The sequence below is a fragment of the Salinimicrobium gaetbulicola genome (assembly GCF_042676025.1).
Lineage (GTDB): Bacteria > Bacteroidota > Bacteroidia > Flavobacteriales > Flavobacteriaceae > Salinimicrobium > Salinimicrobium gaetbulicola.
Window position 1 is genome coordinate 56,670 of the sequence record NZ_JBHTJP010000032.1, and the last position, 57,671, is coordinate 114,340.

54 protein-coding genes (2 of these 54 cut by a window edge) are annotated in these 57,671 nt (G+C 39.4%); 33 read left to right on the forward strand and 21 right to left on the reverse strand.

Annotated elements, in window-relative coordinates; genetic code table 11:
- The 3 genes in view from hisA to hisIE are tightly spaced (at most 32 nt apart) and all read left to right on the forward strand, a layout consistent with a single transcriptional unit that may run on beyond the window.
- A protein-coding gene (hisA, locus tag ACFQ1G_RS01785; RefSeq protein WP_380736531.1) for a 1-(5-phosphoribosyl)-5-[(5-phosphoribosylamino)methylideneamino]imidazole-4-carboxamide isomerase crosses the window boundary here: on the forward strand, positions 1 to 456 show its 3' portion. The gene continues 270 nt to the left of window position 1, outside the view; the window shows 456 of its 726 coding nt (coding positions 271-726); its start codon lies beyond the left edge, outside the window; it ends in the stop codon at positions 454 to 456.
- A gap of 32 nt (positions 457 to 488) precedes the next feature.
- Entirely contained in the window at positions 489 to 1,244 is a 756-nt protein-coding gene (gene hisF, locus ACFQ1G_RS01790) for an imidazole glycerol phosphate synthase subunit HisF (RefSeq protein ID WP_380736532.1), read from the forward strand.
- 24 nt (positions 1,245 to 1,268) lie between these two features.
- Complete coding sequence (hisIE, locus tag ACFQ1G_RS01795) at positions 1,269 to 1,865, forward strand: bifunctional phosphoribosyl-AMP cyclohydrolase/phosphoribosyl-ATP diphosphatase HisIE (protein WP_380736533.1); 597 nt, start codon at positions 1,269 to 1,271, stop codon at positions 1,863 to 1,865.
- A 67-nt stretch (positions 1,866 to 1,932) separates the two neighbouring features.
- Here the strand turns inward: hisIE and ACFQ1G_RS01800 are convergent, their stop codons facing one another.
- On the reverse strand, positions 1,933 to 4,488 hold the full coding sequence (locus ACFQ1G_RS01800; protein WP_380736534.1) for an ATP-dependent Clp protease ATP-binding subunit: 2,556 nt from the start codon (positions 4,486 to 4,488) through the stop codon (positions 1,933 to 1,935).
- A gap of 240 nt (positions 4,489 to 4,728) precedes the next feature.
- On the opposite strand from ACFQ1G_RS01800, the gene gyrA reads away from it, so the two are divergent.
- Both gyrA and ACFQ1G_RS01810 read left to right on the forward strand, forming a co-directional pair.
- Complete coding sequence (gene gyrA / locus ACFQ1G_RS01805) at positions 4,729 to 7,281, forward strand: DNA gyrase subunit A (protein WP_380736535.1); 2,553 nt, start codon at positions 4,729 to 4,731, stop codon at positions 7,279 to 7,281.
- Positions 7,282 to 7,302: 21 nt separating this feature from the next.
- Positions 7,303 to 8,565: a tetratricopeptide repeat protein gene (locus tag ACFQ1G_RS01810; RefSeq protein ID WP_380736536.1), complete on the forward strand. Its 1,263-nt coding sequence runs from the start codon at positions 7,303 to 7,305 to the stop codon at positions 8,563 to 8,565.
- Positions 8,566 to 8,617: 52 nt separating this feature from the next.
- Here ACFQ1G_RS01810 and ACFQ1G_RS01815 read toward each other — a convergent pair whose 3' ends face one another.
- On the reverse strand, positions 8,618 to 9,367 hold the full coding sequence (locus ACFQ1G_RS01815; RefSeq protein WP_380736537.1) for a C40 family peptidase: 750 nt from the start codon (positions 9,365 to 9,367) through the stop codon (positions 8,618 to 8,620).
- Between the two features lie 21 nt (positions 9,368 to 9,388).
- Positions 9,389 to 10,567, reverse strand: a complete 1,179-nt coding sequence (locus ACFQ1G_RS01820; protein ID WP_380736538.1) for an acetyl-CoA C-acyltransferase — start codon at positions 10,565 to 10,567, stop codon at positions 9,389 to 9,391.
- A gap of 113 nt (positions 10,568 to 10,680) precedes the next feature.
- Between ACFQ1G_RS01820 and ACFQ1G_RS01825 the strand changes: the two genes are divergently transcribed.
- Positions 10,681 to 12,726, forward strand: a complete 2,046-nt coding sequence (locus ACFQ1G_RS01825) for an HD family phosphohydrolase (RefSeq protein WP_380736539.1) — start codon at positions 10,681 to 10,683, stop codon at positions 12,724 to 12,726.
- Between the two features lie 2 nt (positions 12,727 to 12,728).
- Here ACFQ1G_RS01825 and ACFQ1G_RS01830 read toward each other — a convergent pair whose 3' ends face one another.
- Together ACFQ1G_RS01830 and ACFQ1G_RS01835 are read right to left on the reverse strand one after the other, a co-directional pair.
- Positions 12,729 to 13,181 (reverse strand): transcription elongation factor, encoded by a 453-nt coding sequence (locus ACFQ1G_RS01830; RefSeq protein WP_380736540.1) that lies wholly within the window; start codon positions 13,179 to 13,181, stop codon positions 12,729 to 12,731.
- A 109-nt stretch (positions 13,182 to 13,290) separates the two neighbouring features.
- Positions 13,291 to 13,698: a glyoxalase gene (locus ACFQ1G_RS01835; RefSeq protein ID WP_380736541.1), complete on the reverse strand. Its 408-nt coding sequence runs from the start codon at positions 13,696 to 13,698 to the stop codon at positions 13,291 to 13,293.
- Between the two features lie 160 nt (positions 13,699 to 13,858).
- Between ACFQ1G_RS01835 and ACFQ1G_RS01840 the strand changes: the two genes are divergently transcribed.
- From ACFQ1G_RS01840 to ACFQ1G_RS01850, 3 genes are read left to right on the forward strand one after another with little or no spacing between them, the layout of a single operon-like run.
- Positions 13,859 to 15,217, forward strand: a complete 1,359-nt coding sequence (locus tag ACFQ1G_RS01840; protein ID WP_380736542.1) for an NAD-dependent succinate-semialdehyde dehydrogenase — start codon at positions 13,859 to 13,861, stop codon at positions 15,215 to 15,217.
- A 1-nt stretch (position 15,218) separates the two neighbouring features.
- On the forward strand, positions 15,219 to 15,650 hold the full coding sequence (locus ACFQ1G_RS01845; protein WP_380736543.1) for an NUDIX domain-containing protein: 432 nt from the start codon (positions 15,219 to 15,221) through the stop codon (positions 15,648 to 15,650).
- 23 nt (positions 15,651 to 15,673) lie between these two features.
- Positions 15,674 to 16,063, forward strand: a complete 390-nt coding sequence (locus tag ACFQ1G_RS01850) for an acyl-CoA thioesterase (RefSeq protein ID WP_380736544.1) — start codon at positions 15,674 to 15,676, stop codon at positions 16,061 to 16,063.
- Here ACFQ1G_RS01850 and ACFQ1G_RS01855 read toward each other — a convergent pair.
- The 3 genes from ACFQ1G_RS01855 to ACFQ1G_RS01865 all read right to left on the reverse strand — a co-directional run bounded on the left by ACFQ1G_RS01855 (position 16,060) and on the right by ACFQ1G_RS01865 (position 18,833).
- Entirely contained in the window at positions 16,060 to 17,157 is a 1,098-nt protein-coding gene (locus tag ACFQ1G_RS01855) for an endonuclease/exonuclease/phosphatase family protein (protein WP_380736545.1), read from the reverse strand. The two genes, ACFQ1G_RS01850 and ACFQ1G_RS01855, sit on opposite strands and share 4 nt — an antisense overlap.
- Positions 17,158 to 17,258: 101 nt before the next feature.
- Positions 17,259 to 18,545 carry a mechanosensitive ion channel family protein gene (locus ACFQ1G_RS01860; RefSeq protein ID WP_380736546.1) on the reverse strand — a complete coding sequence of 429 codons (1,287 nt, stop codon included), beginning with the start codon at positions 18,543 to 18,545 and terminating at the stop codon, positions 17,259 to 17,261.
- A 3-nt stretch (positions 18,546 to 18,548) separates the two neighbouring features.
- On the reverse strand, positions 18,549 to 18,833 hold the full coding sequence (locus ACFQ1G_RS01865; RefSeq protein WP_380736547.1) for a DUF3817 domain-containing protein: 285 nt from the start codon (positions 18,831 to 18,833) through the stop codon (positions 18,549 to 18,551).
- Positions 18,834 to 19,000: 167 nt separating this feature from the next.
- Between ACFQ1G_RS01865 and galE the strand changes: the two genes are divergently transcribed.
- Complete coding sequence (gene galE, locus ACFQ1G_RS01870) at positions 19,001 to 20,041, forward strand: UDP-glucose 4-epimerase GalE (RefSeq protein ID WP_380736548.1); 1,041 nt, start codon at positions 19,001 to 19,003, stop codon at positions 20,039 to 20,041.
- A gap of 130 nt (positions 20,042 to 20,171) precedes the next feature.
- On the opposite strand, the gene ACFQ1G_RS01875 is transcribed toward galE, so the two are convergent.
- Positions 20,172 to 20,315 (reverse strand): YqaE/Pmp3 family membrane protein, encoded by a 144-nt coding sequence (locus tag ACFQ1G_RS01875; protein ID WP_380736549.1) that lies wholly within the window; start codon positions 20,313 to 20,315, stop codon positions 20,172 to 20,174.
- Between the two features lie 224 nt (positions 20,316 to 20,539).
- Between ACFQ1G_RS01875 and ACFQ1G_RS01880 the strand changes: the two genes are divergently transcribed.
- Positions 20,540 to 21,652, forward strand: a complete 1,113-nt coding sequence (locus ACFQ1G_RS01880) for a DEAD/DEAH box helicase (RefSeq protein ID WP_380736550.1) — start codon at positions 20,540 to 20,542, stop codon at positions 21,650 to 21,652.
- Between the two features lies 1 nt (position 21,653).
- Here ACFQ1G_RS01880 and ACFQ1G_RS01885 read toward each other — a convergent pair whose 3' ends face one another.
- From ACFQ1G_RS01885 to ACFQ1G_RS01895, 3 genes are all read right to left on the reverse strand, one after another.
- Positions 21,654 to 22,529, reverse strand: a complete 876-nt coding sequence (locus ACFQ1G_RS01885) for a cation diffusion facilitator family transporter (RefSeq protein ID WP_380736551.1) — start codon at positions 22,527 to 22,529, stop codon at positions 21,654 to 21,656.
- 56 nt (positions 22,530 to 22,585) lie between these two features.
- Complete coding sequence (locus ACFQ1G_RS01890; protein WP_380736552.1) at positions 22,586 to 23,206, reverse strand: YqaA family protein; 621 nt, start codon at positions 23,204 to 23,206, stop codon at positions 22,586 to 22,588.
- An 82-nt stretch (positions 23,207 to 23,288) separates the two neighbouring features.
- Positions 23,289 to 23,666 (reverse strand): hypothetical protein, encoded by a 378-nt coding sequence (locus ACFQ1G_RS01895; RefSeq protein WP_380736553.1) that lies wholly within the window; start codon positions 23,664 to 23,666, stop codon positions 23,289 to 23,291.
- A 258-nt stretch (positions 23,667 to 23,924) separates the two neighbouring features.
- Here ACFQ1G_RS01895 and ACFQ1G_RS01900 point away from each other — a divergent pair, with 258 nt between their 5' ends.
- Entirely contained in the window at positions 23,925 to 24,641 is a 717-nt protein-coding gene (locus ACFQ1G_RS01900) for an SDR family oxidoreductase (RefSeq protein ID WP_380736554.1), read from the forward strand.
- A gap of 34 nt (positions 24,642 to 24,675) precedes the next feature.
- Here the strand turns inward: ACFQ1G_RS01900 and ACFQ1G_RS01905 are convergent, their stop codons facing one another.
- Positions 24,676 to 25,566, reverse strand: a complete 891-nt coding sequence (locus tag ACFQ1G_RS01905; protein ID WP_380736555.1) for an alpha/beta fold hydrolase — start codon at positions 25,564 to 25,566, stop codon at positions 24,676 to 24,678.
- A 9-nt stretch (positions 25,567 to 25,575) separates the two neighbouring features.
- On the reverse strand, positions 25,576 to 26,256 hold the full coding sequence (locus ACFQ1G_RS01910; protein ID WP_380736556.1) for a type 1 glutamine amidotransferase domain-containing protein: 681 nt from the start codon (positions 26,254 to 26,256) through the stop codon (positions 25,576 to 25,578).
- 189 nt (positions 26,257 to 26,445) lie between these two features.
- Here ACFQ1G_RS01910 and ACFQ1G_RS01915 point away from each other — a divergent pair, with 189 nt between their 5' ends.
- Positions 26,446 to 28,689: an FUSC family protein gene (locus ACFQ1G_RS01915; protein ID WP_380736557.1), complete on the forward strand. Its 2,244-nt coding sequence runs from the start codon at positions 26,446 to 26,448 to the stop codon at positions 28,687 to 28,689.
- A 68-nt stretch (positions 28,690 to 28,757) separates the two neighbouring features.
- Here the strand turns inward: ACFQ1G_RS01915 and ACFQ1G_RS01920 are convergent, their stop codons facing one another.
- On the reverse strand, positions 28,758 to 28,886 hold the full coding sequence (locus ACFQ1G_RS01920; protein ID WP_380736559.1) for a hypothetical protein: 129 nt from the start codon (positions 28,884 to 28,886) through the stop codon (positions 28,758 to 28,760).
- A gap of 194 nt (positions 28,887 to 29,080) precedes the next feature.
- Between ACFQ1G_RS01920 and epsC the strand changes: the two genes are divergently transcribed.
- Positions 29,081 to 29,872, forward strand: a complete 792-nt coding sequence (gene epsC / locus ACFQ1G_RS01925) for a serine O-acetyltransferase EpsC (RefSeq protein ID WP_380738434.1) — start codon at positions 29,081 to 29,083, stop codon at positions 29,870 to 29,872.
- Positions 29,869 to 30,753: a cysteine synthase CysM gene (gene cysM / locus ACFQ1G_RS01930; RefSeq protein WP_380736560.1), complete on the forward strand. Its 885-nt coding sequence runs from the start codon at positions 29,869 to 29,871 to the stop codon at positions 30,751 to 30,753. Before epsC ends, cysM begins: the two co-directional genes overlap by 4 nt.
- Before the next feature lie 54 nt (positions 30,754 to 30,807).
- On the opposite strand, the gene ACFQ1G_RS01935 is transcribed toward cysM, so the two are convergent.
- On the reverse strand, positions 30,808 to 31,353 hold the full coding sequence (locus ACFQ1G_RS01935; RefSeq protein ID WP_380736561.1) for a hypothetical protein: 546 nt from the start codon (positions 31,351 to 31,353) through the stop codon (positions 30,808 to 30,810).
- Positions 31,354 to 31,446: 93 nt separating this feature from the next.
- Positions 31,447 to 32,154, reverse strand: coding sequence for a Crp/Fnr family transcriptional regulator (locus tag ACFQ1G_RS01940; RefSeq protein ID WP_380736562.1), 708 nt, complete (start codon positions 32,152 to 32,154; stop codon positions 31,447 to 31,449).
- Positions 32,155 to 32,374: 220 nt separating this feature from the next.
- On the opposite strand from ACFQ1G_RS01940, the gene ACFQ1G_RS01945 reads away from it, so the two are divergent.
- Positions 32,375 to 33,892 (forward strand): DEAD/DEAH box helicase, encoded by a 1,518-nt coding sequence (locus ACFQ1G_RS01945; protein WP_380736563.1) that lies wholly within the window; start codon positions 32,375 to 32,377, stop codon positions 33,890 to 33,892.
- Positions 33,893 to 33,955: 63 nt separating this feature from the next.
- On the opposite strand, the gene ACFQ1G_RS01950 is transcribed toward ACFQ1G_RS01945, so the two are convergent.
- Positions 33,956 to 36,280, reverse strand: coding sequence for a transglycosylase domain-containing protein (locus tag ACFQ1G_RS01950; RefSeq protein ID WP_380736564.1), 2,325 nt, complete (start codon positions 36,278 to 36,280; stop codon positions 33,956 to 33,958).
- A gap of 192 nt (positions 36,281 to 36,472) precedes the next feature.
- On the opposite strand from ACFQ1G_RS01950, the gene ACFQ1G_RS01955 reads away from it, so the two are divergent.
- From ACFQ1G_RS01955 to ACFQ1G_RS01970, 4 genes are all read left to right on the forward strand, one after another.
- Positions 36,473 to 37,327, forward strand: coding sequence for an SdiA-regulated domain-containing protein (locus ACFQ1G_RS01955; protein WP_380736566.1), 855 nt, complete (start codon positions 36,473 to 36,475; stop codon positions 37,325 to 37,327).
- A 5-nt stretch (positions 37,328 to 37,332) separates the two neighbouring features.
- On the forward strand, positions 37,333 to 38,043 hold the full coding sequence (locus ACFQ1G_RS01960) for a TVP38/TMEM64 family protein (protein ID WP_380736568.1): 711 nt from the start codon (positions 37,333 to 37,335) through the stop codon (positions 38,041 to 38,043).
- 319 nt (positions 38,044 to 38,362) lie between these two features.
- The gene (locus tag ACFQ1G_RS01965) at positions 38,363 to 38,773 is read left to right on the forward strand and encodes a hypothetical protein (RefSeq protein ID WP_380736570.1); all 411 of its coding nucleotides are present in this window, start codon (positions 38,363 to 38,365) and stop codon (positions 38,771 to 38,773) included.
- 177 nt (positions 38,774 to 38,950) lie between these two features.
- A complete protein-coding gene (locus ACFQ1G_RS01970) occupies positions 38,951 to 39,364 on the forward strand; it encodes a hypothetical protein (RefSeq protein ID WP_380736571.1) in 414 nt (137 codons plus the stop codon).
- A 157-nt stretch (positions 39,365 to 39,521) separates the two neighbouring features.
- On the opposite strand, the gene ACFQ1G_RS01975 is transcribed toward ACFQ1G_RS01970, so the two are convergent.
- Positions 39,522 to 40,799, reverse strand: coding sequence for a dipeptidase (locus ACFQ1G_RS01975; RefSeq protein ID WP_380736573.1), 1,278 nt, complete (start codon positions 40,797 to 40,799; stop codon positions 39,522 to 39,524).
- A gap of 211 nt (positions 40,800 to 41,010) precedes the next feature.
- On the opposite strand from ACFQ1G_RS01975, the gene ACFQ1G_RS01980 reads away from it, so the two are divergent.
- The 11 genes from ACFQ1G_RS01980 to ACFQ1G_RS02030 all read left to right on the forward strand — a co-directional run bounded on the left by ACFQ1G_RS01980 (position 41,011) and on the right by ACFQ1G_RS02030 (position 49,921).
- Positions 41,011 to 41,466 carry a DUF4352 domain-containing protein gene (locus ACFQ1G_RS01980; protein ID WP_380736575.1) on the forward strand — a complete coding sequence of 152 codons (456 nt, stop codon included), beginning with the start codon at positions 41,011 to 41,013 and terminating at the stop codon, positions 41,464 to 41,466.
- 66 nt (positions 41,467 to 41,532) lie between these two features.
- Positions 41,533 to 43,416, forward strand: a complete 1,884-nt coding sequence (locus ACFQ1G_RS01985; protein ID WP_380736576.1) for a S9 family peptidase — start codon at positions 41,533 to 41,535, stop codon at positions 43,414 to 43,416.
- A 78-nt stretch (positions 43,417 to 43,494) separates the two neighbouring features.
- Positions 43,495 to 43,974 (forward strand): hypothetical protein, encoded by a 480-nt coding sequence (locus ACFQ1G_RS01990; protein WP_380736578.1) that lies wholly within the window; start codon positions 43,495 to 43,497, stop codon positions 43,972 to 43,974.
- A gap of 32 nt (positions 43,975 to 44,006) precedes the next feature.
- A complete protein-coding gene (locus ACFQ1G_RS01995) occupies positions 44,007 to 44,468 on the forward strand; it encodes a hypothetical protein (RefSeq protein ID WP_380736580.1) in 462 nt (153 codons plus the stop codon).
- A 63-nt stretch (positions 44,469 to 44,531) separates the two neighbouring features.
- Positions 44,532 to 44,993 (forward strand): CD225/dispanin family protein, encoded by a 462-nt coding sequence (locus tag ACFQ1G_RS02000; protein ID WP_380736582.1) that lies wholly within the window; start codon positions 44,532 to 44,534, stop codon positions 44,991 to 44,993.
- Positions 44,977 to 45,372 (forward strand): DUF2752 domain-containing protein, encoded by a 396-nt coding sequence (locus ACFQ1G_RS02005; RefSeq protein WP_380736583.1) that lies wholly within the window; start codon positions 44,977 to 44,979, stop codon positions 45,370 to 45,372. The genes ACFQ1G_RS02000 and ACFQ1G_RS02005 overlap by 17 nt, the downstream gene beginning before the upstream one ends.
- 9 nt (positions 45,373 to 45,381) lie before the next feature.
- Positions 45,382 to 46,215, forward strand: a complete 834-nt coding sequence (locus ACFQ1G_RS02010) for an alpha/beta hydrolase (RefSeq protein ID WP_380736584.1) — start codon at positions 45,382 to 45,384, stop codon at positions 46,213 to 46,215.
- A 148-nt stretch (positions 46,216 to 46,363) separates the two neighbouring features.
- A complete protein-coding gene (locus ACFQ1G_RS02015) occupies positions 46,364 to 46,999 on the forward strand; it encodes a cation transporter (protein ID WP_380736585.1) in 636 nt (211 codons plus the stop codon).
- Entirely contained in the window at positions 46,989 to 47,555 is a 567-nt protein-coding gene (locus ACFQ1G_RS02020; RefSeq protein ID WP_380736586.1) for a 2'-5' RNA ligase family protein, read from the forward strand. The genes ACFQ1G_RS02015 and ACFQ1G_RS02020 overlap by 11 nt, the downstream gene beginning before the upstream one ends.
- Before the next feature lie 65 nt (positions 47,556 to 47,620).
- Positions 47,621 to 47,827: a YgaP family membrane protein gene (locus ACFQ1G_RS02025; protein WP_380736587.1), complete on the forward strand. Its 207-nt coding sequence runs from the start codon at positions 47,621 to 47,623 to the stop codon at positions 47,825 to 47,827.
- Between the two features lie 111 nt (positions 47,828 to 47,938).
- A complete protein-coding gene (locus ACFQ1G_RS02030; RefSeq protein ID WP_380736588.1) occupies positions 47,939 to 49,921 on the forward strand; it encodes a monovalent cation:proton antiporter-2 (CPA2) family protein in 1,983 nt (660 codons plus the stop codon).
- 53 nt (positions 49,922 to 49,974) lie between these two features.
- Here ACFQ1G_RS02030 and ACFQ1G_RS02035 read toward each other — a convergent pair whose 3' ends face one another.
- The gene (locus ACFQ1G_RS02035; protein WP_380736589.1) at positions 49,975 to 51,999 is read right to left on the reverse strand and encodes a S9 family peptidase; all 2,025 of its coding nucleotides are present in this window, start codon (positions 51,997 to 51,999) and stop codon (positions 49,975 to 49,977) included.
- A 113-nt stretch (positions 52,000 to 52,112) separates the two neighbouring features.
- A complete protein-coding gene (locus ACFQ1G_RS02040; RefSeq protein ID WP_380736590.1) occupies positions 52,113 to 54,302 on the reverse strand; it encodes a multicopper oxidase domain-containing protein in 2,190 nt (729 codons plus the stop codon).
- Between the two features lie 279 nt (positions 54,303 to 54,581).
- Between ACFQ1G_RS02040 and ACFQ1G_RS02045 the strand changes: the two genes are divergently transcribed.
- Both ACFQ1G_RS02045 and ACFQ1G_RS02050 read left to right on the forward strand, forming a co-directional pair.
- A complete protein-coding gene (locus ACFQ1G_RS02045; RefSeq protein ID WP_380736591.1) occupies positions 54,582 to 56,267 on the forward strand; it encodes a formate--tetrahydrofolate ligase in 1,686 nt (561 codons plus the stop codon).
- Positions 56,268 to 57,015: 748 nt separating this feature from the next.
- Positions 57,016 to 57,671 carry the 5' end (the start) of a RimK family protein gene (locus tag ACFQ1G_RS02050; RefSeq protein WP_380736593.1) on the forward strand. The gene runs 796 nt beyond the window's last position, so 656 of the gene's 1,452 nt are visible here — the first part of the coding sequence; it begins with the start codon at positions 57,016 to 57,018; its stop codon lies beyond the right edge, outside the window.

Consider the following 57,671-nt stretch of genomic DNA (forward strand, 5'->3'; position numbering starts at 1 on the left):
ATCGCATTTGAATGCGGAGCGAACCAAATAACAGGAGGAAGTATTGCGGTCAAGGAGCCTGAAACTTTCTTTTCCTGGTTGGAAAAGTTCGGAAGCGGAAAGATCATTTTAGGAGCCGATGCGAAAAATAAAAAAGTAGCGGTAAGTGGCTGGCTAGAAGAGTCTACCGAAGATCTACTGCCATTTATTCAGCAGTATTCAGAAAAAGGCGTTGAATACGTGATCTGTACAGATATTTCAAAAGACGGTATGCTGGAAGGTCCTTCTTTTGATCTTTATCGTGAGATATTAGAAGAGAACAACGGTTTGAAATTGATAGCTTCCGGGGGAGTTGCCCAATTCGATGACCTTCCTGCCCTTCAGGAAATAGGATGTGAAGGTGTGATCATTGGGAAAGCCATATATGAAAACCGAATCAGCCTGAAGCAACTGGAAAGATATATTCTTGGTCAATAGACCTGTTTTGAGGTGAATTTAAAAAAGAAAAAATGCTTACAAAGAGAATAATACCCTGTCTGGACATTAAAGATGGACGAACTGTAAAGGGGGTTAATTTTGTAGATCTTCGAGATGCCGGTGATCCGGTTGAGTTGGCTGAAATTTACTCCAGGTCGGGTGCTGATGAACTCGTTTTTCTGGATATTTCGGCTACAGAAGAAAAACGAAAAACCCTTGCGGAATTAGTAAGAAAAGTCGCTGCCAAAGTAAATATCCCTTTTACAGTGGGAGGCGGAATTTCTTCAGTAGAAGATGTGGATATCCTGCTTCAAAATGGGGCGGACAAGGTCGCGATCAATTCATCAGCAGTAAAGAATCCGCAGTTGATAAATGAACTTTCAGCTAAATTCGGAAGGCAATGTATCGTGGTTGCTATCGACGCTAAACAGGTGAATGGAAAATGGTTGGTGCATTTGGTCGGAGGAAAAGTTCCGACGGAAATTGACCTTTTTGAATGGGCTAAGGAAGTTGAGGAGAGAGGAGCAGGGGAGATCTTGTTCACCTCTATGGATAATGACGGGACAAAAGCTGGTTTTGCCAATGAAGCCCTTCAAAAACTTTCTAATGAATTGACAATTCCCATTATTGCCTCGGGAGGCGCGGGGAATATTCAGCATTTTTGTGATGCCTTCACAAAAGGAAAGGCTGATGCCGCTTTGGCGGCCAGCGTTTTTCATTTTAAAGAGATCGAAATTAAAGATCTGAAAGAAGAAATGCGTAAAGAACGAATTGAGGTCAGACTCTAAAGGCTGATCCTAACAAACAGTAAAATGGAAATAGATTTTTCAAAAGATAAAAATGGTCTGGTACCAGCCATCATACAGGATGCAACAACAAGGAATGTACTTATGTTGGGGTACATGAATGAGGAAGCCTATCAAAAAACATTAGATACCAAAAAGGTCACGTTCTTTAGCCGTAGTAAGCAGCGACTTTGGACCAAAGGAGAGGAGAGCGGAAATTTTCTGAATATGGTTGATCTAAAAGTTGATTGTGACAATGACACGTTGTTGGTGTTCGTTGATCCTGTTGGTCCTACCTGTCATACCGGAACCGATACATGTTGGGGTGAAAAAAATGATGAAACCCCGGGATTTTTAGGAGAACTGGAAAAGATCATTTCCGAAAGGAAATCAAATCCTGAGAATCAAAATAGCTACGTGGCTTCCCTTTTTAAGAGCGGGATCAATAAGATCGCCCAAAAAGTGGGAGAGGAGGCTGTAGAAGTTGTGATAGAGGCCAAGGATAATGATGAAGAATTATTCCTGAACGAAAGTGCAGATCTGCTTTTTCACTATTTGATTTTATTACAGGCGAAAGGTTATTCCCTGGAAGATGTGATCAAAGTACTGAAAGGGCGACACTAATAGTTGAAAAGAGAGAAATAAAAAAAGCCTGTGAGATCACAGGCTTTTTTCTTTCTTGAATTATTATTTATTCAGGATTTGTTTCCTTTTTTGGTTTTTCCACCTTTATAGTTAACTCCTTTTTCTCTTCATCGAGGTCCATAAATACTTTATCTCCTTCGGTGATGTGAGAAGTAATGATCTCTTCAGCTAAAGCGTCTTCGATATATTTCTGAATAGCACGGTTCAATGGTCTTGCCCCATACTGCTTGTCGAAACCTTTTTCAGCGATATAATCTTTCGCCTTTTTACTAAGTTTCAACTCATATCCAAGAGCCCCAATTCTTCCGAAGAGTTTCTCCAACTCGATATCAATGATCTTGTAAATGTCTTCCTGTTCTAGAGGATTAAAGATCACCACGTCATCTACACGGTTCAGGAATTCGGGTGCAAATGCTTTTTTAAGCGCATTTTCGATCACCCCGCGGGCATTCTCATCAACCTGCGATTTCTTGGCAGCAGTCCCAAAACCAACTCCCTGACCAAAGTCTTTAAGCTTTCTTGCTCCAATATTGGAGGTCATGATGATGATAGTATTTCTGAAGTCGATCTTACGACCTAAACTATCAGTTAAATAACCGTCATCCAATACCTGTAGCAGCATGTTGAAAACATCTGGATGCGCTTTTTCAACCTCGTCTAACAAGATCACCGCATAAGGCTTGCGTCTTACTTTTTCGGTCAACTGTCCACCTTCTTCATAGCCGACATATCCAGGAGGTGCACCGATCAATCTGCTCACTGCAAATTTCTCCATGTACTCACTCATGTCAATTCGAATTAAAGCGTCTTCATTATCAAAGAGCTCTCTTGAAAGGATCTTTGCCAGCTGGGTTTTACCAACCCCGGTTTGCCCAAGGAAGATGAAACTACCAATAGGTTTGTTAGGATCTTTTAATCCTGCACGGTTACGCTGAATTGCTTTAACTACTTTACCAACAGCTTCATCCTGACCAATTACTTTTCCTTTGATCAAATCAGGTAATTGTGCCAGTTTATTGATCTCGGTCTGAGCGATCCTGTTCACAGGAACTCCTGTCATCATAGAGATCACATCGGCTACATTATCTTCTGTTACAGTTTCCCTGTGAAGTTTTGATTCTTCTTCCCAGCGTTCCTGTGCTTTTGCAAGCTCTTTTTCAATATTCTTCTCGTCATCACGCAGTTTTGCAGCTTCTTCATATTTCTGCTTTTTAACTACGGAATTCTTAAGTTCTCTTACTTCTTCGAGCTTTCTTTCAAGCTCAAGTATCTGTTTGGGAACATCAATATTGGTGATGTGAACACGTGATCCCGCTTCATCTAGGGCGTCAATAGCCTTGTCCGGAAGGAATCTATCTGTCATATACCTGTTTGTAAGCTTGACACAGGCCTCAATGGCTTCATTAGTATAAGTTACGTGGTGGTGTTCCTCGTATTTATCTTTAATGTTATTTAGGATCTTGATTGTTTCTTCAACCGTAGTTGGTTCCACAATCACCTTTTGGAAACGTCTTTCAAGAGCTCCATCCTTTTCAATGTATTGTCTGTACTCATCAAGAGTAGTTGCACCAATACATTGTATCTCACCTCTTGCAAGTGCGGGTTTGAACATGTTGCTGGCATCCAGACTTCCTGTAGCACCACCGGCACCAACAATAGTATGGATCTCATCAATGAAAAGAATGATATCATCGTTCTTTTCAAGTTCGTTCATAACCGCTTTCATCCTTTCTTCGAATTGTCCACGGTATTTTGTTCCTGCCACTAAGCTGGCAAGATCAAGTGTTACCACACGCTTATCAAAAAGTATTCTGGACACTTTTCTTTTTACGATTCGCAAGGCGAGACCTTCAGCAATAGCCGATTTACCTACTCCCGGTTCCCCAATAAGAAGCGGATTGTTCTTTTTTCGACGGCTAAGGATCTGAGAAACTCTCTCGATCTCTTTCTCACGACCTACAACCGGATCTAATTTGTCTAATTCGGCGAGGGCCGTAAGGTCCCTTCCGAAGTTATCCAAAACCGGAGTTTTAGACTTCTTGTTTGACTTTCCGGGACTTCCTCCAGCAAAAGGGTTGCTTTTTCCAGGATCATCGGAAGTCGCATCTTCATCGGAAAAAGATTCCGCAGATGGAGAATCGATATAATCGTCGTCGTTTGTGATCATATATTTGAATTGGTCTTTTACCCCGTCGTAGTCCACTTTCAATTTATTTAAAAGTTTGGTCGTTGGGTCGTTCTCATTCCGTAAAATGCAAAGCAGTAAATGTGCTGTGTTAATGGAGGAACTTTGAAAAAGTTTAGCCTCTAAAAATGTTGTTTTAAGAGCGCGTTCAGCCTGCCGGGTCAAATGCAGGTTCCTTTTTTCATTAGATTCTACAGTGGCATTTGGGTTTGCGGGGCTTAGTATTTCAACTTTCCTTCTTAAATGACTTAGATCAACATCCAGGGCATTCAGTATATTAATGGCTTTACCGTCACCATCACGCAATAAGCCTAACATTAAATGTTCTGTTCCTATAAAATCATGGCCCAGCCTAAGAGCTTCCTCTTTGCTATAGGCAATTACATCTTTAACTCTTGGTGAAAAATTATCATCCATGTTATTTCCTTTCTCTCTTGTGATTTAAAACTCAATTTCAAAAATCGTACCTGATTATGAGTTATAGCTAATTGACAAAATTGGATTCATAAAACAAAGAAGAATGTAATGAACTTATTAACGAACAACAACTAAAAATTTGTTAATAAAATACAAGAAAACCTCAAGAGAAGGGCTTCCTAGGTTAACGAAAATGCGTAAATTGGCACGTTAGATTTTTGAACCAAAATAAATGAATTTATGGCTGAAGGAGAAAAGTTAATTCCTATCAACATTGAAGATGAAATGAAGTCGGCCTACATTGATTATTCGATGTCGGTCATTGTGTCACGTGCCCTGCCAGATGTGCGTGATGGTTTAAAACCTGTACACAGAAGGGTTTTATATGGAATGTATGAACTAGGAGTTCTGTCAAACAGGGCGCATAAAAAATCGGCAAGAATCGTAGGGGAAGTTTTAGGTAAGTTCCACCCACACGGAGATTCTTCAGTCTATGATACAATGGTGAGAATGGCCCAGGAATGGAGCCTTCGATATATGCTGGTGGACGGCCAGGGGAACTTTGGTTCTGTAGATGGTGATAGTCCGGCGGCGATGCGTTATACCGAAGCCAGAATGCGTAAGATCAGTGAGGATATGCTTGCTGATATTGACAAGGAAACGGTAGATACGCAACTTAACTTTGATGATACCATTCATGAGCCTAAGGTGCTGCCAACCCGTATTCCTAACCTTTTGGTGAACGGTGCGAGTGGTATTGCAGTAGGTATGGCCACCAATATGCCACCTCATAACCTTACTGAAGTAATTGATGGAGTGGTCGCTTATATCGATAATCACGATATTGAAATAGATGAATTGATCGAGCATGTAAAAGCTCCTGATTTTCCTACCGGCGGAATTATTTATGGTTACGATGGTGTAAGAGAAGCATTCAAAACCGGTCGTGGTCGTGTAGTTATGCGAGCAAAAGCTACTACCGAAGAAGTAAATGGAAAGGAAGCTATTGTAGTTACCGAAATTCCTTACCAGGTCAACAAAGCAGAAATGATCAAGAAAACTGCTGAGTTGGTGAACGATAAAAAGATAGAAGGTATCTCCCTTATCAGGGATGAATCTGACAGAAACGGGATGCGAATCGTTTATATCTTGAAAAGAGATGCGATTCCAAACATCGTACTGAATACCTTATATAAACATACAGCCTTACAAAGTTCTTTCAGTGTAAATAACATTGCATTAGTAAACGGTCGTCCTCAAATGCTGAATTTGAAGGATATGATCCACTATTTCGTGGAACATCGTCATGATGTGGTAGTGAGACGTACCGAATATGAATTGAGAAAAGCTGAAGAAAGAGCTCATATCCTTGAAGGTTTGATCATCGCTTCAGATAATATTGATGAAGTGATCGCACTTATTCGTGCTTCCAATAATGCCGATGAAGCTCGTACAAAATTGATCGAGCGTTTTGAACTTTCAGAAGTGCAGGCGAAAGCGATCGTAGAAATGCGATTAAGACAACTTACCGGCCTTGAGCAGGATAAGTTAAGAGCAGAGTATGAGGATCTGATGGCCACTATCGAAGATCTTAAGGACATTCTTGCGAGAAAAGAACGCAGAATGCAGGTCATTAAAGATGAATTGCTAGAGGTTAAAGAGAAGTATGGTGATGAAAGAAGGTCTGTAATTGAATATTCTGGTGGAGACCTTAGTATGGAAGATATGATTCCGGATGAGCAGGTGGTAATTACCATTTCTCACGCGGGTTATATTAAAAGGACAAGTCTTACAGAATACAAAACTCAAAATAGAGGTGGAGTTGGTCAAAAAGGTTCTACTACAAGAAATGAAGATTTCCTTGAGAACCTCTTCGTAGGAACCAATCACCAATATATGTTATTCTTTACTGAAAAAGGTAAATGTTTCTGGATGCGAGTATATGAAATACCGGAAGGAAGCAAAACTTCTAAAGGTAGAGCGATCCAGAATCTTATTAACCTGGAACAAGATGACAAGCTTAAGGCTTTCATCTGTACTCAGGATCTTAAAGATGAAGAATACATCAACAGCCATTACGTGATCATGGCTACCAAAAAAGGACAGGTTAAGAAAACCTCTCTTGAGCAATACTCACGTCCAAGAACCAATGGTATCAACGCGATTACCATTAGAGAAGGGGATGAGTTGCTGGAAGCAAGGCTTACTACGGGTAACAGCCAGGTTATGTTAGCTCTCAAAAGTGGAAAGGCTATCCGATTTGAGGAAAGTAAAACCCGTCCTATGGGAAGAAACGCTTCAGGTGTAAGAGGAATTACTCTTGCCGATGATAACGATGAGGTAGTAGGAATGATCGCTGTCCAAAACCCACAGGAAGAAACCGTATTAGTCGTTTCAGAAAACGGATATGGAAAACGAACTTATATAGACGATCCGGAAGATGGAGAACCAATCTACCGAATCACTAACCGTGGAGGAAAAGGTGTGAAAACTATTTCCATCACAGAGAAAACCGGAAGTCTGGTTGCAATTAAAAACGTGAAAGATGGAGATGATCTAATGATCATCAATAAATCTGGTATTGCAATTAGAACCTCTGTCGATAGTCTAAGAGTTATGGGTCGTGCAACCCAGGGCGTTAGACTAATAAATTTAAAAGGTAATGATTCGATTGCAGCAGTGGCTAAGGTGATGAAGGAAGAAGATGAAGAAGAGATCACTGGTGACGAAAACCTTGATATGACAGGGGAAAACAACGATGGCACAACTATTGTAAATGATAGTGAAGAATAATTATAATCAAAACCCTAACAAATGAAAACTAGAATACTGACGGCAGCACTAGCGATGTTTACTGTCGTGGGATTTGCCCAAAAAAAGGAAATAAAACGTGCCGGTAAAGCGGTAGAAAAAGGTGAATATCAGGAGGCAAAAAATTATCTTCAGCAGGCGGAAGCTCTATTAGCTAATGCAGATGAAGATGAAAAAGCTGACTATTACCTTTATAAAGGTTATGCTCTGATTGGAGCAGGTGAAAATGTTCCTTCAGCTGATTTAATGGCGGCTGCAGATGCTTTTAAGAAGGCTGCAGAATTAGGACATGATGAGGCTCAGCAAGGTATGGCTGCTGCAAGCAACGCTTTAGTTAATGGTGCGATCGCAGACCAGAACTCTCAGAAATTTTCTGATGCTGCTGAAAAGCTTTTTGTTGGTTACCAGTTAAATAAGCAGGACACAGTATATCTTTATTACGCTGCATCAAATGCGGTTAATGCTAAGGATTATGACAAAGCTCTTGAATACTACGAAGAATTAAGAGATCTAGGTTTTACAGGAGAAGAGACTATCTATACTGCGGTTAACAAGGAAACCGGGGAAGAGGAAAGAATGGCTTCTAAAGAACAACGTGATCTTTTTGTGAAGTCAGGAAATTATATCAGTCCTCAAGATCAGAAATCAGAATCTAAAAAAGGGGAGATCGCTAAGAATATTGCTTTGATCTACGTTGAAAAAGGTCAGAATGAAAAAGCGATCGCTGCTTTAGAAAATGCTAAAAACGAGAATCCTGGAGATGCGGCCCTAATGCAGGTGGAGGCAGATATGTACTACCGTATGGGAGATATGAAGACCTACCGTGAGATCATGGAGAAAATTGTAGAGCAGAATCCTAATGACGCTGTTTTATATTATAACCTAGGTGTTAGTTCTGCACAACTTGGAGAAAATGATCGTGCGATTGATTATTATAAAAGAGCTATTGAGCTTGATCCAACCATGAACAACGCAAGGATTAATATCGCATATGTGATTCTTTCTAAGGAAGCTCCAATCGTTGAAAAAATGAATAGCCTTGGAATGAGCAAAGCCGATACTAAGAAATATGATGAGCTAGCAGCTGATCGTCAGCAATTATACGTAGATGCGTTGCCGCACCTTGAGAAAGTGTTGGAAAATGACCCTAATAATGTAGACGCTGCCAGAACTATGATGAACATCTATTATCAGTTGAACCAGCCTAAGAAAGCTGAAGAAATGAAAGCGAAAGTTGCAGAGATCGAAGCAGCAAGCGCTAACTAGTTCTAGCCCCAATAAGACAATAAAAAACCCGCTTTTTAGCGGGTTTTTCTTTTTATATGATCTTCTTAATTACTCTGAGTTTGTGAGTGTGCCGTCTTAAATCGGCATTGTAGATTCCTGAATGATCTATACGGTCAAGGCGAACCTTTCCGTCAGCATGAATAATGTAGTTGTCATTCATCATTAAACCTACATGAGTAATAACTCCGTCCTTGTCATCGAAAAAAGCAAGATCTCCTGGTTCACTTTCTTCAATAAAGCTTAGAGATTCTCCTTGCTTAGCCTGCTCGGCAGCATTTCTTGGGAGTCTATAACCGTTCAGTTTATATACCATCTGGGTAAGTCCGCTGGAATCAATTCCGAAAGGTGTTTTTCCTCCCCACAAAAAAGGAGCGTTGAGATAGAGAAAAGCCGATTCAATGAGTCGGTTTTTATCCATTTTCCCGGAAGTCTTATTCCCGGTATGGGAATGATTTAGAAAAGCAGTAAAATTCAGAAGCGATCCTAAAGGTATGGGCATTAAATTCTGTTGGTCATTACTAATGAATTCAATAAGGTCAGCAGAAAGGACAGGGTCTTCAGAATCAAATTTTTGATAATCTTCTTCGGAGACCTTTACGTATTGTTTGTTGTCTATCCAGGCTTCCAGAGAATCGAAAGCGGTCCTTATTCGGGACCACTTTCCTCTTTCTTCAAGGATCTTAAAATATTCTCCATAAAGCACCTGACTCACCATTTCACTGGTGTCAGTAGGTTCTAACCTAAGCGGGACAATTCCTAGGTTGCAGATGGCATATTGCATTAATTCAGGTGTATATAATGATTAAGCTCTCTCAAGGATCATGGCCGATGCACCACCACCACCATTACAAATGGCTGCTGCACCAATTTTACCGTCATTTTGTTTTAGAACATTCAGTAGGGTCACAAGGATTCGTGCTCCTGAACATCCCAGAGGGTGCCCTAATGAAACAGCTCCACCATTGATATTTACCTTATCGTCATCTAAACCTAAGATCTTCATATTTACCAGTCCAACTACAGAAAATGCTTCATTGAATTCGAAGTAATCAACGTTTTCAAGAGAAATACCTGCTTTAGCTACAGCCTTAGGAAGAGCTTTTGAAGGTGCGGTAGTAAACCAGATCGGTTCTGTGGCTGCATCTGCGAAACTTTTTATAGATGCTAAAACCTCAAGTCCAAGTTCGTCAGCTTTTTCGCGAGACATCAATACTAATGCAGCAGCACCATCATTAATAGTTGAGGCGTTAGCAGCCGTAACTGTACCTTCTTTGCTAAAAGCCGGTCTTAATGAAGTCACTTTCTCCATTTTTACATTTCTGTACTCCTCATCTTCTTTAACCACAACCGGTTCACCCTTACGCTGCGGTACTTCTACAGGGACTATTTCATTGTTGAACTTTCCTTCTTCCCAGGCTTTTGCGGAACGCTTGTATGATTGAATAGCAAAATTATCCTGTTCTTCACGACTAAAATTGTGTTCTTTTGCGCAATGGTCAGCAGCTACACCCATTGCATTATGGTCATAGGCATCAACCAGGCCGTCTTTTTGCATACCGTCCACCATTTGAGCCGGTCCAAATTTTTGTCCAGTTCTAAGGTGCAAATAATGAGGGATAAGGCTCATATTTTCCATTCCTCCGGCAACAATGATCTCGGCATCACCAAGAGCAATAGCCTGAGCTCCCTGCATTACCGCTTTCATTCCACTGGCACAGACCTTATTTACTGTAGTACAGGGCACATTTGTAGGAATTCCGGCTCCTAATGCAGCTTGTCGCGCCGGTGCCTGTCCTGTTCCAGCCTGCACAACATTCCCCATTAAAACTTCGTCTACCAATTCAGGTTTCAGATTAATTTTGTCAAGGGCCCCTTTGATGGCTATAGATCCCAGTTTTGGCGCGGGAACGGTCGATAAGCTACCTAAGAAACTACCTATTGGAGTTCTTACAGCGCTCACTATTACTACTTCCTTATTCATGGTTTTTAATTTTAGTTTTTACTATTGCGAATTTAATCATTTTAATAGGAACAAACCAACGACATCCGCTTCAGCCGTCTTTTTTTACTACATTTGAAAAGAGATTAGTCTTTATGAAATCATTTGTAAATTATCTTTATAAAAATCAGGACCTTTTTTATAAAGTATTTTTATTTCTTCTTACTACTGTATTAATTGTTTACCTGTTTCCTAAAGGTGGAAAATTCAAGTACGAGATACCCAAAGGAAAGCCCTGGCAATATGAGAACCTCTATGCTCCCTTTGATTTTGCCATTTTAAAATCACCGGAAGAACTTTCCGCAGAAAAGGAGAGGATCAATAAAGAACATGTTCCGTACTATGAATATAATTCCAACGTAGTTGAGGAAGTTAAATTGGATCTTGAAGAACAATTTCAAAAGATCTTTCCAGATACCATTCCTGGAATGGATCTTACCCAATTAAAGAATTTTGTCGATCAAACTGCGGCAGAGATCTATCAAAATGGATTGCATCAGGAAATTGTTCCCTTAAGCCCGGACCAGTTGGTATACCTGAAGAAAGGAAACGAGGCGAGGGAGGTTACCTATCAAAATATTATTAAGCAAAATAATCTTCGGGAGTTTCTGAATAAACAAATAGATCAAGCACGTCTTCAAAATTACCGGGATGAGCTGGTAGAACTATTTTTCAATACTATCAGGCCGAATGTGAGGTTCAATGAGGAACTTACTCAAAACGAACTGGAAAGCAAGTATGACCAGATCTCTTATACCCGCGGAAATATTGAGAGAGGAACTATTATAGTTGCTAAAGGCGAAGTGGTAGAAGGTAAAAAGTTACAGATCCTCAATTCTCTTAAAGCCGAATATGAATCCCAGATCTGGACCCAATCCAACTATAATTGGGTTATTGTTGGCTATAGTTTGCTGGTATTCCTTGCTCTTTTAATGCTGATGTTGTTCATTCGTAAATATCGTTATGACATCTTCCAAAACAATATAAAGGTCACATTCATATTTTTTAATTTACTGATGATGGTCCTACTCACGGTCCTCATAATTAAATTCAACGTCAATTATGTGTATGTAGTTCCTCTATGTATACTGCCGCTTACTTTAAAAGGCTTTTTTGACTCCAGGCTCGGGCTCTTCACTCACGTAATAACCGTCTTATTGTTAGGCTTCATTGTTCCCGATAGTTATGAGTATATGTTCCTGCAGATCATAGCCGGGATCGTTACGATCTTGACCGTGTCCGAACTTTATAAAAGGGCGAATTTGTTCATTACCGTTGGGCAGATCACCCTGGTGTATATAGTTTCCTATTTTGCGTTTACCGTTATTCAGGAAGGTTCCATTTATGAAGTAGAACCTGAAACCTTTTTAATGTTCCTGTTGGGTGGTCTAGCAACTTTGTTTGTTCAGCCGCTCATCTACGCCTACGAAAAGATCTTCGGACTTGTTTCTGATATGTCACTTTTAGAATTGTCAGATACAAATTCAAAACTATTGAAAGAGTTATCTGATAAAGCTCCCGGAACTTTTCACCACTCTCTGAATGTCGCAAATCTGGCTGAAGCCGCAGCTAACGAAATTGGTGCAAATTCGATGCTTGCAAGGGTAGGAGCCTTGTATCATGATATAGGAAAAATGAAAAATCCGACTTATTTTACCGAGAATCAAACAACTTCGGTCAACTCTCATGATGAATTGTCGCCAAAAGAAAGTGCCGAGATTATTATCGAACACGTGATCAATGGAATTGAGATAGCCAAGAAACGAAACTTACCCGATAGGGTAATTGATTTTATCCGGACGCACCACGGTACCACCACCGTTTATTACTTTTATAAGAAAGAAAAGGAGATAAATAAAGATGCCGATCCTGATGATTTCAGGTATCCGGGGCCAATGCCTTTCAGCAAGGAAACGGCTATTCTCATGATGTGTGACAGTGTGGAGGCGGCCAGTAAAAGTATTAAGGAGCCTACTTCCAGGCTCATAGACGATTTTGTAGAAAAGATCATTAACAAGCAAATGGAGGAAGGGCAATTCCTTAATTCTAATATTACATTTATGGAGATACAGCTGGTGAAAAAAGTATTGAAACGTAAACTCAAAAATATTTACCACCTGCGAATAGAGTACCCTGAATAGGTTTAATGCACTTTTACGATCTCAACCTTACTGTCTTTAAAAGTAAAGGTATCACCAGCTTTTTTACCTTTAAAGTGCTCGTATATGGGAGCTTCGGTTGAAATGGCGTAGACTTTTCTACCACTGTCCATTTCTAATTCGCCTAAAGGGACAGAAATAAAATAATAGTTATTTTTTGTTTCCACTACGCTGCCCGGTCTCACTGTTTCACTACGATGGTCCCTGTCAAGGTTGGCAAGGGTCTCCTTCATATGTTGAACCCTGTCTAGATAAGCAGCGTTATCCTCATACTCGGTAAGCAATTCACCTTTATTTCCGTATTCATCAAAATCTGGACTGAAATTATTTTCCGAATTTTCACCACTTATGGTGTTCAGCTTTTCATTATACTGTTGAATGCGACGGTCAACTTCGTCCAGGCATTTATTAAATAATTCTTCTTTATTAAGGCTCATGTTGATTCATTTTCCATAAAATTAGAGAACGGCATTTTGAATAAAGAACAATTAGGAAAAGTTTAATAATTGCTTTATCAAAGGGTTAAACCATTGAAAATTAATCTTTTTAAGATGTTGTTTGCGGTTCCAAAAGTTGAATATTGCTTTTGATCCGTTCGGTAACCAGATTCATCATTCGCTTATTCAAAGCTGATGAATTTTGGATATAGATACGGTATTCTTCAAGAGTAAATTGGCCAATGATCATTCCCTTGAGGCTGTTTCTGAATTTAATATCCTTCTGGATCGCATTTTCAATATAGGTCAGTCTCTTTTCTATTGAAAAATCATGGAACACATTCTTATGTTTTTGAATGTAATTTCTAAACGCTTCTACCAAGAGATCGTTTTGAAGCTTGATCACAGGTCTAAGGGTCTTATTCTGAAATAATTCGTCCGGCCGGGTGTTTTCTGCAGTTTGCGCTGAAGGAATTAAGGGTCTAAGCTCAAGTAAGTGAAGTTCTCTTTCTTTCATAGTGAGGGATTTTATTAAATATAAGTAATCCCGGCTTCATTTTAAAAAAGGGGGCAATCAATTATAAACCGGGTTATGAACAGATCATTTCCGTTAAATTCACTTAAATATGTTTTCAAGGCTTTAAGCTTCTTTATACCTTTAAATAAAGTACATACTAATGATACAATCCATCAATCCATATAATGGGGAAAAACTCGCCGAGCATAAAGAGTTTTCTTCCGAAGAAATTAAAACAGCTATTACAAAAGCTGATTCAGCCTTTAGAAATTGGAGAAAAACCACATTTAAGGAACGAGCAAATTTACTTTTAAAAGTCGCAGAAGATCTAAAAACGAATTCTAAGGAATATGCCAAAACCATTACCCAGGAAATGGGGAAACCTATTTCACAATCTATTGCAGAAGTGGAGAAATGTGCCTGGGTTTGTGAATATTACGCTGAAAATGGGGCGAAACACCTAGCTTCTGAGGATATTTCGACCGATGCTGAGAAAAGTTACATAAGTTATGAGCCTTTAGGTGTGATCCTGGCTGTAATGCCATGGAATTATCCTTTCTGGCAGGTGTTCAGGTTTGCTGCCCCAGCCTTAATGGCCGGGAACGTAGGTGTTCTTAAGCATGCAAGTAATGTGATGATGTCTGCCAATAATCTGGAAAAGATCTTTTTGAAAGCCGGTTTTCCTGAAGGCTGCTTTCAAAATTTGGTAATTGGCAGTGGCAAGGTTGAAGAAGTGATACATGATGAGCGGGTTAAGGCGGTTACCCTTACTGGTAGTACCGGAGCAGGACAGGCAGTGGCTAAAGCTGCCGGAGGAGAAATAAAGAAAACCGTGTTGGAGCTTGGTGGAAGTAATGCACTCGTAGTTCTTCAGGATGCCAATTTGAAGGAAGCGGCAAAAGTTTGTGCAAAAGCCAGGTTTCAAAATACCGGGCAAAGTTGTATTGCCGGAAAAAGATTACTGCTTCAGGAATCTATTGCTGAAGATTTTTTAAATCTTTTCAAGTCAGAAGTTGAGAAATTGAAAGTTGGTGACCCTATGAACGAGGATACGTATATAGGTGTCCAGGCAAGGGAAGACCTGGCTGAAGATCTTGAAAAGCAAGTTCAAGACTCTGTAAAGAATGGCGCAGAGATATTGATAGGAGGAAAGCGTGAAGGTGCATTTTATGCTCCAACCATCCTTACTAAGGTTAGCCGTGAGATGGCTGTTTTTAAAGAGGAAACATTTGGCCCCGCTATTGGCGTAACAACTTTCCAAAATGAAGAAGAAGCAGTTGATCTAGTAAATAGTTCTCAATTTGGACTGGGAGTTTCAATTTTTACTCAAGATTTTGAAAAAGCTGAAAGGTTGGCTCCCCAATTTGAGGATGGAGCCGTCTTCGTAAATGAACTGGTAAAGAGTGACCCAAGATTACCTTTTGGAGGTACGAAAATGTCCGGATATGGAAGAGAGCTCTCCTTTTTAGGAATTAGAGAATTCGTAAATATTAAAACGGTTTATTTTAAAGAGATGTAAAATGGCAAAGCAGAAAATTGCAATCACTACAGACTGTGTTGTTTTTTATAAGGCTTCTTCGGAAAAATTAAAAATCCTTTTAGTTGAAAGGAAAAATGAACCATTTAAAAATGACTGGGCACTTCCCGGGGGATTTTTAGAAGATGAAGAACCGCTGGAAGAAGGAGCAAAACGGGAACTAAAAGAGGAGACGGGATTACAAATTTTTGAAGTATATCAATTAAGGGCCTTTGGAAACCCTGGCAGAGATCCAAGAGGTCGTACCATAAGTATTGCGTTTTGGGGAGAAGTCTTTTCCGAAGAGAAAGTGGAGGGAAGTGATGACGCAAAAGACGCAAAATGGTTTGATCTGGAAAATCTACCGGAACTGGCTTTTGATCATAAACAAATAATTGAATTCGCTAAGAAGGTTTATAAATCTGAAAAGTCTTAATTTAACATTTCAAAAACTTAGATATGAGATTTCACACTAGAAAATGGATCAAACCACAAGATCTAAACCCAAACGGTAGCCTTTTTGGTGGTCGTTTGTTGGAATGGATTGACGAAGAAGCTGCTTTATATGCTATCATTCAGCTGGAGAATCCTAAGACGGTGACAAAATACATGAGTGAAATAGATTTTCGGAGTTCTGCACGGGAAGGTGATATCATTGAAATAGGAATGGATGTTGTAAAGTTCGGAAGAGCTTCTTTAACCCTGCGCTGTGAAGTTCGAAATAAAATGACACGTGAGAGTATCATTGTAATTGATAAGATCGTGATGGTAAGTCTGGATGAAAATGGAAAATCCAAGCCCCATGGTAAAACAGAAATTGAATATGTGAAAGACCGGTTAAAGAGCTAGTTCTTTCCTTCGGCTTTCTCCTTTTTATCTTTTTCCTCTTCCTTTTCAATCTGCTTGTTCGCTTCTTCCAGCTCTTCCTGGGTTGGAGGCTCTAGTTTTTGTTCCTGTGATAATGCAGGTTCCAAGCTTAATTTTACATAAAATGGAAAATGATCTGATCCAACATCGTGACCTCTTTCAATTTCCATTACCCTAAATTCTTCAGAAACAAACATGTGATCCAAAGGCCATCTCATGATCCAGTTATTTGCATTGAAGGTATTATAAAAGCCACGACCTCTACGCGGATCCAGAAGGCCACTTACGCTCTGAAATAAGGATGTAGATTCAGACCAAGCCACATCATTAAAGTCTCCCGCCACGATCACCGGATAGTTTGAATTTTTTGCCATTTTCGCCACCATCATCATTTGAGCGTCACGATCTGTAGATGATGCGTCATGAGGGGGCATAGGAGGCGTAGGGTGGATTACGTGCAATTCAATGATTTCCTTAGAAGGAAGTTGAATTTTTGAATGAATTGAAGGGATACTATCCTCCAATAGGAATTTTATTTGAGGGTCAATTAATTTGAATTTCGAATAGAGAAGCATTCCGTAAGTATTGTCCAATGGTATTTCTGCTTTATAGTTATACCCATAAGATCGAACTGCCGGACTCAAATTTTTACGCCACCTTTCATTAGTCTCTGTAAAAATGAGAATATCTGCATCTTCTGTTACAACTTCATCCAGTACTTGCTGGTGCTCTTTATTCTTTTGCAGGACATTAGACATGAACACACTCATGGTACGGTCGCGGTCCGCATTCTCATTATTTTCTATCTGATAGCTTGCTAAAGCGGTGTAAGGATATATTTTACCAACCTGAAAGACGAAACATCCGGCGAGTACAATTATAAATGTATAGTCACGCCAGGAGCGTATATCAAATCTGAAAAAATAGATGAGAAGCGCAATAAGTGTGAAAAGGGTCAATTGTAAGTGTGGATAATCGAACATTCTAATCCACCAAAAATCAGCGGCAACAAATGGGAAAAGTGTTAGAATGACTGCGATCAATCCAATCGCCTGTAGAACAGATTTTAATTTCATAATAGATTTGAGCTATTATATGAAGGTATGAATAAATCCTGCTTTTGTAGGAAATTTATCTTTTCCTTGACATTTTCAAGCTCAAGTCTTTCAATAAAACTCTAAATCTGATCTTTTTTTAGAGCGGTAATTGATTTTATAATGTCATCTCCAGAAGGGGATTCGAATAATTGTAGATCGAAATATGGAATAGCTGCGATCAAATGATCAAAAATATCTGCTGTGATCCCTTCATAGAACTCCCATCGTTTGTCTTTACTGAAGCAGTAGACTTCCAATGGAATTCCCTGAGTAGTAGGGGCAAGATGACGAACCATCATGGTCATTTCCTGATTGATCTCAGGATGACTCTTCAGGTAATTCAAAGTATAATTTCGGAAAACTCCCAGGTTGGTTTGATGTCTTCCGTTGATCAGGTGTTTTTTATTGATCCCCTTTTTCTTGTTATACTCATTGATCTCCTGTTGTCTTTCTTTGATGTAAGGAGCAATTAAATCAAATTCTTCAAAACGTGCCAGGTCTTCATCATTAATATACCTGATCGAATTCTGCTTAATGAAAAGAGAACGTTTGATCCTTCTTCCAGGTGATTCCTGCATTCCCCTCCAGTTGTGGAAAGAATCAGCGATCAAATTATATGTTGGGATAGTAGTGTAGGTGTTATCCCAGTTTTGGACACGCACGGTCGCGAGGTTAATCTCAGTTACAAACCCGTCTGCTCCATATTTACTGAAGGTGATCCAGTCTCCTATGCGAACAATATCATTTACTGAAACCTGGATCGAAGCTATGAATCCAAGAATAGTATCCCTAAATATAAATAGGATAATAGCTGAAGCTGCTCCTAAGGATATAAGAAACCCTAAAACCGACTTATTAGTAAGCTCAGCAAAAATGTATACAAAACCAATAGACCAGAAAACGATCATTAAGATCTGCGTATAGCTTTCTAAAGGTTTATCACGATAGCTCTCATGTCGTTTTAAGTAATTGGTTGTTGTACGCAAAAGACTTCGGGCAATGAGAACCATTAATACAACCACATAAATGTCAACTAAAGTCTCAAAAATCTTTAAAAGATCAGGGTAGTCAACAAATATTACCGGAACGGTGAGAATAAGTAAAAGTAATGGTAAAACATTGCTTACATATCTCGGGAAATTACTTTGAACAAGGTAATCGTCAAATGTTGTTTTAGTTCTATTGGTGAAGCGTTGAAATGCCGTGAGCAGAATACTTTTAGTAACATAATGTATCACATACCATAGCACAAATACTATGGCAATATTAATAAGCATGTTTAGAAAATGAGCCAGATCCTCATCAAGGCCTTTTTCGATAAAGTAGTTCGCTAAAAAATTGCTTATTTCACGTACGTGCTCACGCATAGGTTATAAATATTTTTTTTCGACGTAGAAAGGTCCTAAAGGCAGAACAGAACTTACACAAACAATCATTAGTGTTTTAAATGTCCAGTCTAAGGATTTATAAAGTAATAAAGCTCCTAAAATGTAAACTACGAATAGAATTCCGTGGGCCATACCAACTATCTGAACCATTTCGGGTGATTGCCAGATATACTTCAAGGGCATTGCAATTAGAAGAAGGACCAAAAAAGATATTCCTTCCAAAATACTGATCCATTTAAACGCTCTAACCTGATTTTCTATATTCATTTTCAGCTTCTTTTATCGACCGCAAATATACTTTTTTCTAAAGGAAAAGAACTTCTTCTAAAGGTATTTTCATCATCAAATCTCTTCGGAAACATCTAAATATTTACTAATCCCCGGTGTTAAAAGTTCTATTTTATTAATTTGCGGATAATTCAGAAAAAATTAAAATGGGTAAAAAAATATTAGTGACCGGAGGTCTTGGCTTTATAGGATCTCACACTGTGGTCGCACTTCAGGAAAGAGGATTCGAAGTTGTTATAATAGATAATCTTTCCAATTCCTCCCTGGATGTTCTGGGAGGGATAACAAAGATCACCAAGATCTCCCCGGAGTTTGAAAACATTGATCTTAGGGATAAAGCCGCTGTTTCAGATTTCTTTGAGAAATATCCAAATATCGAGGGGGTTATTCATTTTGCGGCTTCCAAAGCCGTTGGTGAAAGTGTTGAAAATCCTTTGCTGTATTATGAGAACAACCTGAACACCTTGATCTATCTCCTTCAACAGTTGCAGGAGAGAGAGGATTCAAAATTCATTTTTAGCTCTTCATGTACCGTTTACGGTCAAGCTGACGAATTGCCCATCACTGAATCGGCGCCTGTGAAAAAAGCCGAATCTCCTTACGGAAATACCAAACAGATAGGAGAGGAGATAATTGCCGATACTTGTAAGGTGAAAAAGAACCTTCATGCCATTTCTTTGAGATATTTTAACCCAATTGGGGCGCATCCTAGTGCTAATATTGGAGAACTTCCAATTGGAACCCCTCAGAATCTGGTGCCATTTATAACTCAGACTGCTATTGGGAAAAGAGAAAAATTGTCGGTCTTTGGAAATGATTATCCCACCCCTGATGGCACGTGTATAAGAGATTATATACATGTTATGGATCTTGCCAGGGCCCATGTAGTTGCTTTAGAGCGTCTATTGGAAGGTGAACAAACAAGCAATTATGAAGTTTTCAATTTAGGAACGGGAAAAGGAAATTCGGTTTTGGAAGCTATAAAGGCCTTTGAAAAGGTTTCTGAAACGAAACTTTCTTACACCATTACCAACAGAAGAGAAGGTGATATCACTGCTGCTTATGCCGATACCAGAAAAGCAAATGAAGTTTTAAAATGGGAAGCGGAGTACAATATTGAAGATGCACTGGAAAGTGCCTGGAAATGGCAGCTGCACCTAAAAGAAAAAGAAGAAGGTATACAGTAAATATAAAAAACTGTCTAAAATACAAGTTCAAGGGCTAATTCAAACTTTTCTTCAATCTGAGAAGGAAACCTGTTTTACAGGATTTTTGGGGCGATTTATTTTAGACAGTTTTTATAGAATAATCATGTTTCTAGTTGACAATAAACGCGTGGATCACGCCTGGAATCCAGCCTATGATGGTAAGGATTATACTTATCAATAAGGTTGTTCCCACTCCATGATTTAAATAAACGGCTAAAGGTGGGAGGAGAATATTTAAAATTATTGTGAGCATGATTTTGGTTTTATTGGTTATATACCTAAATTACTGATAAATAGTCAAAAAAACTTTTAAAAAAGCCGGTTTAGCTTCAGTTTAACAAGTTCAATCTTACTATTTTATAATGTTGTTTTACCTAAAAAAGGATGCTGCGGCCTTGGCTATTCTGACTTGAATAAATCCGGGAATTCATTCTTTTTGAAATCATAATAGAACTATCTTCGCAAAAAATTAACGACATGACATTTAAGGAGCTGGGAGTTTCGAATGATTTAATAAAAGGCCTGAATGAAATGGGGATAGTTACCCCAACAAAAATTCAGGAGGCTGCTATACCTGTGTTGACAGAAGGGACTGTAGATTTTGTGGGACAGGCACAAACAGGGACAGGTAAAACTGCTGCTTTTGGTTTACCAATTCTTGCGCAAATTGACCCTGCAAAGGATCATGTTCAGGCACTTATTCTTTCTCCAACCAGAGAATTGGGTCAGCAAATTGCGAAGCAACTCTTCAAATTCACTAAATATTCAGACAAGGTTTTTACTGAAGCAGTTTACGGGGGTGAAAAGATCGATATTCAGATCTCAAGATTAAATCGTCCTACTCAAATCATAGTAGCCACTCCTGGAAGGCTAATCGACTTAATGAAAAGAAAAGCTGTCGATATCTCTAAGATCAAGACTCTTGTTTTAGATGAGGCTGATGAAATGTTGAGTATGGGATTCAAGAAGGATCTTACTACCATTTTAGAAGCTACGGCATCAGATAAAAGAAATGTCTGGTTATTTTCTGCTACCATTCCGCAGGATCTTAATGAGATCATTAATAAATATGTCGCTAAAAACGCAAGAAAAGTTTCAGTTGATAAGAAAGATACGGTAAACACAGGGATTGATCATCAATTTGTTTCCGGAGATGATAACAGTAAACTGGATACCCTGGCTTATTTTTTAAAGTCAATGGGAAAACAACGAGGAATAATATTCACGAAGACCAAAGCTGCAGCTCGTACACTCGCTAAACAATTGATCGCCAAAAATCATGAAGTGGGTCTATTGGAAGGAGATATGCTTCAGAAAGACCGGGATAAGGTAATGAGAGCCTTTAAGAATAAAAGTTTGAGGTTATTGGTTTCTACAGATGTTGCAGCCCGTGGGATTGATGTTGCCAATCTTGCTTTTGTTGCACACTACCAATTACCTGATCAAACCGAATACTACACGCACCGTAGCGGAAGGACGGCCAGAGCGGGGAAAACGGGAATTTCACTTGCCCTGGTAAATCAATTTGAGCTTAAAAAAATAAAACAGTTCGAACGCGAATTGGGAATCAAATTCACCCAGATAAGATAGTCTAAAGTAAGTCGCAGGTTTCTTCATCCAATTCGGTTTCTACCGTATAATGGTCGAATTTATATTCCTGTAATACTGCTTTCACTTCTTTTTTTACATCCATTAATTGCTGAAAACGGTTAATGTTTTTCAACTTTATATGGGTTGTGAAAACATGGTCTGTTCCTTCAAGGGACCAGATATGCGTGTGGTGTATAGAGGCGACATTTTGAAGCTTTGAGAGTCGGGCTTCAATTTCGTCAAGATCCAATTCTTCCGGAACTCCCTGTAAAAAGATAAAAAGGGTTTCTTTTAACCTTTTAAATACGTTCCATAAAATGAAGGAGGTTATCAAAAGGGAAAGAGCAGGATCCAGATAATGAATGTCCTTAAATTGGAGTATGATGGCAACTATTAATACAGCCACCCAACCCAGTACATCTTCGATGAGGTGCCAGGAAACCACCTTTTCATTCATTGAAGTGCCTTTGCTCAATTTGAATGCGGCGACCCCGTTCACTGCTACTCCTATAATGGCGAAGATCATCATACCCTGGGCGTCCGAATGTTCGGGTTCAATAAGTCGGTTGACGGCCTCTATGATCACATATACCGATCCTCCTATAAGAACCAGGCTATTGATCAAAGCACCAAGCAAGGAAAAACGCTTATAGCCAAATGAAAATCTCGCGTTACTGGCTTGGTGTGATTTTTTCTGAAGGTACCAGGATGTTCCTAAGGAGAGAGTGTCACCCAGATCATGAACAGCATCTGAAACTATTGCAACACTATTAACATAAATACCGCCAATAATTTCAAAAATCGTGAAAGCTGCATTGAGAAAAAATGCAAATTTGAGATTTTTCCCTGCTGAGTGATGATCGTGGTGATGACCCATAAATGATTTTTGGTAAGATTAGCCTACCAAAAATACAAGTTTAAAAGGAAAGAGAACTAAACGATCTTAAAGATCACCAGTGCGTACCCGTAAAATCTCACGAATCTCAAAAGTCCGAATAAAAGATAATACCTGAACTTGTAATTGATGATACCGGCAGCGATACTCGTCATCGCAAAAGGTATAGGAAGTAAAGCCCCTACAACAATTAAAAAACCACCCCATTTTTCGGTGTTCTTAATGTGTTTGCTCATCTTGTTTTCAAGATAATTATGTACAGAAGGGATTGTCGTGATCGCTTTACCCATATAGTAGGAGAAAATACCTCCAAGATAGGATGCAAGTGCCAGTAAGCTAAGATGTAATACCGGTGAAGCCGATTTTCCTGCCCAGGCGATGAATAATTCCGGCGGGACCAAACCTAATATAGATTCAGACGCCAAAAAGACCAATAATATACCAATTGGGGAAAAGGTTTCGGTTACTGTTACCAACACCTGGTTGATGTTGATCACATATTCATTTACTGCCAATAGAGCGCCAATAAATAAAAGAATAGGAAGAATAGCTTTTTTGAGGCTGCCACCTACGAACTTATAAAAACCTGTATAGTTGTAATACTGATGTAATAATTTCCAGCGAGGCTTTTTGCTCAAGACCACATTTTTCTTCTTCATATACCTTTTCTTCCTTTCTATTAAATTCTACAATTCAAGGTGTACAATTTCAAATATCACGCCAACCTGGCAGAAAAAAACGTTAATTCTCTTCAGCGTATTCAATAAGGCTGTTTACGAATTCCCTAAGTTCAAGGGCGTTTACTTTATTTTTTGATTCGGCCATTAGAGATAAAAGATAATCGAGGCTTTCCTGAGGATCTACCTCATTTTGAGTAGTTTCTTCGCCTTCAAATTCTTCTAGAGGTTCATCATCTGGAATGGCGATGTCAAACGTTTGATAAGTTTCAATATGTTCAAATGTCAGCCTGATAGCTTTAGCGAGAAGCGGATTGTTCTCTTCCACGGCATAAGGCCTAAGGTCTTTTAGATCTTCAACGATAGTGTTTGTAATAATACCATTGCGCATCAGGTCGCGCTGTATTTTATTCAGAAGTTTTTGTGCCTTAGGATTTTCCAACGTAGCTGTTTTTTTGAAAGTTTAAACCATATTCTTCAGGAGGACTACCTGTTGGGTAATTTCCCCCGGAAGGAGCGCAAAGATAATTGAATCTTCCAGTTTTTTGCGATTGTATTTCTAAAGATTTTTTCTTCGGAATAAAAATTAAGACAGAATTCAATCTTCTTCCGAAGAATTAACAAATTCTTAAAGCTCGTACTTTCGAAAATTGGACGTGGTTTTACTACTTTCAGGAAAATTCAAATAAAAATATAAGATATGATATTAAAAGATAAAGTGGCCTTCATAACAGGAGGTAGCAAAGGAATAGGATACGGGGTCGCCCGGGCACTCGCCGAACAGGGAGTGAACGTAGGGATCACCAGCAGGCACGTCGAGGAAGCTGAAAAAGCCGCCAAAGAGATCAGTTCTTTAGGAAAAGGAGAAGTGATGGGGCTCGCGGCTGATGTAAGAGATCTTTCTAGTCAGGAGTCAGCTATTAAAAAAATAACGGATAAATGGGGACAACTGGATATTCTGGTAGCAAATGCCGGAGTTGGTCATTTTGGATCTATTGAGGAGTTAACTGTAGATCAATGGCAGCAAACGATAGATACCAACCTTACCGGTGTTTTTTACAGCATGAAAGCTGCCATTCCCTCTTTAAAAAGCTCAAAAGGATATATCTTCACGATCTCTAGTCTTGCCGGAACCAATTTCTTTGCCGGAGGAACAGCTTATAACGCCAGTAAATTTGGAGTAACTGGGTTTACCCAGGCCGCCATGCTGGATCTTCGCGATCATGATATCAAAGTGTCTACCATCATGCCAGGATCTGTTTCTACATATTTTAATGAACATACACCTTCTGAAGCTGATGCGTGGAAAATTCAAATAGAGGATATTGGCGAATTGGTAGTAGATCTTCTAAAGATGAATCATAGGGCTCTTCCAAGTAAAATTGAGGTGCGACCAACTAAACCACCAAAAAAGTAAAGCAATAAAAAAGGAGGTTAATTAACCTCCTTTTTTATTTTAAGTGGACACTTTTTGCCTGTTCCACAATTCTATCGGCTATGGCCAGCCATGATTCTTCCTGAAGAAAATGCTTAGCCGGTAACCTTTCAATTTCTCTAAGATTGGCAGTTTTTTGGATCTCCCGTCCATATCTGGAAAGAGTTAAACCCGAATCCTTATCTCCCCAAATAGCCTGAACCGGATACCTCACATTTTGGACAGAATTCAAGCAGAGCTCTCGGAAATCTTCAGAGTGATCGAAATTTCTCATGACCTTTAAAAAGGCTTTTCCATCATCTTTCATTTTCAGAAGGTCAACATATGCATTTATTTCTGCCAGAGGAATTTTTTCTGACCTGACAACTCCCATTGCTTTGAACATTACCGGCCAGGTAGCATGAGTGATCATTTTCAATTCTGCTTCACCAACCAACTTTTTTTCAAAGGGTCTCATGACCAAAGGCTTTTTGAAATTCACCACATCTATCCAGGTATTCAGAATGGAAAGTGACATGACCTTTGAAGGATGTCTTGCAGCCAGGGCAAAACCTATTGGTCCACCTATATCATGGACAACCAGATGATACTTTTTTACCTTCAGACGGGTAAGTGCCTTAGATAGAAAGTCTGCAAAATTGGAGAAACTGTATTCAAAATCCTTAGGACGATCTGTAAGCCCAAACCCGGGAAGATCTATGCTAATACCTTTATAGCCTTTTTTTGAAAGGGACTGCAATACCTTTCGGTATAAAAAAGAAGAAGTTGGAACACCATGAATACATACCACTGGTTCCCCGCGGCCGTAACAGAGCGCAAAAGTATTTATACCGTCAACAGAAATATATCTCCCGGAGGATTCATGGTCTGTGATAACGGAATCAATGCTTAACTCCTTTTTTTGCATAGGCTGATACTACTTGTTTTTGAGCATTTTCAAAAGTTCCTCTGCCGCTTTTTCAGAAGAGGCAGGGTTTTGTCCGGTTATCAAATTTCCGTCAACCAGCACATATGAATTCCAGTCATCGGCTTTGCTGTAATTAGCGCCCAATTGATTCATTTTATCCTGTATTAAAAATGGTACTATATCTGTAAGGCCAACCGCATCTTCTTCAGAATTTGTAAAACCGGTCACATTTTTACCTCTAACAAGGGGTTCTTTGTTGGACTCTACATTTGCAAGAGCTGCTGGAGCGTGACATACAAATGCCAGAGGTTTTTGTTGGTCATTGAACTTTTCGATCAAAGAGATCGATTTTAGATCATTTGCAAGATCCCATAGAGGTCCATGTCCACCCGGGTAGAATACAGCATCAAAATCATCTGCATCTACATCTTCGAGTTTTTTAGAATGTGCTAATTTTTCCTGTAGTTCTTTGTCTTCATCGAAACGCCGAGTGGCATCGGTTTCTGCATCTTTGGTTGTACTTGAGGGGTCAATTGGCGGTTGGCCTCCTTTTGGTGACGCAATGGTTACATCTACCCCGGCATCGGCCAAAACATAATATGGAGCGGCAAACTCCTCTACCCAAAAGCCTGTTTTCTTTCCTGTATCTCCTAATTCACTGTGAGAGGTTAATACCATTAATACTTTCATATCCTTAAGTTTAAAATGTTTTTATTTTTAAGTTGCTTAAAATTACAACCCTATATAAAGTTCACCAAAGCCCTGGTACTAATTAAAGGTTAAATTGTACTCTGAATAGAAGAGATGCCATTGTTTCAATTTGCAGACGGTAAACCAATTTGAGCTTCGTACTTTTGTGATACCATAACCAATTAAAAATTGAACTTAACCCAATATTTCAAGTCGTTTTTGGAACTGTTGAAGACTGCCGAATTTTCCAAAGGCATTAGTTTCGCGGTGGCAGCCATCCTGCCTATTCTCCTTGCCAATCATTTTGGACAGGCGAGTGTAGGAGTAGCTATGGCGATAGGGGTACTTCTAAGTTCACCCAGTGATGTTCCCGGCAGCCTGGAACGACGAATGACAGGAGTTTTCTTTTCGGTTATTATGGCAACACTGGGGACATTGTTAGCCGGTTACGCAGCTATGAGCAACGTCCTTATGATCCCGGTGTTGGCCGTACTCATTTTTGGTTTTTCAATGATCTCAGTTTTTGGCTTCAGGGCCTCCCTGATCGCATTTTCAGGCCTTTTTGCAATTGTACTAAGTTTGGCTAAGGTTCCTTCGGAAGGTTCTGTTTTAGTGCATTCACTGCTAGTTGGAACTGGTGGCTTATGGTATCTTATTTTTACGGTATTGCTCCATTTTTTAACCCGAAGAAAAGAGACAGAAAATTTAATGGCGGAAGGATTTGAGCTAACCGCTGAATATCTTCAGATAAGAGTAAACCTAATGAGGGATGATTCCGGGGATAGGGAAAGTCTTAAAAAAGAATTGTTACGGGTGCAGACTTCCATTAATGAAAATCATGAACTTACCAGGGATGTGGTGATCTCACGCCGTAAGAACTTCGGAAGATCAGGAGTGGTGAGGAAAAAGCTACTCATATTTATGGACCTTATTGACATTCTGGAATTGGGAATGGCAAATCCGGTGAACTATGAACGAATGCAGCAGCTATTTACAAACCGAAAGAAAGAGCTGGATCTTATAAATGACTGGAGCGAGGCCATGGTACTGCAAATGAAAGAGATCTCACGGGTTTGGAGGGATCGCAAAACATATGAGACAAATCCAGATTTGGAAGAGAAAAGAAGAAAAGTTTGGGAAGCTTTCAGGCATTTTGAAAAGGATGCCAGGTTCCCCGAGGAAAGGGAAACAATTCTTGTCTTCCGAAACCTGATCGTTTTCAAGGAAAAGCAGCACCAAAAGATTCGATCTATTGAAAGACTCCTAAAAGAATATGAAGGTAAGCCAAAGCTTACGCCAAAGACTAAAGAGGCTGAACGCTTTTTGACCACTCAGGAATATGATTTTAAAACCCTGTTGGATAACCTTGATTTCAAATCTCCTATTTTCAGGCATTCTTTGAGGTTGACCGTAGTTCTTATTGCCGGTTTGCTTCTGGGGCGATTATTCCATTTTCAAAATGCCTATTGGATATTATTGACCAGCCTGGTGATCATGCGACCGGGTTATGCACTTACACGTGATCGTTTTAAGCAACGTCTCTACGGGACTTTGATAGGTGGTGCAATAGCCGTAAGCATTGTCCTAATGGTTCAAAATACGATGGTCTATGCAGTTTTGGCTGTGATCACCCTGGTTTTTGCATTTTCCATGATCCAGCGAAATTACAAAGCGGCAGCGGCTTTCATAACGTTGAATGTGATCTTCGTGTATAGTTTATTACGTCCAAATGCGTTTGAGGTAATACAGTACAGAATGCTGGATACAGTGCTGGGTGCAGGACTAGCCTTCCTTGGGAATAAATTCTTTTGGCCAACCTGGGAATATAAAGGCATCAAAAATTATATATCGGCCAGTATACAGGCTAATTTGAATTACCTTCAAGAAATTGAAGACTACTATCTTAAAAAAGGCAAATTACCCACCACTTATAAGCTATCCCGTAAACAGGCATTTTTAAAGGCTGGAGATTTGAATGCCGCATTTCAAAGGATGGCTCAGGAGCCCGAACAAGGGGAAAGTGACTTGGGGACGGTGTTCAAGATCGTCTCGGTGAATCAGGAGTTGTTATCTGCATCTGCTTCATTAGGTACTTTCATTCGGGTTCAAACTACAACAAGTGCTTCAAGGCATTTTACAAACTATATGAGAGCTATTCGGGAGAACCTGCAACATTCCGAAGAGATGCTGCAAGAAGAATCCATTAAGAAAAGACCTTTTAAAGAGGAGATCGAGCAGGCCGAATCCTACTTTAAGGAGAAGTATGAAGAATTGGTGGAACTTCGAAGGAAAGAGAAAGAGTTGGGGCAGGTAGAGATAAGTGAGGATCTTAGAAAACGCTTACAGGAAATACAGATAATTACAGATCAATTGAAGTGGTTGCTTGACCTATCTGAGAATTTAAAGGTGCTTATCTCAAAAACTGCTTTTTAGGCAATAGATAAAGCCACCCTTTTGAGGTGGCCTGAAAATAAAACTACATGTAAACAGAATTTAGAATTCTATTTTCTCTCTTTTGGTTGCGCTTTTTTAGGAGCTGCTTTTTGTTCGTGTTGACCTTTTTTAGGAGCTGCTTTTTGTTCAGCTGGCTTCCTGGGTTGTTCTTGTTTTTGTTTTTCGTGTTGTGCCATGACTCAAACGGTTTTGATTAATGATTAAATTTACAACTACCTGAAATATAGTGGTTTGTATTTAAGATTATTTAACTTGACTTTGACACTAAATTCTTCAGATTTTCATTGTTTTAACCTTCCTTCGTGATATAGGGATTATGGCAGTTGATTTTCTTAATTTTGAAAAAAGAATTCCCGCGATGGCATCGTCTATGAATATGGATAAAGTAATAAAAGAGATCATTTCTCAAAAGAAGCTTCCTCATTTAAAAATGAGAATAAAGGAGCGGGCAGAAGCCTTTACTCACAACCTCTTTTACACACTTTTTGATGAGGATACTCCCGTAAAGGAAAATATGGAAAAGCTGGCCTTTGATTTTCAGGAACTGGCAGACCTTGTATGCTGGGAACCGGAAAAGGCTTGTAAAGATATTTGGGAGGAATACTGCAATAGACTACCCAGTATTCTTAAAATGTTGCATAAGGATGCAGTAGCTATCGCCGGAAATGATCCTGCTGCAAACTCTGTGGAGGAGGTATATTTGTCCTATCCGGGGTTCTATGCGATTGCCGTTTACAGATTAAGTCATGAATTGTATCAATTCAGGTTACCACTTGTACCCAGATTAATGACAGAATGTGCCCACAGGATCACCGGAACTGATATAAATCCCGGTGCTCAAATAGGGGAGTCTTTTTTTATAGATCACGCTACTGGAGTTGTTATAGGCGAGACCGCAGTGATTAAGAACAATGTTAAGATCTATCAGGGAGTTACCCTGGGGGCATTATATGTTGAGAGGGAACTACGGAATAAAAAACGGCATCCTACCATTGAGGACAACGTAACTATCTATGCCAACGCGACCATTCTAGGGGGAGATACCGTGATAGGAGCTAACAGTATTATTGGCGGAAACGCATGGCTCACTTCTTCGGTTCCTGAAAATTCATTTGTCACCCATTCCCCGCAGATCAAAATAAAAAACCTTCAGAAGAAATGAGCAAGACAATTTTAGATCTTATTGGAAATACTCCATTGGTCAGGGCCCAACACCTGGTCAAAAATGATAACGTACAGCTATATTTCAAACTTGAGGGACAGAATCCCGGAGGAAGCGTTAAGGACCGTCCGGCTTATAACATGATCAGGAAGGCTATGGATCGTGGCGAAATTACTCCTGAAACGAAACTTATTGAGGCTACCAGTGGGAATACCGGAATTGCCCTTGCTCTGATTGCCCGCCTGTTCAACCTTCACATTGAACTGGTGATGCCGGAGAATTCTACCGAAGAACGAATCAAGACTATGAGGGCCTACGGGGCAAAGGTCATACTTACCAGTGCTGATAGCGGAATTGAAGGTTCAAGAGATTATGCTGAGGATAAGGTGAAAACAGCAGGTTATAAAATGCTGAATCAATTCGGGAATAACGATAATTGGAAAGCACATTATGAAACCACTGGTCCCGAAATTTGGCGGGATACCAACCATGAGATCACTCATTTTGTATCCTCAATGGGAACAACCGGTACCATAATGGGAACATCAACTTTTCTTAAAGAGCAAAACGGGGAGGTGCAGATTGTTGGTGTGCAGCCAAAAGATGGAGCACGTATTCCGGGGATCAGAAAGTGGCCTAAAGAGTATTTACCCAGCATTTTTGATGCTTCTAAAGTAGACCGGGTAATGGAGGTTGACGAGGAGGAGGCCCGGGCAATGACCATACGTTTGGCTAAGGAAGAAGGGATCTTTGCCGGAATGAGCAGCGGAGGGGCAGCAGCGGCTGCTTTAAGGCTTTGCGAAGAACTGGAAGAAGGAGTGGTAGTAAGTATTGTTTGCGACCGAGGGGATCGTTACCTGTCTTCAGATCTATTTGACTAAAAAAAGCCACCTAAAATTTCTTGTAGGTGGCTACCAATTAGAAAACACGTGATTTTATAAACCTGCCAGGCTTAAGCCCTGAGCATTCCTTTCTACTCGTAATCTTCGGGTTTTATTTCCATCCTGGATCTTAACGATATAATATTCTTTTTTGATCATTAGATCTTTGGTGGTTAAAATATGTTGGTTTTTTACCACTTTTGAATTCTTATGACTTCTAAGTATTTCAAGACGAACATCATCAGGAAGTTTTACATTTCTAAAACGATGGAAAGTTGAAACCAATTCACCTTCGTCATCAAAGTTTGCTAATACTCTGCCTTTTTTGGACTTGAACAATACCTGGTAAGTATCGTAATCATATTGCTCATTATCCGTGATCAATTGATTGATATTAAAATTATCCTGAATAAAGGTTAAAGGATCTTCTTCAAATTCCCCAACATAAGATTCAGAAATTTTAAGGCTAACGGAATTAGAAACTTCATCCATTTCTAAAGAGCGGGGTATATATTCCACTTTACTCTCCTTAAGTACAATTTGCGAATGCCCTATTCCCATTCCTACGAATAAGAGCAAACAAAAGATTAAATTTTTCATAGCACACAATTTTTAGATTAATAACAGGAATAAAGTTACTATGAGAAATTATGATCCTATACTACTTACGTATCACAACTGTGTTAAAGGTATTTAAGGATTTACATTTGGAGAATTCAATTTTTTAAGGAGCAATTCAAGATTTCGAATTTCTACTTTTTGCCTTCCAAGATATAAGATCCCGTCATTCTTGAACTCCTGCAAATGCCGGTTAACCACAGCCCTGGTAGAACCTATTAAATTGGCCAATTCTTCATTAGAAAGGTCATTGATCAATTCCAGTCGCTGTGATTTTGAATTTATGTTGCTAAGGATCAACTTGGCAAGCCGCGTAGAAATATCAATCATGGTGACATCTGAAGCGTATTCTTCCATAAATTTAAGTTGATGTCCCAGGTAAGGTAACATGTTCTTATTGATCTCAGGGTTTTCCTGTACCCATTTTCGCATAACGGCCATGGGTGTGGATAGAAGAGTGGCCTTATCCAAAGTTTCGTAAAAGACCTCGTGATCCAGTTCCTCAAGAAGGCTAATGATATCAAAAACATCATTGCCTTTGAGAATGAACAGCGTGATTTCCCTTCCTGTACTGGGATCTACCTTATATACCTTTATTCTTCCTGAAATGATAAAATGAAACCTGCTAAATGGCTTTGTGATAGACAGATTACAAGTGTTTCTAGGCCAGATTTCTTCTTCTAAATTTTCAAGAATATCCGTTCTTTTTTCTTCGTTCAGGTCTTTTAAAAGTTTGTTTTCTCTTAAGGCTTCTATGTATTTCAAGCGTTTCTTTTCGTTCATTTTCATATCAATCCTCAGCTAAAAATTCAAGATATTTCCCTTATATCGAAGATTTGGAGCGAAGATGTAAGTGGAAAATAAATATCTCTAAAGATAATGATTAAGATTCTGAAGTAATGTTAAACCTCGGTAATTAGGTATCTGAAGTTTTTCTTCGGAAATATTTGAGTAAACCTTTAAAATCAGCTATTTTTGCAAAATTGCAATTGAAAAAAATATAATGACGCAGGACACATTTGGAATTGAAGAAAAAACGGTTGATAAGGAACTCTATGACTATCAGCAGGAAGACATTAATAAAATATTCAAAATACTTGAAGCGCACCCCGAGCGCTACAACTTACTTTATCAATTACCTACAGGTGGAGGAAAGACAGTAATTTTTTCTCAGATTGTCCGCGAATATATCCAACGTACCAATAAGAAGGTTTTGATCCTTACCCACAGGATCGAGCTTTGTAAGCAAACTTCAAAAATGCTTACCGGTTTTGGGGTTCGAAACAAGATCATAAACAGTAAAATCAAGGAACTTCCAGACCAGGATGAGTATATGTGCTTCGTGGCCATGGTTGAAACTTTGAACAATCGTCTTAATGATGATAAGGTTGAGCTGGAAAATCTTGGAATGGTCATTATTGATGAGGCTCATTACAACTCTTTCAGGAAATTGTTCAAGTTCTTCGAGAAGTCATTTATCCTTGGGGTTACCGCTACGCCATTGAGTTCGAACATCAAACTTCCCATGAAGGACAACTACAGGGAATTGATCGTGGGAGATTCCATTAGTTCCCTTATCGAAAAAGGATTTTTGGCGAAGGCTAATACTTATAGTTATGACGTTGGGCTTTCTACTCTTAAAGTGGGTATCAACGGGGATTACACCGTAAAATCTTCGGAAGAATTGTACTCCAACTTTTCTATGCAGGAAAAATTGTTAGATGCTTACATGGAAAAGTCTATGGGTAAGAAGACCCTAATCTTTAATAACGGGATCAATACTTCAAAAGAAGTATATGAGACTTTCAAAAATGCCGGATTTGATGTTCGCCACCTGGATAATACAACCAGCAAACAGGACCGGAAAGACATTTTGAAGTGGTTCAAAAATAAACCCGATGCAATTCTAACTTCGGTGAGTATCCTTACTACAGGTTTTGATGAGCCTACGGTTGAAACTATTATCTTAAACCGTGCGACCAAATCTCTTACTTTATATTATCAAATGATTGGACGTGGTTCCAGGGTCTTGCCGGGGAAAGAAGATTTTACGGTGATCGACCTGGGAAATAATGCTGCGAGATTTGGTTTATGGAGCGCTCCGGTTGACTGGAGGCAGATATTCAGATCACCAGATTACTTCCTTGAGAACCTGGTGAGTGATGAGGAAATTGAGCAAAATTTCAGATATGAAATGCCTGCGGAACTGCGCAAACAGTTCGCGAAATCTGAAAATGTGGCATTCGATGTGGAAGCAGAATATGACGACATAATTTCTAAAGGTCTTAAGTCCAAAACCGTACTTGAAAGATCTCTGGAACAACATTGCCAAATGTGTGTGGAAAATAGTGAGGACGTATTCGATGCCAGGATCCTTGCCAAGGAACTCGAAGAAGATATTGCTTACAGAATTCGCCGATATTCTTATTGTATAAGTAACAGTACCAAGAATTACCGCGATTGGTTGAAAGAAGATTATATGCGAAAACTAAGATTGAAGATCAATCAACAGCAATTCTAATTAAACAATTAAACAAAAAAAAGTCCCGATCAACTCGGGACTTTTTTTTGTTTTTGCTTCGATCTATTTTTTCTTTTTAAAAATCCCCTTTATAACATTTAAAAGGCCTTTTTCCTTATCCTCTTTTTTATCTTCAGCACTTTCCGGATCATCAGCCCCACTGAATAATCGTTCCAGGAAATTATCTCTTTCTAACGGTTCGCAATCCAGCATTTGCTGTACATCTTCTGAAGGTGTAGGGAATTTAGCCTGTGTGATCTCTGCGAATTGAGGATCAGCGTTCATTTTCTGCATCAACAAGGCAAAGGCTGGCAAAGCCGAATTTGCACCCTGACCAATAGAGGTGGATGGAAAACCTATCCGGTGATCATCTGCTCCTGCCCATGTTACCGAAATAAGATTGGGAGTGATCCCTACGAACCAGCCATCTTTATTATCCTGGGTGGTACCTGTTTTACCGGCAATGTCATTTGGTAGTCTGTATTTATAACGGAGTCTTGCCGCCGTACCTTCGTTCACAGTAGCCTTCATCATTTCTACCATCACCTGATTGGTGGTTCTCGAAAATGCCGGTTTAGATGAAACCTTAGGTTTAAAGGTGGCAAGAGTATTTCCATATTTATCCTTGATCTCGGTAATATAATATGGCTTTACAGAATGGCCTTTGTTTGCAAATCCTGCGTAAGCTCCTGCAAGGTCCACAGCACTCATTTCAGCCGTACCTAAGGCAATGGAAGGGTAGGGAGGAAGATCTGGCGGAAAACCCATTTTATTGGCCTGAGAAAGCACCTTATTGATCCCGACATCATATAAGACCTTCACGGCAATGGTGTTGATAGATTTACTAAGGGCTGTCTTCATTGGATAATTGACAAATGGATCTTCTTCGGGACCAGAGTTAGAGGGCGTCCAACCTCCTTCATAGGTGATTTCGCGCACTGAATAGTAGGTACAGGGATCAATACCTGCTTCTACCGCGGCTGTATAAACCACCGGTTTAAAGGTTGAACCTATCTGCCTGCGACTTTGAGCCACGTGATCATATTTGAAATATTTGTGGTTGATCCCACCCACCCAGGACTTCACAGCCCCGGTAGACGGCTCAAGGTTCACCATTCCCATGTTCAGGAATTTCATGTAATGTTTTACACTATCGGCGACACTCGCCCGTACCATTTTCTTTGCTCCCCATTCGAACAGTTCCATGTCTCTTTTGGAGGTTAGAGAATCCATGATCTTTTCCTCCTTCCAGCCTTTTTCTTTCAGGGAGATATAATTCGGGGTGTTTTTTAAAGCCTCTGTGATTAATTGTTGTTTTTCCCAGGGGGCACGTTTACCATAAGCTCCTTCAAACTGTTTTTGAAGCTGTGTCATATGCTCGGTCATGGCTTTTTCTGCAAGCACCTGCATCTTATAGTCTAGGGTAGTATATATTTGAAGTCCGTCTCTGTAAACATTGTACGGCTCGCCATCCTCATTTGTCAGGGTATCCAGGATCTTTACAAGATCTTTTTTTAACTGGGACCTAAAATAAGGCGCGATACCCTCATTATTGTTGAAATACTGGTATTCAAGAGTAAGGGGACGTTCGGTTACTTCTTTATAGATATCTTCGGGAAGGTAACCGTATTTCTGCATTTGATTCAGTACAATATCCCTTCTTTCTTTACTTCTTTCAGGGAAAAGTCTGGGGTTGTAATAATGCGATGCTTTTAACGTTCCCACCAATGTCGCAGCTTCATGAAGGCTGAGGTTCGAGGTGGTAGTATTGAAAAATTTCCTGGAAGCACTTTCAATTCCGTAAGTGTTGTCACTGAAAGGTACAGTATTAAAGTAAAGACCGATTATTTCCTCTTTGGAATATATATCTTCCAACCTTTGGGCAATAATAGATTCCTGAAGCTTGTTCACCACAATGCTCATGAATCCGTAGTCCTGCCTTCCGAATAAATTCTTGGCCAGCTGAAGGGTAATGGTACTGCCTCCTCCCGAAGATTCATCCCCCATCATAATGGTCTTTACAAAAACCCTTAGTAAACTTCGGCTATCTATACCCGAGTGTTCATAGAATCGGACATCTTCGGTAGCGATGAGCGCATCGATCAAATGCTGAGGTAATTCTTTATATAATACTGGCTGCCTGTCAAAAATGTAATATTTACCAATCAATTCCCCTTCCGCAGAAAATACCTCGGTAGCCTCATTTTGTTTAAGGTCACGCAGTTCCTGTTCGCTGGGAAGTTTTCCCCACATTCCCCAGTAAATACTTAAATAGAAAAATCCGAAAAGGGCGAGACCTGCAAAAAATAGGGCTGTAACACCTTTAAGATAGGTTTTACGAGGGACTGCCTTCAATTCTTTGAGCAGGAGTTTAAATTTTTTGAGCATAGTAAGGTTAAGTGTCTTTCAAAGTAACGAAGCCTTGTACAAAAATGAATCCAAGTTTGAAAAACTTTAAGAAATTAAGTTCCACTTGACCTGTATTAGAAAGCTTAAATCAGTTGCTAAATCTTTATTAATAAGTGATAAGAAAGATTTAAAGTGCCGAGAAGAAATACCTTTTTTAGTAACTTCGGAAGCATGGGAGTAAATAAAGCAACTATACTCATAACAACAGGACTTGTAGCAATAAGTCTGGTGATCATATTGGCGTTTGAAAGGAAGTTTGGAAGTCTGGATGTTGAAAATGCTAATTCTGATGTGAAAATTGAAAAGACCTGGGAGCTTCCCGATGAGCTGGAGGAAATTTCCGGATTTGCTTTTGTGTCCGCTGTCAAGGTCGCTTGTATCCAGGATGAAGACGGTACAATATTTATTTTTAATCTTCAAACATCTGAGATCGAAAAGGAGATAGATTTTTCTGATTCAGGAGACTATGAGGGGATCACTGTAAAAGGGAATACGGCTTATGTGCTAGAAAGCAATGGAGACATCTATCAGGTTCAAGATTTCATGAATGGACCTGAAGTGACCAAATTTGAAACCCGGTTAAGCAGTAATAATGATGTAGAAGGTATTTGTCTGGATAAGTCGGGTACCCGGCTGCTGATGGCCATCAAGGAAAAAGATCCCGTTGCTAAGGGTTATAAAGGTATTTACGCTTTTGATCTTAACTTGGGAAAAATTCAAAAAGACCCGGCCTATAAAATTACATTTGAAGACAAGGTTTTTAAGGACAAATCTAAAAAGGAGATACAGGATGTTTTCAAACCTTCAGAGATTGCCATCCACCCATCTTCCGGAGAGATATATCTTACCGAGGGAGAAGATCCTCAGCTGCTTATTCTTGAGCCAACAGGAAAAGTGAAGGCATTATATAATTTAAATAAAAGTGATTTTCCGCAGCCTGAAGGTATAGCTTTCGATCCTTCAGGAAATCTTTATATTTCAAATGAAGGTAACCCTGGTACCATTCATAAAGTGACCCTCAAATAAGATTTATGGCTGAAAGTATTCAGACTACCTCAGTAAATAAAAGTAAAGCTCCATTATATATTTCAATAGGTATAGTAGCTGCGGTAATACTGAGTTATTATCTCATTCCCCAGGTCAAGGATTTTCTTGATACAGGATGGAGCGTTCTTACAAGTGGGGACCAAAACCGGACGCAGCAATGGGTAGATCAATTTGGGTGGTTTGGACCCCTGGTTATTATTTTGACCATGGTGGTTCAAATGTTCCTGATCGTCATTCCAACTCCGGTACTTATGGTGGTTTCCATTGTAGCCTATGGACCTTTTTTTGGAAGTTTAATTCTATTTGTTGCTATTTTTTTGGCCTCGACTATTGGTTATCTTATTGGAAGATATTTTGGACCGGTAATCGTACAAAAACTTATAGGTCACAAGAGTGAACGAAAAATCTCCTCCTTTATTGACGACTATGGTTTCTGGACTGTTATTGTAATAAGGCTGAGTCCATTTCTATCAAATGATGCAATAAGCTTTGTTGGAGGTGTACTTAAAATGGGCTACTGGCGATTCATTGGTGCCACTATGATTGGTATTTCGCCGCTGATACTATTTATTGCTTATTTAGGAGGTGATTATGAACGGTTGAAAACAGGACTGATCTGGACTTCCATAATCAGTTTAATTTTGTTCATAGCTTTTATTTGGTGGGATAAAACTGCCAGAAAAGATAAACCATGAGCCTGTAAATAGTTGTAATTAAGTATGTTAAATAAATTTTGTAAATTTATAGTACTTCCCCTGAAATGTTTTTCCCCTGTAAATTAAAATCATGTCTTATGAAAGTAAGCAGCAAACACGTTGCGACATTTTCTTATTCAATTGATAATTTGGATTTTAAAAAATTAATGTAAGTAAATTACTAATAATCAACTATTTGTAATTTTTTGTTTATTAATTTTGTATTTGTATTCCCTGAATTTTCGTAACCTACTTTTAAAATGGCGTTGATGCATGAGCGCTGTGGATGAGTGAATTTTAATTTTTAATCTGGAAGGTTATGAAAACTATTACAATAAAATTTCTGGGATTACTCCTCTTTTTGATCACTGGTTGTAATGTATATCATTCTTCAAATGCTTCGGTTGAAGAAGCAGTACGTTCTCAAAAACGGGTTCAGGTCGTTTCTACTGATAATGTATTCTACGAGTTCAAAAGACTTCAAAAACAGGACGGCCAATTAATGGGGGTGACTGCTCCCAACTCAGATACTGCCAAATTATTACGAGATCATCGTTCCACCCAAAATGGAAAGACTATAATGATCCACCTTGATGAGGAGGAAATTAGTGAAATTCACCTAAGAAACACTACAGCTTCCAACCTGGTTAATTTTGGAGTTCCTGCTGCTTTAGTAGGGGGAGTAGTGGTCCTCACTGCAGCCGACATTAATACGGGAGGAAGTCTTTAAAAAGTAGTGTTTTTTCAATATGCTGCATTTCAGTTTTTTCAATTAAATATTTAAACAGAATTTTTCCCTTTATCTTTTTCTTACCTATTTCTTGATCCCGGTCAAAATCATTGATCGCGCCTTCCCTTATTTTCCTGTGAAAAGGAAATTTTTACCCTAACCAAAATGATGTGTGCGATGAAAAAATTAGCTACTATTTTGATTTCCGGAGTCCTATTAAACCTGGCTTTCGGATGTAATGTTTATCACTCTGGCAGTGCGAGTGTGGAAGAGGCGGTTCAAACTAAAAACCGTGTTAAGGTTGTTACAACAGATAATGTTTATTACGAGTTTAAAAGATTAAAAAATGAAAACGGAAAGCTGGTAGGAGTAACAGGGAAAAATTCTGAAACAGCCAAAAGTCTCAGGGACTTTGAACAGTATAAAAGTGGAAACAATGTAAAGATCATATTACCGAAAAATGAGATTCGAGGAATATATCTAAAAGATAAAAAAATGTCCAATATTGTAAATTTTGGTGTGCCATTAGTAGGTGCAGCAGGAATTATAGGAATAACCTCAGAAGGGTTTCGTCCCGATGTTGGAAATTAACCAAGGCTATAATTTTCCCCCGTAATGGTTCTCTGTGCCGGCCTTCCGGCACGCGGGGTCGGTTTCAGAGAACTCCGAGAATTTAGCTATTAGCTTCTTTAAAAAAAACAGGTCCTGAACATCAGGACCTGTTATATTATTTTATTTGTACAAAAACTTACATGTTTGCTGCAACTTCCTGAACCTTATCCAAGACTCTTAACAGGTTTTCACCCCATAATTTTGCGATCTCTTCTTCAGAATATCCTCGTTTAACCAGTTCCAGGGTTACGTTGAATGATTCTGAAGCGTCACTCCAGCCTTCAACTCCGCCGCCGCCGTCAAAATCGGAACTTATTCCAACGTGGTCTATCCCGATTTTTTCGACCAGATAATCAATATGATCTACGAAATCTGACACCGAAACCGGAGACACTTTTTCTTTTAAATTCTGGATCTTAGGCTGAGCCAGTTTTTTCACTCTTGAATATTCCTTGTAGTAAGCAGAGCGCGCATCATTATCAAGTGCCCTAACTTCATCCCGTTCCAATAATTCAAAGCCTATTTTTTGCCCCACTTCAGCATATATTTTTTTTGCGGCAGTATTGAAGGCATTATGCTTTTCGGTGTGCACGTACGATGAAAATGCCACGGTTTGAATAACCCCTCCGTTATTTTTTAACCATTCTAACTGCTCATCATCCAGGTTTCTACTGTGATTGCATAAGGCCCGTGCCGAAGAATGGGATGCAATAAGTGGAGCTTTTGAAAGCTCGATCATTTGCCGCATTGCTTCTTTGGAAGGGTGGGATACATCTATCATCATTCCTAAACGGTTCATTTCCTTTACCACCTTTTCTCCCAAAGGACTTAAACCATTGTGGAGCCATTTCCCATCTTCTTCGCCTGTATTGGAGTCACACAACTGGCTGTGTCCGTTATGTGAAAGGGACATATAACGGGCACCTAAATCATAAAATTTTTCTACATTTTTTAAGTCTGTGCCAATCGGGTAGCCGTTTTCCACTCCTATCATGGCTACTTTTTTGCCTTGTGCTACCAGCTCCCGAACCTCTTTTGAGGTTGTGGCAAGTCCTATTTTATCAGGCGCAATTTCTTCGGTGAGTCTGTTTATGGCTTCAAACTTTGAAATGGCATTCTGGTAAGCATCGTTATAACCTTCTGCCGTGAGTGATCCTTGCCCGGTATAAACTATAAGCCAGGAAACATCAACCCCACCTTCTTCCATTTTCGGAAGGTTCACCTGGGTGTCAAGCTTTTGTGTGTAGTTGACTTCAGATGTGAAATTGTGGACATTAATGTCATTATGAGTGTCAATGGTAATGACTTTTTCATGAATTCTCTTCGCTTTTTGTTCCACATCTTCCGAAGTGGTTTGTGCTGCCATAGTAAAACAGCTTAAAAAGATCAGAGGGTAGGTTTTATTAAATTTCATTGTTTGGGTTTTAAAGGCTTAAAGTAGGGATTTTTTTCAAAAATGGAAGAGAAGAGCAGTAGGTGCATAAAATAGTAAATGAATAAAGGATGATTATATAAGCCCTTGAAAAATCTCTATAAAATTATCCTACAAAGTAAATCATCTCGTATATTGTTAAAAATTTTAACAAAAGCAGTATAAATTATGTCCCATTAAACCTATTTAAGATATGAAAAAATTACTACTTCTTTTATTAATAGCAGTGAGCTTTACTTCTTGTTATACTACTTATGAGGTTATACCTCAAAAACATAATTATAGTAATAGTATTAATTATACTATTGATAAAGTGGAGGAAGGGAAGTCGGTAGCTTATGGAAATGGATCCTATAACGCCAGTAGAGGAAATAAGTTCGTATTTGTCTACCTCACCTTTAAGAACGAACTGGAACAAAAACAGGATCTTGATTTTGATGAATTCATATTACTTAATCCTAAAACTAAGACAAAACATAAAGCCGAATGGTCTATGGTTGTTGGACCAATTAATTTATGGGGGAATATTGATTCTTACATAAGAAGTGGAGATACTAAAAAACGAAAATTGGTTTTCATTTATCCTGAAGATGATAAAGCTGAATATCTTTTGGTTAAGGATGAGATTGTTGAGATAAAGTATCGTTAGAAATTTGAATTTCCTTTTTGATTCAACCTGTGTATCTTTAGGACACTTTAATCAAATATAAAAACAATGAAAAAAATATATCTTTTCCTGGTATTTTCGGGAATTTGTCTGGCTGCTTCCGCGCAGGTTATGACTGCGGAAAAATTATGGGAATTAGACAGGATCTCTCCAATAGGGCTTTCCAATGATCAACAAAAAGTAATCTTCAAGGTTAGGTCTTATGATGTGGATTCTAATTCCAGTACTTCTGAAACTTATGTTATTCCAATTAAAGGGGGAGAAGCTACAGCCATAAAATCTTATGACAGCATTTATAATGATTTGAAAATTACTCCTGACGGAAAATTTAAACTACTTTCCAAAGAGGTAAAGGTTCACCCGGTAACCGGAGAGGATCATTATCCTGAGCTTGAAAAATCTGACGTCTACATTTACGATGATCTTAACTACCGCCACTGGGATTCCTGGGAGGATGGTAAATACAATCATCTCTTTGTTAAAAACCTGGCTTCCGAAGAAGAATGGGATATTATGGAAGGAGAACCGCACGATACCCCATTGCAACCATTCGGTGGGTCTGAGGATTACACCTGGAACAATGAGGGTAAAAAAGTAATTTACGTCTCTAAAAAGCTAAAAGGAAAGGATTATGCGGTAAGTACGAATACCGATATTTATGAGTATGATCTAGAAACCAAAGTTACCCGAAACCTTACCGAAGAGAATAAAGGTTATGATACGCAGCCTGCATTTTCTAAAACTGGAATCCTGGCCTGGTTGCAAATGGATGAACCGGGATATGAAGCTGATAAAAATGACATTATTATTCTGAATAACGGTACAAAACAAAATCTTACCAAAGATTGGGATGGTACCGTATTTAGCTTCGTCTGGAGTGAGGATGGAAAAAAAATCTTTTTTGTGGCTCCTGTAAAAGGAACAAGGCAATTGTTTGAGGTGAATATTCCGAAGAAGGATACTCCCAAGATCAAACAGATCACTGAGGGACAGTTCGATGTTACAGGAATGGTTGGTCAGGTAGGTAATACCATGGTGGTTTCCCGCACAGATATGAATCATGCAGCGGAATTATACACGGTAGATCTTAAAAGCGGGAAAATGACTCAGCTTAGTCATGTGAATGATGAGGTCTATGATAATATCAAATTGAGTAAGGTTGAGAAACGAATGATTCCAACTACCGATGGAAAGGAAATGCTTACCTGGGTGATCTACCCACCAGATTTTGACCCATCCAAAAAATACCCTACTCTACTGTATCTACAAGGTGGCCCGCAGTCTCCATTATCGCAATTCTATTCGTTTAGATGGAACTTCCAATTGATGGCGGCCAATGGTTACATAGTGGTTGCTCCAAACCGTAGGGGAATGCCAGGGCATGGTGTAGAGTGGAATGAACAGATCAGTGGTGACTGGGGAGGACAGAACATGCAGGATTATCTATCGGCCATTGATGCCATAAGTGAGGAGGATTTTGTAGATAATGACAGGCTGGGAGCTATTGGTGCCAGTTACGGAGGATATTCGGCGTTCTTCCTGGCAGGTCATCATGAGAAACGCTTTAAAACTTTCATTGCCCATGACGGGATCTTTAATACCCGCAGCATGTATGGAACGACAGAAGAGTTATTCTTTGTGAATAGGGATATGGGGGGAGCTTACTGGGAAGAACCTACACCCAAAGCTTATACAGATTTTAATCCGGCAAATTTTGTAACGAAATGGGATACCCCAATACTCATCATTCAGGGAGGAAAAGATTTCAGGGTACCTATAGGGCAGGGGCTGGAAGCATTTCAGGCGGCTCAATTGAAAGGTTTAAAAAGCAAACTGCTTTACTTTCCAATGGAAAATCACTGGATATTATCATCCCAGAATGCTATAATCTGGCAGCGTGAATTTTATAAATGGCTGGAAGAAACATTATAAAAGGTATTTGAAAATAATGAAGAAGCGATCATCACTAACTTAAACAGGAGATGATCGCTTTTTTAATTTTATTAAAGAATGATGGAATATCTCACTTTAGCAAGGGTGCTACATGTTTTGGCAATCGTGATATGGATAGGTGGAGTAGCGATGGTTACTACAGTTATCATTCCGGCGGTGAAGAAACTAAGATCAAAAGAAGAGCAGATCGAAATCTTCGAGAAACTGGAAGGCCGGTTTTCCCTTCAGGCGAAGATCACCACATTAATTACTGCGATCACAGGCTTTTATATGCTTCACGTGCTCAATGCCTGGGATAGACTTCTGGATCTGCGATTTTGGTGGCTTCACGCCATGATCCTTATCTGGGTAATATTTACAATCGTTCTTTTTATACTAGAGCCTTTTTTTCTGCATAAGATCTTCAGGAAATACGCCTTTCAAGATCCGGAAAAAGCATTCAGGATCATGCATCGTGCTCACTGGGTTTTATTGTCTCTGAGTCTCATTACCATCTTCGGAGCAGTTGCAGGAAGTCATGGATGGTATTTATTTTAATAAGCACTTAGAATATTAATTGAACTTTAGAAATGAAAATAAATGACCTTAATCCCAGAAATGATCTTTCTACTTCAAGTACAGTCAAGGTATATGACCGGTTAGCACTTCTTCTGAAAGAATTAGGAACGCGGGATCTATCTCAAGAGACAATTCAGTCTATCAATAAAGAACTGGAGAAAATTGATCAAAACTCTGGTTCCGGCAGGAAATTTAAAAACCTGATTAAGAAGAAAGAACAAAAGATACTGGAGGTGGTCACAAAACAAGAAAATTTATTCCCGGCGAATTATTTTCAAAGTCATTGGATGGCCCTGGGAATGGCTGCTATAGGTTTGCCTTTAGGGGTGGCATTTGGTTTGGCCCTTGGTAATATTGCCTTTTTAGGAATAGGATTGCCAATTGGATTAGCCATAGGAATGTCTTTGGGTGCTGAAAAAGATAAAAAAGTAAAGGAAGAAAATCGCCAACTGAACTATAAACGGGAATTCTGAAATATTTCAGAAATCTTTTCGATTGCCTATCTTTAATAGCAATTAGCACAATACCATACAATTATGAAAGATTATTACTATTCTGACGGCCTGCAAAAGCACGGTCCATTTTCATTAGAAGAGCTCAGAGCAAAGAAGCTTACCAGAAACACGATGGTTTGGAGGTCTTCCATGGAAAAATGGATCCCAGCCGAACAAATGCCAGAGCTGGAAGGTACCTTTCGGGAAGAATCCGCCCAATCGGTAGATCAACAACCGAATCTACAATATGAAAGACCGCCCCGAACCTGGCTGGTCGAGTCTATTTTGGTGACGGTATTTTGCTGCCTGCCATTTGGAATTGCCGGTATCGTGAATGCGGCCAGGGTAGAGTCAAGATTCAATTGCGGAGATATTTCCGGAGCTGAAAGAAGCTCTGAAGAAGCCGGAAAGTGGACTAAAATTGGTTTTTGGATAGGAATTGTGTGGGTAGTTATTTGTGTGGCATTAATGGCTTTTGGAGTTGCGATTGAACAGTACAACTAAACATATTATAAAGTGGATAGGCTTAAGTTCCTTTCTCCTGGCCCTAATTGTGGTCTATGCAGTTTATGACCCTTCTAAAAATGGGTTTTTTCCACCCTGTCCTTTCCATAGTTTCACAGGTTTACAATGTCCGGGTTGTGGCTCCCAAAGGGCTGTTCATCACCTTCTTAATTTCGATATAATTTCTGCGGTTCACCAAAACGCTTTGCTTGTCATAGCAATTCCTTATGTGCTTTTGGGACTTCTTTTTGACTGGATATTGAAACCTTCGGAAAAAGTATTAAAATGGAGAAAGATCCTCTTCGGAAAAAATGCGATTCTTTTCGTATTTTCGTTGGTAATATTTTTCTGGATCTTCAGAAATATTCATAATTATTAAGCCCCTTCAATGAAGAAATTTCTTTTGCTGATCGTATTTTTCAGCACGACCAATCTTATAGCCCAAAGTACAGATTCTAAGAATGTTATTACATTTGAAATTGAAGCTCCACAGTTAGATACCATTCGTAAAATTTGGGTTTATACCCCTGAAGGTTACAAGACCGCCGGGAAAAAGTATCCGGTGATCTATATGCATGATGCGCAAAATCTTTTTGATGCCTCGACTTCATACTCTGGAGAATGGAAAGTAGATGAAATCCTTGATTCTTTAAAACAACCTGAAGTTATAGTAGTAGGCATTGAACACGGAAATGAAAAAAGAATCGATGAACTAACTCCCTTTCCTCACGAGAAATATGGCGGAGGAAAAGGGGATAAATACCTGTCATTTCTTGTAGAAACCCTGAAGCCTCATATCGACGTGGTGTACCCAACTCTTTCCGAAGCAGAAAACACTACTATAATGGGATCTTCATTGGGCGGACTCATATCGTTTTATGGAGCCCTTAAATATCCCGAAATTTTTGGCAAAGCTGGTGTATTTTCGCCTTCATTCTGGTTCAGTGAGGAGATTTACAAGTTTGTAGAAGGCCGCGAAATTGAGAATTCGACTAAATTCTATTTTGTTGGAGGTACAGGAGAAGGCGAGGAAATGATCCCTGACCTTAAAAAAATGTATGACTTACTAAAGGAAAAAGGTCTTTCTGAAGAAAACATGCACATCAAGATCGTTAAGGACGGGCAACATAATGAAGCTGCCTGGAGCCGTGAATTTCCTGAAGCGTTTGCCTGGCTTATTGAGCCGGTGACATCAAAGATGATATTTAGAGTCTCAAAGTAAAAACACAATATATTCCTATCTACTAGGGTATTGTAACTCTAATTGCGATTTATAAATACTGCTCTTGATGATCAGTTTTTAACTTATTAGATTTCAGGTTATTACTTAAGATTTTTCTTCTAATTCGTATCTTTAATAAAAGAATACGATGACCTTCAATAATCGGGAAAAACATTTCTTCAAGCTGGCTTACGGGTTGGCCGTTTTTACTATTGTCTACAATATCATTGAAGGTTTATTTGCTTTGTATTTTGGTTATGAAGATGAAAGTGTGACCCTTTTTGGATTTGGGGTAGACAGTTTTATCGAGGTGATCTCAGGAATGGGCATTGCTCATATGGTAAGACGTATTAAAAGAAATGAGAACCATAAGCGAGGTCACTTTGAAAGGAAGGCAATACGGGTCACGGGTACAGCATTCTTCCTTTTGGCTGGGGGGCTGGTGTTTGTGAGTATTTTTAATATAATCGTAGGACATAAACCTCAGGCTACCTTCTGGAGTGTTATTATTTCAGTGATTTCTATCGTAGTTATGTGGGTGGTCATCCTTGGAAAAAAACGCGCCGGTGAAAAACTTCATTCCGAAGCCATTCTCGCAGATGCCTATTGCACTTTAATGTGTCATTACATGTCTATTGTACTGTTACTAAGCAGTGTTATTTACGAAATTAGCGGACTTGGGTTTATAGACAGTCTTGGTGGACTGGTATTGGCATGGCTTGCTGTGAAAGAAGGGAAACGGTGCTATCGAATGGTTAAACCTGAAAATAAATATGTCTACTAAAGATATTTCATCGCTCATCTTTTTGGCCCTTTTACCCCCTGAGAGTTTAGGGGAGGAAATAAAAGAACTTAAACAGGAATTTTCAGATAAGTACAATAGTAAAAGAGCACTTAGATTACCGGCTCATATAACTCTGGTTCCTCCCTTTAGACTGACCGAAAACAGATCAGATGAACTTTTTATGATACTTGAAGATTTCTGCGGAAGATTTTCTGAAATGGAAGTTTCTCTGAAGGATTTCGGGGCTTTTCCTCCACGGGTAATTTTTATTGAGGTTGGCAATCCTGAAGTGCTCAGGCCTTTCCGGGATCAGCTTTTTACCTCCCTGGAAAATTTCCTTCCGGTTGAACAATTAAAAACCGGACGTTCTTTTCGTCCCCACATCACCCTGGCTACCCGTGATCTTAGCAGGAGAGATTTTTACCTGGCCTGGGAAGAATTCAAAGATCGCAGTTTTGATGCCCTATTTTCTGTTGAAGGTTTAACCCTATTTAAACACAATGGAAAAATATGGGATAATATAACCGAATTTAAGTTCCAAAATAGGGAAAGATGACCTGGATCACTTTTTAGAAATCTATAATACAATAGATTTGGGGAGTTTATATTATTTCCTGGGTCATGGAACGAAATTTAGGTTACATAGACATATTCATTCGGTTAACGCTGGTACTCATTTTAAGTGCGCTTCTCTTTTGGGAGGTTGTACCTAACTCTCTTTTTCTGATCTTCCTTGTGCCGGCAGGAACACTGTTTTTAACCAGTTTAGTTGCTTTCTGCCCCATTTATACGGCCTTGGGGATTAATACTTTCAAAAAGTCTTCCTAATCTCATTTTTAGAAAAAGCGCATTTCGTGAGATTGTTGTTGATTATCAGTCAATAGCATCGGTCGTTTAACGGAAAAACTATATTTTTATAAAGTTTTCCAACAGGTCGATATGGATTTTCCTTTATTACATGACATTGTAATTCTCCTCGGATTTTCTGTGGTTGTAGTCTTTATTCTCCAACGTTTCCGCCTTCCTTCAATATTGGGGTTTTTGATCACCGGACTAATTATCGGTCCATACGGTTTCACACTTATTGAAAGTCAGGAGCAAATAGAGATCTTGTCAGAGATCGGGGTGATCCTTCTTCTATTTGTAATTGGTATGGAATTGACCGTAAAACAGCTTTCTTCCATTAAAAGAACCGTGTTTTATGGTGGTTTTCTTCAGGTAGGATTAACTACGGCTATTACACTTGGTATTTTCCTGGGCTTGGGTTTTTCCTGGACACAGTCGGTTTTTATAGGTTTCCTTCTATCCCTATCCAGTACTGCAATTGTCCTTAAGATCCTTCAGGATAGAAATGAGATCTCTTCTCCTCACGGAAGAACTGCACTTGGGTTGTTGATCTTCCAGGACATCATCGTGGTGCCCATGATGTTATTTACGCCCTTACTTGCAGGGAGCTCAACAAATCTTCTGAATGAGATCCTCATCCTGGTTATAAAGTCGGGGCTCATAGTATTGTTAACTTACCTGGGAGCAAGATATATTGTGCCTCGTGCAATGTATTTGATCGCGAAGACCAAAAGCAAAGAGCTCTTTTTACTGTCGACGATCACGCTCTGTTTCGCAGTGGCTTTCCTCACAGCATCTGCGGGTTTATCCCTTGCACTGGGGGCTTTTCTTGCCGGTTTGATTATTTCTGAATCTGAATACAGCTACCAGGCAACCAGTACCATACTACCTTTCCGGGAGCTCTTCATCAGTTTTTTCTTCATCTCAATAGGGATGCTTCTTAACCTTGATTTCTTGATGGAGAATATTGCTATTGTGATGGGGCTGGTGCTAGCAGTGTTTGCTGTAAAAGGTACTATCATCGCCGTGGTTACCGCCTTGCTAAAATATCCACTTCGAACTGTGATTCTTACAGGACTTGCCCTTTTTCAGGTTGGGGAATTCAGTTTTATACTTTCTCGAATTGGAATTGAATACGGGTTATTGACTCCTGAAATGAATCAATATTTCCTCTCAGTCTCTGTAGTTAGTATGTTGCTGACACCTTTTGTGATCATCTTTTCTGAAAGAATATCGTCACTGGTGTTGAATTCAGCTTTGAATAAACCCTGGCAAATGATCATTAAAAATCCGAAGCTGGAAGACCGGTCAACTTTAAAAGACCTTGAAAATCACGTTTTGATCATTGGTTATGGAATTAATGGAAGGAACCTCGCAAAGGCAGCGCGCTATGCTAAGATCCCCTATGTGATCCTGGAACTGAATGCCCAGATCGTGCGTAAGGAAAGAACAAAAGGAGAACCTATTTATTATGGTGACGCTGTTCATGAACATATTTTAGAGAGGTTACGCATTAAAAAGGCCAGGGTAGTAGTAGTTGCCATTTCAGACCCAAGTGCTACCAAGATCATTGTGTCTAATGTCAGGCATCTGTCTCCGTCGGTATATCTTCTGGTTAGAACACGTTATGTAAAAGAAATTGAAAGCCTTCTGGCGCTGGGCGCAGATGAGGTTATTCCTGAAGAGTTTGAAACTTCTGTAGAGATGTTTTCCCGGGTTCTTACAAACTACCTGGTACCCGTAGATGAGTTGGAAAACCTCGTAGATACCATTAGGTCAGATAATTATGACATGTTCCAGTCCAAGAATCGATTACCCCGTACATTAACCTCACCCAAGATCCCCAATTTTAAAATAAGTTGCGTTCGGGTGATAGCTGATCAAGGGGAAGTTACCGGAAAAACCATCAACGAAATAGATGTTCGCCGTAAATTTGGAGTAAATGTCCTGGCAATTTCCCGAAAAGATGAGATGATCAATTCCATCACTCCCGAACAAAAAATCCTGAAGAACGACCTGGTATTCATCAGTGGAGACCAGGAACATATAGATAATTTCTACAAGGCCGTAAATTAAAAGATCCGGTCGTTTTAAACCAACCGGATCCTAAAATTACATTTTTAAGCCCTTTACTTATATTTTTCAAACCAGGCCAAAATATGGGCAACTTTGGTAATAAGATTACTGGGCCTGGCCGCGATGCCATGTGAAGCTTCCGGGATCTCTACCAAAACCGTTTCTTTTTTTCTAAGTTTCAACGCATGGTAGAGTTGTTTGGCTTCACTTGGCGGTGTTCGCAGATCATCCATTCCAACCATAACCATAGTTGGGGTCTCGATATTTTCAACCAGGGATAAGGGTGAAAATTTCCAGTAACCTTCAACATTTTCCCATGGCTGTCCCGGGTATCGGGAGTCTGCATAATCAAAATAATTATCTGCCACCAGGGTTTTACTTATCCAGTTCACGACCGGTTTAATAACTGCCGAAGCTTTAAATCTATTGGTCTTACCAACTATCCAGGCAGTCATAATTCCTCCGGCGCTTCCGCCTGTAACAAAAAGCTGCTCAGGATCAGCTTCTCCCATGGCAATTAATTCATCTACTCCGTCCATGACATCATTATAGTCCTCTCCGGGATAGTTGTTAAAAAGCAAATTTCCGAACTCTTCTCCATAACTGGTACTGCCTCGTGGATTCGGGTAAAAAACTATATATCCATCAGCGGCGAATAGTTGGATCTCTGCTGAAAAATGAGGTCCGTAGTTTAAAATCGGACCACCATGATTTTCCACCAGTAATGGGTATTTTTTCACCGGATCGTAATCGGGAGGATATACTGCCCAACCCTGGATCTTTCGGCCATCTACTGACGATTCATACCAGATCTCTTCAGTTTTTCCAAGTTCCCTGTAAGCCAAAAGATCTTCATTAATCGAGGTCAATATCTTCAGGTCGTTATTTCCTTTACCAACAATGGCAAGATCTGCAGGGCGATCAGGCTGGGAATAGGTAAAAGCTATCGTACCCTTTGTTGATACGCTGAAACTTCCACTGGCATATGGTCTTCCCAGGCTGGTACCACCTACATTATCGGTAAGATCCTTTACATTTCCATTGAGATCAATATGGCCGACCTTGGTCTTTCCGAGGTCATTATACAAGAAGTACAGACCTTTACTTTTGCTGTCCCAGACAATATTATCAATACTTCTGTCAAGATCCTCAGAAATAACTTTTTTGTTTGAACCGTCGGGATCCATGACTTGTAATTTCTGAACCTGGTAGGTTTGAACCTTGTCTTCGTAACCTAAAAAAGCCACGTGCTTCCCATTTGGAGAGACCATAGGGGAGGTATCAGGACCTTTTCGGTCTGTAAGTTGTTCTATTTTTAAAGTTTTAAGATCAACAGCATATACTTCACTATTTCTGAATTCATATTCCCAGTCGGCATTTCTGTTAGATGAAAAATAGATCTTTTGTCCTGCAGGATCCCATGAAAGGCTACCGCTGTGGTCAAAATTCCCTGAAGTCAACTGTCTTGGGGTTCCTCCTTCAGCAGGAATGGTGAAGATGTGATTGAAACCCGGAGAAAGATATCCTGATCCGTCTGCTTCATGCTTCAGCCTATCAGTAATTCGCGGAGCTTCAGCCCATTTTGCGTCTTTCGGCTTAGAAGGCATTTTCGCGATCACAGGAGCTTCCGCATTAACCTTTAAGGTAAAAGCAATAGTATTTCCATCTGGTGACCAGCTAAGCGAGGACGGACTATTTTCAAGCTGAGTTAATCTTGCTATAGAACCTGTTTCCAGCCAATAAAGGTAAATTTCACTACCCTCATCAGTACTGCTCACAAATGCTAATCGATCACCTGAAGGTGACCAGCTTGGAGAACTTTCATTGGCTTCGCGTGCAGTTAATTTGTGGTGGTTAGTACCCTTGGTATCTATGATCCACAAACTTCTCTTTGACCTGTCTTTCATAATGTCAAACCCTGTGCGTTCGTATACCACTTTATTTCCTTCAGGAGAAATTTGAGGATTGCCTGCGTATTCAAGTTCGAAAACATCAAGGGATTGGAAATTTTGTTTTTCCTGAGCTGAAGCTGAAAGAAAAATAAAGAAGCAAAAGAGGGCTAAAAGATATTTTTTCATAGGTGTGATAAATTGGATCCTAAAGATAACATTTTGGAAAAAACCAGCTTTTTTGAAAAAAGAACTGTCCGGGAAAGTACCCGGACAGCATCTAGTGTTGTTATTTCAAGCAGTTATTGAGCAATAATAATTTGTTCAAAAGAACGGCCATCGCTGGTATATAATTTACAGATGTACATACCTGTAGGAAGTCCCTGCCGGTCAAATGTCACTTCATATCTTTCATTTGCGGTGACGGCACCTGCAAAAGGTCTGGCAACGACACGTCCCATATAATCGCTTATTTCCATTTTGACTTCAAGATTTTTCTTTAAAATGAAACTGATCTTTGTTGATTGTTGCAATGGGTTTGGAGCTACTTTTAACCCTTCTGAAGCTTCCAGTATTATTCCAGAATCATGTAAAGCTGATTCTACAGTAGCAACCAGAGCCTGGGTTTCTTCTGGAAGATCACCTACATAGAATGGCCTCATCATATCATGATCCTCATGAGACAGAATATGGCAATGCCATACATATTCACCCTCTTTATCAAAGAATGCTTTTACCCTTGCTACTTCGCCGGGATAAACTATAAAGGTATCTTTTCGACCGGCATTCTCGGCTGCCGGTGGTTTTGGCTGACCAAGCAGCTGTACAGAATAGTTAGATTCTCCGTTGGAATTAATATTTGGAAAATCATTATCATCATCAGAATCTTCTTTTCCGAAGTAAGATTTCTTTATATTGAATTTTTGTGTGTTCACCACTTGAAAATGGACTAGGTGCAGATGGATGGGATGAGCATCTGGAGTGGTATTAAAAATTTCCCAGGTTTCGGTCGCTCCATATTCAGGATTTTCTGTTATATCATCCAGGAATCCAAGAGCTCCTTTTTCTGCGGTTCCAAGTGAAGGCAGAAGTCGGCCGTATTCATCTTCTTCTTCAAATAAAACCAGTTGACGGGTTTCAGAGGAATTTCCGGAAACGGTTGGCGAATCATTCCGAAGAGAAATAGGAATGATACTGGTGTCATCTTCTGCTAAGGGAATGATCACATTAAATGCCATTACCTGTCCGCTGGTTCGGGGATCTACTGTTTCCCCAAAAGGAAATGGAGATCGGGCCCTGTTTTTAAGAATAAGACTTTGACCCCATAGTTCGGGTGCTGAAAAATCTATGATCACATCAATTCGTTCACCCGGGCCTATCAGGATCCTGTCTTTCATCAAAGGAGCCTCTAACAATCCACCGTCAGAACCTATTTGGTAGAAGGTAACATTTTGATTTGGGTTTGTACCGGGAAGAAAAAGATCGTAGAACCTGGAATCTGATCCATTTAGCAATCTCAATCTGTATTTCCTGGGCTGTACGTCAAGTTTGGGCCAGGCTTTTCCGTTAACCAGAATAAAATCCCCGAACATTTCCGGAAGAATGGAATTGTATATTACTCCATCTGTAATCTCAGAGTGATAACTTTCATCAGGCTCATCAGAAACTGTAAAAGTTTCTGTGGGATATACCAGTTGTCCGTTGGTATCAAAGACCCGGTCTTGAATCACCAAAGGCACCTCAAATTTACCCTTTGGAAGGTTAAGGCTTTCTTCGTGATCATCTCTTAGAAGATAAAATCCTGCAAGCCCGGCGTACACATTCAGGCGGGTGATCCCAATCACATGGTCATGGTACCACAATGTAGCGGCTTCCTGAGAATTATCGTATTCATAAACTTCTCCGAAGTAATTAGAACCTGTGGACTCAGAACCGGGAGTATACCATGATTCAGGATGCCCATCGCTATCGGCATCTGTATGGCCTCCATGAAGATGGGTCACGGTTGGGATTCCGTTAAATTCCACCATAGCACCTTCTTCCAGACCATTAGCCATTCTATAATCGGTAGCCGCCCAATGAATACTTTTATCAATAGCAAAAAGGTGCTCCTTGGGAAGGTCATTCACCCATTCCACCTGTATGGTGTGATTCTTATAGGCTTCAATAGTAGGACCTGGATACGAGATACTATTTTCATTATGACCATATCCCCATACCATTGTTTCATTTAGAGGATTTCCAAAAGGGTCAACAAGTCCAAGATCCTGGGTAACCGGCTTGATATAAACCTTATAATAATTTCCACCCTCAGTAATGGGCTGCAATACTTCAGGGAAAGGGAGTTCATTCACAAATTTGGGATGTGTAACGGGATCTAATTCATCAAAATCCATTTCACCATTCTGAGAATGTTGAGCTGGAAGTGAGAATGCAAGAACAAAATTAAAAATAAGAAGTAAGATGCCACCCTTGAGTAAAGACTGTTTCATAATAAGGAAAATTAAGAATTGAACATACGGGAGGCGAAGGAGTAGGGAAGATTAATGTAGTTACTAATGGGATTTATTCAAATGATTAAAATCATTTTCAGGAAATTGTAATATGCATTTTTAGGAAATAAGAACTTGATATTTTAAATATTTCCGATCCACAGGTATTTTTTGGGATTACTGATAGTCATCATAATTTATCCTCCGAATATTCTGTTAATTTGAATCGAATTTTGAAAGTTAAACACGAAAACGATTTCGTGGAAAAAGAAAGGACTCATGAAAAATACAAAACCATTAACCGATCTTGAAATTGCCCACCAGGTAGAGCTTAAACATATCACGACCATTGCCAACAAGCTGGGACTGGATTCGGAGGAAATTGAGATGTATGGTAAGTACAAAGCAAAATTGCCACTGGACAAGATTGACAAGGAGAAAGTTAAGAAAGGAAATCTAATCTTAGTTTCAGCCATCTCCCCAACACCTGCCGGGGAAGGAAAGACCACAGTATCAATCGGCCTTTCTGAAGCCTTGAACCAATTAGGTAAACAAACTACGGTTGTATTAAGAGAACCATCCCTGGGCCCGGTCTTCGGAATAAAAGGGGGAGCGACAGGTGGCGGTTTTTCACAGGTGCTTCCAATGGAAGACATTAACCTGCATTTTACAGGTGATTTTTCCGCAATTGAAAAAGCGCATAACCTGCTGGCTGCCTTGATCGACAATAATCTTCAGAGTAAGACCAATAATTTAGGAATTGATGCCCGTACTGTTTCCCTGAAGAGGGTGATGGATGTTAATGACAGGGCACTTAGGAATATTGTGATTGGTATGGGAGGAACCGGTTCGGGTATTCCTCGTGAAAGTGGATTTGATATCACAGCCGCCTCTGAGATCATGGCAATTCTTTGTCTTGCCGAGGATCTTGATGATCTTAAAAAGCGCCTCGGAAATATTTTTGTCGGTTACACATTTGATAAAAAGCCTGTTTTTGCACGTGATCTGAATGCTCAAGGTGCGATGACTGCTCTCTTAAAAGATGCCATCAAACCGAATCTGGTTCAAACTATTGAAGGTAATCCGGCAATTATTCACCTGGGACCATTCGCCAATATAGCACAGGGAACCAACTCGGTGATCGCAACCAGGATGGGAATGAGCCTTTCTGATTATACGGTGACTGAAGCCGGATTCGGGTCTGATCTTGGAGCTGAAAAATTCTTCGATATAAAATGTCAGAGTGCAGGGCTTTCCCCTAAGGCTATTGTTTTGACAACTACTATTCGAGCCTTGAAATACCATGGAGGTGCAGCTCTTGACACATTGACAACACCGAATGTAGAGGCCCTTAAGAACGGTCTTCCGAACCTAGTGAAGCATCTTGAAAATTCAAGACTTTATAATGTTACTCCGGTAATCGCGATCAATAAATTCATAACCGATAGTGAAGAAGAGATACAGGTGATTAGAGATCTTGCAGAGAGAATGCAGGTGAGAGTTGCCCTGGCCGATGGTTGGGCTAAAGGTGGAGAAGGAGCATTGGAGCTTGCCGAAAAAGTGATCGAAATTGTAGAGCAGAGTACAGAAGAGTTCTGCCCGTTGTATGACTGGAATATGGATGTGGTTTCAAAAATAGAAACTATTGCTACCAGTATTTACGGCGCTGACAGGGTAGAATTTTCATCAAAAGCAAGAAAAGATCTAAAGACAATTTCAAACCTTGGACTGGATAAATTACCTGTATGTATTGCCAAGACTCAGAAATCCTTATCTGATGATCCTACATTACTGGGTCGTCCAACAGGTTTTACTCTTACGGTAAGAGAGATCGAGATCGCGGCAGGCGCAGGTTTCTTAATTCCTATTACGGGAGATATGATGCGTATGCCGGGGCTTCCAGCGCATCCTGCTTCAGAAAAGATCGATATAGATAAAAAAGGAAATATTTCGGGGCTAATTTAAGAGCAAGAATTATATCCTTTCATAAGAGCGGAATTCCATGAGGATTTCGCTCTTTTTATATAAAAAAATAAGCAGGAACTATTAAAGATCCTGCTTATTTGAGAAGTTAAACCCTTACGTAACTGTATAGGAGATTTTTTAAGTCCCGGCAAGCTAAACTGGTGTTCTCTTTCTCTCAAATTCAGATGACTTAAAACTAATTTTTGCCCCCCAGTAAAAATTAGTAGATCATCTAGTTTCAAAAATTTACAATTTTGAATCTTTTCTTAAGATTCTCATGCAATAACATATTCAAAAGTAAAATTAATTTAGATATATCAGATCAATAAGGTGTTGATTAACAGAAATTTGTGATTATTTAGGTTTTTTTATCAAAATTGCGTGAAAAATTTTTCCTCCTCGTTTAGTTGAAATTGTTAAAATTTTCCAGTCATTATTGTGTATGATTTTAAAATTTTTGTAGTGTTGGTCCTACCAAATTCTATTCTCCCAATTGAGATATTTTTATTGAGTTTACTGATGATACTGATAAAAAGTATAATAGTTTTCTTCTTTATTGGAACGTTTGAAAATACACCTATTACATACAGGAATTAACATAATGTCCGCTATATAAAGTCTGATTTTCAAATCCTTATTAGAAAATTTATTCTGCTTGAAACTTAAAATATATTTTACTTCTTACCCGTTTATTTTCAAAAAAGGGATTGTTTTTTCTTCTACATTTGAATCATATTTTAAATGTTGAATGAATAAATACCTTGTTGTAAATAAACCCGAAAACTGGAACATTCCGTTGGAAAATGTGGAAATCGTCTCAGCTCGGGAATACCTCACAGATCCTCGGTTCTCCAAGATCAAAAATGCCCGAATCTTCAATCTGTGTAAAGACTATTCGTATCAGTCCAAAGGTTATTATGTGTCTTTACTGGCAGAGGCCCGGGGACATATGGCCATCCCTACAGTGAAGAACCTCGTAGATCTCAGGGAGCCCAAACTCGTGAAGATCGTTTCTGATGAATTTGATGATCTCATCCAAAAAAGCCTGAAGTCTATAAAATCTTCGGAATTTACTTTGAGCATCTACTTCGGACAAAACGTGGCTCAAAAATACAAAGAGCTTAGTGCCATGTTCCACAGACACTTCCAAATTCCATTTTTGAGGGTGAAATTTCAGTTTACCAATAAGTGGAATATAAGATCTATAAAAGCCCTTTCAGAAGCCGAAATTCCGCAGGAACACAAGGAATTCATGCAAAGTTCTGCGGTACAGTATTTCGCAAAAAAAAGGTATGATACTCCAAAAAGTGAGAATTATGAATATGATCTTGCGATCTTAGTTCAACCTAATGACCCTGCACCGCCCAGCAATGCAAAGGCCCTCAGGAAGTTTTCTGATATTGC

Bases quoted from the DNA above. Each gene is read 5' to 3' on its own strand.
- hisF (WP_380736532.1), top strand. From the start codon at position 489: ATGCTTACAAAGAGAATAATACCCTGTCTGGACATTAAAGATGGACGA.
- hisIE (WP_380736533.1), top strand. From the start codon at position 1,269: ATGGAAATAGATTTTTCAAAAGATAAAAATGGTCTGGTACCAGCCATC.
- ACFQ1G_RS01800 (WP_380736534.1), bottom strand. From the start codon at position 4,488: ATGGATGATAATTTTTCACCAAGAGTTAAAGATGTAATTGCCTATAGC.
- gyrA (WP_380736535.1), top strand. From the start codon at position 4,729: ATGGCTGAAGGAGAAAAGTTAATTCCTATCAACATTGAAGATGAAATG.
- ACFQ1G_RS01810 (WP_380736536.1), top strand. From the start codon at position 7,303: ATGAAAACTAGAATACTGACGGCAGCACTAGCGATGTTTACTGTCGTG.
- ACFQ1G_RS01815 (WP_380736537.1), bottom strand. From the start codon at position 9,367: ATGCAATATGCCATCTGCAACCTAGGAATTGTCCCGCTTAGGTTAGAA.
- ACFQ1G_RS01820 (WP_380736538.1), bottom strand. From the start codon at position 10,567: ATGAATAAGGAAGTAGTAATAGTGAGCGCTGTAAGAACTCCAATAGGT.
- ACFQ1G_RS01825 (WP_380736539.1), top strand. From the start codon at position 10,681: ATGAAATCATTTGTAAATTATCTTTATAAAAATCAGGACCTTTTTTAT.
- ACFQ1G_RS01830 (WP_380736540.1), bottom strand. From the start codon at position 13,181: ATGAGCCTTAATAAAGAAGAATTATTTAATAAATGCCTGGACGAAGTT.
- ACFQ1G_RS01835 (WP_380736541.1), bottom strand. From the start codon at position 13,698: ATGAAAGAAAGAGAACTTCACTTACTTGAGCTTAGACCCTTAATTCCT.
- ACFQ1G_RS01840 (WP_380736542.1), top strand. From the start codon at position 13,859: ATGATACAATCCATCAATCCATATAATGGGGAAAAACTCGCCGAGCAT.
- ACFQ1G_RS01845 (WP_380736543.1), top strand. From the start codon at position 15,219: ATGGCAAAGCAGAAAATTGCAATCACTACAGACTGTGTTGTTTTTTAT.
- ACFQ1G_RS01850 (WP_380736544.1), top strand. From the start codon at position 15,674: ATGAGATTTCACACTAGAAAATGGATCAAACCACAAGATCTAAACCCA.
- ACFQ1G_RS01855 (WP_380736545.1), bottom strand. From the start codon at position 17,157: ATGAAATTAAAATCTGTTCTACAGGCGATTGGATTGATCGCAGTCATT.
- ACFQ1G_RS01860 (WP_380736546.1), bottom strand. From the start codon at position 18,545: ATGCGTGAGCACGTACGTGAAATAAGCAATTTTTTAGCGAACTACTTT.
- ACFQ1G_RS01865 (WP_380736547.1), bottom strand. From the start codon at position 18,833: ATGAATATAGAAAATCAGGTTAGAGCGTTTAAATGGATCAGTATTTTG.
- galE (WP_380736548.1), top strand. From the start codon at position 19,001: ATGGGTAAAAAAATATTAGTGACCGGAGGTCTTGGCTTTATAGGATCT.
- ACFQ1G_RS01875 (WP_380736549.1), bottom strand. From the start codon at position 20,315: ATGCTCACAATAATTTTAAATATTCTCCTCCCACCTTTAGCCGTTTAT.
- ACFQ1G_RS01880 (WP_380736550.1), top strand. From the start codon at position 20,540: ATGACATTTAAGGAGCTGGGAGTTTCGAATGATTTAATAAAAGGCCTG.
- ACFQ1G_RS01885 (WP_380736551.1), bottom strand. From the start codon at position 22,529: ATGGGTCATCACCACGATCATCACTCAGCAGGGAAAAATCTCAAATTT.
- ACFQ1G_RS01890 (WP_380736552.1), bottom strand. From the start codon at position 23,206: ATGAAGAAGAAAAATGTGGTCTTGAGCAAAAAGCCTCGCTGGAAATTA.
- ACFQ1G_RS01900 (WP_380736554.1), top strand. From the start codon at position 23,925: ATGATATTAAAAGATAAAGTGGCCTTCATAACAGGAGGTAGCAAAGGA.
- ACFQ1G_RS01905 (WP_380736555.1), bottom strand. From the start codon at position 25,566: ATGCAAAAAAAGGAGTTAAGCATTGATTCCGTTATCACAGACCATGAA.
- ACFQ1G_RS01910 (WP_380736556.1), bottom strand. From the start codon at position 26,256: ATGAAAGTATTAATGGTATTAACCTCTCACAGTGAATTAGGAGATACA.
- ACFQ1G_RS01920 (WP_380736559.1), bottom strand. From the start codon at position 28,886: ATGGCACAACACGAAAAACAAAAACAAGAACAACCCAGGAAGCCAGCT.
- epsC (WP_380738434.1), top strand. From the start codon at position 29,081: ATGAATATGGATAAAGTAATAAAAGAGATCATTTCTCAAAAGAAGCTT.
- cysM (WP_380736560.1), top strand. From the start codon at position 29,869: ATGAGCAAGACAATTTTAGATCTTATTGGAAATACTCCATTGGTCAGG.
- ACFQ1G_RS01935 (WP_380736561.1), bottom strand. From the start codon at position 31,353: ATGAAAAATTTAATCTTTTGTTTGCTCTTATTCGTAGGAATGGGAATA.
- ACFQ1G_RS01940 (WP_380736562.1), bottom strand. From the start codon at position 32,154: ATGAACGAAAAGAAACGCTTGAAATACATAGAAGCCTTAAGAGAAAAC.
- ACFQ1G_RS01945 (WP_380736563.1), top strand. From the start codon at position 32,375: ATGACGCAGGACACATTTGGAATTGAAGAAAAAACGGTTGATAAGGAA.
- ACFQ1G_RS01950 (WP_380736564.1), bottom strand. From the start codon at position 36,280: ATGCTCAAAAAATTTAAACTCCTGCTCAAAGAATTGAAGGCAGTCCCT.
- ACFQ1G_RS01955 (WP_380736566.1), top strand. From the start codon at position 36,473: ATGGGAGTAAATAAAGCAACTATACTCATAACAACAGGACTTGTAGCA.
- ACFQ1G_RS01960 (WP_380736568.1), top strand. From the start codon at position 37,333: ATGGCTGAAAGTATTCAGACTACCTCAGTAAATAAAAGTAAAGCTCCA.
- ACFQ1G_RS01965 (WP_380736570.1), top strand. From the start codon at position 38,363: ATGAAAACTATTACAATAAAATTTCTGGGATTACTCCTCTTTTTGATC.
- ACFQ1G_RS01970 (WP_380736571.1), top strand. From the start codon at position 38,951: ATGAAAAAATTAGCTACTATTTTGATTTCCGGAGTCCTATTAAACCTG.
- ACFQ1G_RS01975 (WP_380736573.1), bottom strand. From the start codon at position 40,799: ATGAAATTTAATAAAACCTACCCTCTGATCTTTTTAAGCTGTTTTACT.
- ACFQ1G_RS01980 (WP_380736575.1), top strand. From the start codon at position 41,011: ATGAAAAAATTACTACTTCTTTTATTAATAGCAGTGAGCTTTACTTCT.
- ACFQ1G_RS01985 (WP_380736576.1), top strand. From the start codon at position 41,533: ATGAAAAAAATATATCTTTTCCTGGTATTTTCGGGAATTTGTCTGGCT.
- ACFQ1G_RS01990 (WP_380736578.1), top strand. From the start codon at position 43,495: ATGATGGAATATCTCACTTTAGCAAGGGTGCTACATGTTTTGGCAATC.
- ACFQ1G_RS01995 (WP_380736580.1), top strand. From the start codon at position 44,007: ATGAAAATAAATGACCTTAATCCCAGAAATGATCTTTCTACTTCAAGT.
- ACFQ1G_RS02000 (WP_380736582.1), top strand. From the start codon at position 44,532: ATGAAAGATTATTACTATTCTGACGGCCTGCAAAAGCACGGTCCATTT.
- ACFQ1G_RS02010 (WP_380736584.1), top strand. From the start codon at position 45,382: ATGAAGAAATTTCTTTTGCTGATCGTATTTTTCAGCACGACCAATCTT.
- ACFQ1G_RS02015 (WP_380736585.1), top strand. From the start codon at position 46,364: ATGACCTTCAATAATCGGGAAAAACATTTCTTCAAGCTGGCTTACGGG.
- ACFQ1G_RS02020 (WP_380736586.1), top strand. From the start codon at position 46,989: ATGTCTACTAAAGATATTTCATCGCTCATCTTTTTGGCCCTTTTACCC.
- ACFQ1G_RS02025 (WP_380736587.1), top strand. From the start codon at position 47,621: ATGGAACGAAATTTAGGTTACATAGACATATTCATTCGGTTAACGCTG.
- ACFQ1G_RS02030 (WP_380736588.1), top strand. From the start codon at position 47,939: ATGGATTTTCCTTTATTACATGACATTGTAATTCTCCTCGGATTTTCT.
- ACFQ1G_RS02035 (WP_380736589.1), bottom strand. From the start codon at position 51,999: ATGAAAAAATATCTTTTAGCCCTCTTTTGCTTCTTTATTTTTCTTTCA.
- ACFQ1G_RS02040 (WP_380736590.1), bottom strand. From the start codon at position 54,302: ATGAAACAGTCTTTACTCAAGGGTGGCATCTTACTTCTTATTTTTAAT.
- ACFQ1G_RS02045 (WP_380736591.1), top strand. From the start codon at position 54,582: ATGAAAAATACAAAACCATTAACCGATCTTGAAATTGCCCACCAGGTA.